Below are 57,671 nucleotides of genomic sequence, written 5' to 3'. Positions count from 1 at the left end.
AAATTAGGAGCAATCATTTGCTCCTAATTTTTAATATGAAAGGTGAGAGACAACATGAGTAAGATGAAATGGTTTATTTCTTTAATGCTTTCACTTGGGCTACTTGCCGGGTGTGAAGAGGCAGCTGTAAAGCCTGAGAAGAAAGTAGAACCAAAGCAAGAAGAGGTAGCAAAACAAGAAGAGAAAAAAGATGAAGCGAAACCGGAAGAAAAACCGGAGGAAAAACAAGCTGAACAAGAGCAAAAGCAGCAAGAAGAGCAGAAAGAGAAACAAGAGCAAAAAGTAGAAGAGAAGCCGAAAGAAGAAAAGGCACAGGCACAACCGGAAGTAAAGAAAGAAGAGAAACCTCAGGAACAGCCTGCTACTAAGCAACCAGAACAGCAAAAAGCACAAGAAGAGAAACAACCGAAAGCGCAAGAAATAAAAGAAGAAGCGAAGGTTGTGAATCAGCCGAAAGAAACACCGAAGCAGGAGCAGAAGGTTGATCCGAATAAAGAGCAACAAGCAACTGTACCAACGCCACCAACACCGGTACCAGATCCAGTACCGCCAGTGCCAGATCCAGTAATACCAAAACCAAAACAAGTCACTATCTCAGTAAAAGGTGATAAAGGGTACTTATTAGGTGCGAAAAAAATGGATGTACAAGAAGGCGATACTGTTTATAAAGTATTGCAGCGTACAGGTTTAGATGTGGATGCAATGGGCTCCAAAGGTGATATTTATGTAAAAGGTATTAATGATTTATATGAAAAAGATATTACAGATACTAGTGGATGGAAATATCGTGTGAACGGTGCGTTTCCAAATCATAGTGCAGGTGTAGTAACAGTTAAACCAGGAGATACAATTGAGTGGGTGTATGTATTAAAATAAGAAAGGCATTCGGTAAAGGACTATGAAAATAAGTTTTTCTTCTTTACATCCTTTTGTGAATTTTTTCTATTATATCGGGGTGATGATACTATGTATGATGTGTCTTCATCCTCTTTTTTTAATTGGAGCAATACTATTAATCGTCATAATCAATATAATGCAAGGGAATAGTGAAAAGATAAGAAAGATGTTACCGAGCACAATCGTTTTCTTTTTTATGGTCATTTTATTTAATTCGTTATTAACACATAGAGGGCGAACTACGTTATTTTGGTTAGGTGATAGCCGTATTAAGCTTGAGGCGATTATGTTTGGAGTAGTAATGGGATTATTATTAGTTGCGATTATGTTTACGTTTGCTTCGTATAATGATATTATTTCGAGTCATAAATTTTTATATTTGTTTTCTAGAATTTCACCGAAAGTAGCATTGTTAACGATGATTACGGTGAGGTTTGTTCCTTTGTTTATGAGGCGATTACAGAAAATAACACTCGTTCAAAAAACGAAAGGTGTACAAGTAGACGCAGGTTCCATTGTAGAACGGGTGAAAAATGGTATGCAATTGCTGCAAGTATTATTAATTTGTTCATTAGAAGATGCGCTGCAAACAGCAGATTCCATGCAAGCCCGTGGATTTGGTGTAACGAAGCGTACGACATATATTCGGTATAGAATGGAAAGACGAGATTGGTATACGCTCAGTTATTTAAGTATTCTACTTATCATTGCTATTATATGTAATACGTATGGCGGGGGAAAGCTAATCATTTATCCGAAAGTCGAATCTATTCTATTTCAGCAATACGATGGAGTGATGTTCGGAGTATTTATGATGTTTATTAGTCTACCAATTATAATGGAAGGAAAGGAATGGATATGGTGGCGCATGCAGAAATAAACAATTTATCATTTGTATATGCTGATGAAAACGAATATGCGTTACAGCATATTTCTCTTTCTATTCAAAAAGGAGAGTTTATTACACTTGCCGGCGGATCAGGCTCTGGAAAGACGACTTTATTGAAACATTTTAAAAAGGAATTACTTCCAATCGGTACACGTTCAGGAGAAATTTTTTATGATGACGTTTTATTAGAGGAAGTACCTGATTTATTATCTGCACAAGAAATTGGTATGGTATTTCAAAATCCAGAAAATCAGCTCGTAATGGATACGGTCATTCAAGAATTAGCATTTTCTTTAGAAAATATCGGGTTACCATCACAGATTATTCAAAAACGAATAGCAGAGCTTATTAGCTTCTTAGGATTTCAAGATTTATTGCACCAATCTGTTCATACGTTATCTGGCGGGCAAAAGCAGCTCGTCAATTTAGCTGCGGTATTAGTTATGCAGCCAAAACTATTATTATTAGATGAACCGACGGCGCAGTTAGATCCCATTGCTGCGAAAGAGTTTTTAGGATTGTTAAAACGTATTAACGAAGAACTTGGTATTACGATTGTGTTAAGTGAACATCGTTTAGATGAGGTGATCCCACTTGCTACTCGCGTTATTTGTATGAATAATGGTCAAATCGTGTATGATGGAAATCCTAAAACGGTTATCGCGAACATGTGGGAAGTAGAAAAATTCCGTCCATTTATTCCGCAAATTCCAAGATTGTTTTTAGAATGGAATACGGAAGATATTCCGTTTACAGTGCGAGAAGCGCAAATGAAACTGAATCATTTTTCAGCGATATCATATGTGAATGAGCCAATAGCACAAAGTGAAAAGCGAGAAGTCATTTTAAGTGCAGAGCATATTTCGTTCCAATATGAAAAAAATAGTCCACTTATTTTACGAAACTTAACCGTATCGATTGAAAAAGGAAAATGGGTAGCTCTCGTTGGAAAAAATGGTACAGGTAAGTCTACACTGTTAACGATTTTAGCTGGATTACAAAAAGCGAGAAGAGGGAAAGTAAAGTGGAATGGGAAAGTGATACATAAAATTGATTCGAAAGAACGATTTAAAAGGATCGGGTATGTATCGCAGCATCCGTACTATCATTTTACATTTGATACAGTGTGGGAAGAAGTGTATGAACGTGCACGTGAGTTATACGGAGAACAAGGAAAAGAAATAGCAGAAGATATGTTGAAGAAGTTTTGGTTGTATTCGCTTAAAGAACGCCATCCGCATGATTGTAGCGGGGGAGAGCAACAACTACTTGCGTTATGTACAACGTTATTATCAAAGCCGACTTTATTAATACTTGATGAACCGACAAAGGGATTAGATCCGTGGAAAAAAGAAAGAGTAGGAGAGCTATTTAGAAAGCTGCAAAAAGAAGGTACAACAATTGTAATGGCAACGCATGATATTGAGTTTGCAGCGAAATACGTTGATCAATGCATGATGTTATTTGACGGAGCAGTTATTATGAATGATGCACCGAAAGAATTCTTTAGTGGCAACTTCTTTTATACAACCTCTATTAATCGATTCATTCGAAAAGAGTTACCATATGCATTAACGTGGGAGGATGTGTACGAAGCGTGTCCAAACGATATGTTGCATTCATAATATGTATTTTTGCAGTAATAATAGGCACACTACTCTTTACTACACTTATCATGGACGGTTATTACATGTTAAGTAGTTTGTTTTTATTAGTTGTTATTATGTTACCGTTTTATATCCGTTTTGAAAGAAAGGCTTTTGTTTCACGTGAAATTGTGCTCGTTGCTGTGTTAGCGGCAATTGCAGCAGTTAGCCGCGTACCATTTTCGATATTGCCAAGTGTACAACCGACTTCATTTGTCATTATCGTTTCTGCAATTGTGTTTGGGAGTGAAACTGGTTTTATGATCGGTGCAACAGCGGCTATCGTATCTAACATCTTTTTAGGACAAGGTCCGTGGACGCCATGGCAAATGTTTTCATGGGGTATGATTGGTTTTATAGCTGGATTATTACGGAATACATTTTTAATGCGAAAGCTATGGGGAAGACTTCTATACGGATTGTTTGTTGGATTTTTATTTGGCTGGATTATGAACTTATGGGGGCTTCTCGGTTTTATACGTGAGGCAACGTGGGAAGCTGTCATTTCGTATTATATCGCAAGTTTTTATTTCGATTTGAGCCATGCGATTTCGAATGTTGTTTTCTTACTATTATTTAGTACGTCCTGGATTACGATTCTTACAAGATTTAAAAAGAAATATGGCATATTAGATAAGCATAACATGGCATAGAAAAGCATACTCATATAAGGTAGGGTCGCGACTTACATATTCGTTTGCCTCTTTCATGCTTCTTACATATTGTAAGGAGCATTTTTTATTGTCAAAAAATAGATTCAATATATATCCGTTATTATATAAATTTATTTGTATAATAGTAGGTGAGAACTATTTTCAAAAGGGAGGTGTATAGTTAATGAAGTTAGTTATTCCGAAGCAACACGGTGCATGGGCCATGCTCGTTATACCATTTCTATTAAGTGTCATACTTGGGAAACCTACTATGTATCATATTCCGTTGTTTTTAGCTTGGTTCTTTATCTATTTAGCTACGTATCCATTTCTTACGTACATAAAGCAAAGACGAAAAAAAGAGTATTTACATGCTGCAATTGTATATTTTATCATCGCATTTATATTTGGGATGATTTCTCTATTATATGAATGGCGCATTCTTTTATTCGTAGCAATAATGATCCCATTATTTATAGTAAATATGTATTACGCTCGTCAAAAAAATGAAAGAGCATTACTCAATGACATCAGTGCAATTATTGTTTTCTGTATTGGTGGTTTAGTTAGTTATTATTTTTCAATGAAACTTATAGATAAAACGGCATTATTTATTGCGCTTATTTCATTTTTATATTTTTTAGGAAGTACATTTTATGTAAAAACGATGATTCGCGAGAAAAATAACCCGAAGTATCGTCTTATATCATGGGGGTATCATATTGTATTAACAGTCATTGTCTTTGCTATCAATCCGTGGTGTTCTCTTATTTTTATACCGAGTGTCATTCGAGCAATTATGTTATATGGCAAAAAAATTTCTATTATAAAAGTAGGGGTTTTAGAAATTGCTAATTCTGTATATTTTTTAATTATAACGGTAATAATTATGAAGTATGCCATTTGAAAAAACTTCCCACCTTATGATGGGAAGTTTTTTCAATCTTGTTCTAAAATATGAACCGTGTAATCACAGCGTTGAATAGCTTGTTCGATCGCATAAAGTGATTGTTCAATACGAGCGCGATTAAAATCTTTTTCAACAGTCTGTAGCGCTTCTTCTAAACAATGTTTTGCTTCTTGTAATGATTGAAAAGAATTTTGGACATATCCGCGAGCATTTTCGTGCATTTCATAATCCTCCTTGCATATTCATATATGTATAGTATGAACAGTAAGGAACAAAATATAATTTGTTATATTTGTTTGACAATTAGAATGAAATTACGTATAGTAAGAATTAAGTGAATATTTTCTTATCCAGAGAGGTGGAGGGACTGGCCCGATGAAACCCAGCAACCGCGATGCAGGTGCTAATTCCAGCAGAACATATTTGTTCTGGGAGATAAGACGAAGATATATACGTAACTTCTTCTTATCGGAGAGGTTTTTTTGTTGCAAAAAAACCGATTACGAAAATTTATATTAAGAAGAAAGGGGTTGCGAAGTACTGTGACACTCGAAAAATACGTAAAACTGCGTAGTACAGTTTATGAATATATGATAGAGCAAGATAAGCCAATATCATTGTTAGATATTCAAGAACATATCGTTTCGCATCATGAAGGAAAATTCACGAAAAAGATGTTACATCAATTTTATTTATCAAGACTATTAGATGAACTGAAACTGGATGGGAAAATTACATTAGCTGATGAATATCTCTATACTGAAAAAGGGGTATTTTATAAGGCGGGAAAAGGGAGCTAAGCTCTCTTTTTTTTGGAGTATGTAGCGTAAAAGACTGCTTAAGCAGCCTGATACAAGGGAATGGTGTTGAGTGTGTAGTGTCAAAGATTGAATGTGCCTGAAAGAGGCACTTCATATCGGCTGCAAATGAAAAGAGACACCTCCGCCGAATAGGTGTCAGTCGTTTTGTCATATAGACTTGCTATTTGACAGTTATTAGAATAACATGCAGGGTTTTGGAAGTCAAAAGGGAATTAAAGGAAGAGGTGTTGTTATGTACGCTTACTTACTAAATGATATAACGAAATGGATTCCTAAGTACATTATGGATAAAGGTTATGAATATTATGAAGAAGGACATGTAGAAGATGTTGAAATACAAGAAAAGAAAATATTTGCTTTTGTTACTGGAAATGCAGGAAACTATGAAGTAATGATTGATCTTGAAAATTTTACAGAAAGTAGCTGCGAGTGTCCATATGAGAATTATTGTAAGCATATGGCGGCAGTTGTTTATGATATTCAAAGTGCTGGTGAGAGTACGGTGAAAGAGAAACTGAAAGATTTAGAAAAGGAAGAGTTACTTACATTATTAAATCGTTTATTACAAAGTTCGAAAAACGTGCAAATTGTAGAGAAGATGTTAAAGAAGGGGAAACTTTAACTTATAGAGGGAGTTGTTATGTAGTGAATGTACTAATTGTATACGCTCATCCTAGTCCTTCCAGTTTTAATGCGGGGATATTAAAGCATGTGCAAAAAGGATTACAAGAAACAAATCATTCGGTTACGGTACTTGATTTATATAAGGAACAATTTGATCCCGTCCTTGTATTTAATGAGGAGAAGAAAAGACGTGATTTAGTAAATGAAGAAGAGACAGCTCGGTACAGAACGTTAGTGGAAGAAGCGGATACTCTTCTCTTCATTTATCCAATATGGTGGTGGGGGATGCCAGCTATTTTAAAAGGGTTTATTGATCGCATTTTCGTAGCTGGTTTTGCTTATAAATATGAAGGTGCCCTGCCGAAAGGCTTATTGAAAGGTAAGAAGGCATGGGTAATTAATACGTTAGACTCACCGTTATGGTACGTCGCACTACTATATCGATCAGCAGATTGGATTATGATGAAGAGAGGTGTTTTACGTTTTTGCGGCATTCGCGATGTAAAACGATCTTTTTTTCAATCTGTGAAAACGAGTAAACGAGAGAAGCGGGAAAAGTGGTTATTACAAATAGAAGAAAAGGCTCGTACGTTATGAATGAAATGGAACGTATTATAAAGTGTTGTCAGTATGATAATGAACTTTTTCGTACATATATTAATTGCTTAATCCACTTGAAGAAATGTAGTGAAACGTTTCAACAAATACAGATTCAATTAAGAAATGATTATTTAATAAGAGGAATTTGTGAAAGAGAAGTGGATGAGGTAGTAAGAGGAAGTAAAGAGTATGAAACGTATTTTCTTCCTAAAGCGTTACAGTGGAATTTCTTGAGGGAAAATCCACATCTGATTGAAAAAGTATGTGAAGATTTTTTTGCATTTGAGGCATTACAGCTTACGGATATAGAGTGGAAGACCGTGATAAATTGCGTGGGAAATAAGTGATTTATTATATAAAAAAGCTAGTATAAAACTAGCTTTTCGTTTAAATAAATAAGAAGCATAGACTAATGATAAATCCTGCATATAGTAAGTTCACAACGCAAAATCCCATAATATCACGAGCACCTAAACCAGCTATCGCTAATGCCGGTAATGCCCAGAATGGTTGAATCAAATTCGTCCAAGCATCGCCCCACGCAATTGCCATTGCTGTTTTTGCAGCAGGTACACCAAGTTCAGCGCCAGCTGGAATCATAATTGGTGCTTGCACAGCCCATTGGCCACCACCAGATGGAACGAAGATATTAACGATGCCAGCACTTAAAAAAGTAAAGAGTGGGAAAGTCGTTTCGTTTGAAATGCTAATAAAGTAATTCGAAATAGCCCCTCCAAGTGAAAGTCCTTCACTATTCGCTCCAATCATCATCCCCATAATTCCTGCGTAAAACGGAAATTGAAGTAAAATGCCAGAAGCACTTTTCGTAGAGTCTGAAAAAGCGCGAATATATTGAATCGGAGTACGGTGGAAAATAAGTCCAGCAATTAATAACATAAAAATAACGATGTCTAGCGTAAGGTTAAAGCCTTTCGTATAAAAATAATTGAAAATATAAATGAGACCTAACAATCCAACGCAAAGTGTAATAATGATGCTATTTTCCATTTTTTCGGCGAATGTATTGTTTCCTACTTCTTGCGCGGCAGCTTCTTCATGGAATACGCTAGGATCTACCGTTATCGTATGTTTTTCATCTGGATGCATCGCTTTATTAATGAGAGGCATCGTAACGAGAAAAATAATAACTGGTACAAGTGCGTATGGTGAGAATAACGTTTCTGTTATTGGAATCGCTTCTTTAATACTGCCAGCTGTCGTTTTAATTAACGTTTCGCCGCCTGTTGCTAACGTAAGAGGAATAGAAGCAGAAAGCCCCGCATGCCAAATGAGAAATCCAGAGTAAGAAGAGGCAATGGCTAGTCTATAGTCTAATCCTTCAAGCTGCCGTGCTACTTCTTTTGCATATAAAACAGATACAACAATACCAAATCCCCAGTTTATGTATGCCCCTAGTAAACTTACGATTGAAATAGCAATAATACCTTGTCCATTCGTTTTCGGTAGTTTTGCCGCTTTCGTTAATCCTTTTTTAATGAGAGGCGCGTTTGCTAAAGCAGATCCTGTCACGAGTACAAGTGCCATTTGCATAGAAAAGGCGAGTAGTCCCCAAATGCCATTACCCCAGTGATTAATCATTTCCACAGGTGTTTGGTGAGTCGCAAACATGCCGAAGAAAATAACAAAAACAGTTAATAAACATGATAAAATAAACGGCTCTGGCAAGAAACGTTGCACTAAGGCGACGCAACCATTTGTAAAAGAACGAAACAAAATAGATCAACCTCCTTATGTATATGTATTACAATTATTCGAGGTTGATTCGTTCATAACCTTTTAGAATTAGAAAATTCTGATATTTTTAGAGGGATTGAAATATTGTCAAGAAGAGTAGTACCACCATCACCCTGACAGAAAAAATTGCTTTTCCTCAATATGAAATATTGCATATAAAAATGAATTGATGCAAATGCAAAAGCTTATTATAATGAAAGCATAAATATACAACACATCTTAATACAGCAAAGAGGAGGAAGTAATATGGAAATCGCAATGGCAGTTTTAAAATTTTTAGGTGGGGTAATTCCTTTAGTTCAAGAACTTTTAAAAGCGTTTATGTAAGGTTATTAGTTAGCTATCATATATCAATCATTATTATATCTTACTAAAAAAGAACGGGGTGATTTTTCTGAATAATAAGAAAAAAACCAAAAGAAGAAAGTTCCTTGCATGTTTATTAGTTAGTCTATGCACGATTCATTATTCGTCTATTTCTTTTGCAGAAACACAAGCCGGTAATGCAACTGACATAACTAAAAATGTTAATGGCATTAATACTGGTATAGCAAACCTTAAATATAATAATCATGAGGTTTTAGCTGTAAATGGCGATAAAGTAGAGAGTTTTGTTCCGAAAGAAAGTATCAATTCAAATGGTAAATTTGTAGTGGTGGAACGTGAGAAAAAATCACTTACAACGTCACCAGTCGATATTTCGATTATCGATTCTGTAGCGAATCGCACGTATCCAGGAGCTGTACAACTTGCCAATAAAGCTTTTGCAGACAATCAACCGAGTTTATTAGTGGCTAAGAGAAAGCCTTTGAATATTAGTATAGACTTACCTGGCATGAGAAAAGAAAATACAATTACTGTCCAAAATCCGACATATGGTAATGTGGCTGGAGCAGTAGATGATTTAGTATCTACTTGGAATGAAAAGTATTCTAAAACACATACGTTACCTGCAAGAATGCAGTATACAGAATCTATGGTTTATAGTAAATCACAAATCGCTAGTGCTCTTAATGTTAATGCGAAATATCTTGATAACAGTTTAAACATTGATTTTAATGCAGTTGCAAATGGAGAGAAAAAAGTGATGGTGGCGGCATATAAACAAATATTTTATACTGTAAGTGCTGAACTACCTAACAATCCATCCGATTTGTTTGATAATAGTGTTACTTTTGATGAGCTAACTCGTAAAGGAGTAAGTAATTCAGCTCCACCTGTTATGGTTTCAAATGTAGCTTATGGTAGAACTGTTTATGTAAAATTAGAAACAACATCTAAGAGTAAAGATGTACAAGCTGCTTTTAAAGCCTTACTTAAGAATAACAGCGTCGAAACGAGTGGACAGTATAAAGATATTTTTGAAGAAAGTACCTTTACTGCTGTAGTATTAGGCGGAGATGCGAAAGAGCATAACAAGGTTGTTACTAAAGATTTCAATGAAATCCGAAATATCATTAAAGATAATGCTGAATTAAGTCTTAAAAATCCAGCATATCCAATTTCATATACAAGCACTTTCTTAAAAGATAATGCAACTGCTGCTGTTCATAACAATACAGATTATATTGAGACGACAACTACAGAATATTCAAGTGCTAAAATGACACTTGATCATTACGGTGCTTACGTTGCTCAATTTGATGTATCTTGGGATGAATTCACATTTGATCAAAATGGGAAAGAAGTATTAACACATAAAACATGGGAAGGTAGTGGCAAAGACAAAACGGCTCATTACTCTACAGTTATCCCTCTTCCACCAAATTCAAAAAATATAAAAATCGTAGCTAGAGAATGTACTGGTCTTGCATGGGAATGGTGGAGAACAATTATTAATGAACAAAACGTTCCATTAACAAATGAAATAAAGGTTTCAATTGGAGGAACAACATTATATCCAACTGCTACTATTAGTCATTAGGTTGGAGTAAAGCGCCCTGGTTATAGGGCGCTTTTTTACTTGTTTGAAAGAATATCGGTGTTTTTAGATGTATCATAATCAATTCGCAAATCTTGTAATCATATTTTTTTATGGCTGTATCAATGTTATTAATGATTGCATTTCCCATTATTAAATCCCCATAAATGTAGCCTATCTTAGTTTGATAGTGATGCATGGTGCCTCCATGTATATAAATGCATTTTGTCGAAATTATTAAAAAGGGGAATTTTTCTATTTGAAGAACTAATAATTGATTGTCAATATGTATTAGAAATCTCAATCTAAACTAAAGGAGAACAAAATGGGACAAAACAATAAGGGCTTTTCTGAAACAGGATTGCGCAAAATGCGCAATATATTGGCGCAGCATGTCGATTCTGGAAAGATTCCTGGGCTCGTCGCCTTAGTCAGCCGAAACGGCGAGACGTATGTCGAAGCGCTTGGAACAATGAGGCATGATGGTGGTGCACCAATGCGTCGGGACACGATTTTTCGATTGGCGTCCACTAGCAAGCCAATCGCAGTTTCACCAGTAATGGTTCTGCTCGATGAGTGCAAACTGCATTTAGACGACCCAGTAGACAAATGGCTACCGGAACTCGCCGACCGGCAAGTGTTGAAACAGCCCGATGGCCCGCTAGAAGAGACCGTCCCAGCACGACGTCCTATCACTGTACGAGACTTGTTGACCTCCACATTCGGGCTCGGAGTGGATCTCACGTTGATGGGTTCTCCAATCATGAACGCGTTCTTCGAGAGTGGGATATTCGACACGCCAGGTCAGGATATGCCCGATCCAGATGAGTTTATGCGTCGCCTAGGTGCACTTCCGCTAAGCTATCAGCCCGGAGAGCGGTGGCAGTATCATATCAGTATAGAAGTAATCGGCGTTCTTGTTGCCAGGGTCACGGGTCAGACGTTCGAGTCGTTCTTGCGCGAACGCATATTCGATCCGCTAGGAATGAAGGACACTGGATTCTACGTACCTCAGCTCAAAATTGATCGGCTTCCACCAGCCTTCAACCCCAATCCGCAGACAGGTGAATTCATCGTGTGGGATGAGGGGGCGGGTGGACGTTACAGCAAACCTCCAGCATTCCAAGCAGGCGGTGGTGGACTGCTTGGAACCGTCGACGATTATCACGCGTATTTGCAGATGCTTTTGAATAAAGGGGTGCACGGTACTAAACGGATCTTGTCTAGGCCCGCAGTCCAGCTGATGACCACCAATCGTCTTACTCCGGAACAACAAGTATACCGAGACGATTTGGCCAAAAATAACGTCCATTTGTCGTTCGGACAAGGGATCCAAGGTGGCTGGGGCTTTGGGATGGCGGTGCGTACCTATCTTGGAGACTACGCGTCTATTGGTCAATTCGGCTGGGATGGTGGAACCGGTACTTCAGCTTACGCTGATCCAGATAAACAGTTTATTGGAATTCTGTTCACCCAGGTTGGGATGTCCACTCCGGCCCCATCGCATCTTATCCAAGACTTCTGGACCACGACCTATCAAGCGATCGAAGACTAGGGTATCGTTTAAAGGAAAACGCCAAGACGGATAGATAATCATAGGCTTGATGGCCACAATCAACACCATGGTTAAAAGTTAGGATAGGACCGTGTTGGAAGTACTGCGGTAATAGTTGGGCATTATTAATAATAGCACAACAAAAAATCCCCTTGGATGCAAGAGGATTTTTTTATTGGGAATAGTAAGGACGAGAGGAGGTGCATTACATATGGGAAAAGGTAGAAGTAATAATGCTGGTAAAAAGCAACCGAATTTCGATGATTCATCTAATTTCGCTAAACAAAGCCAACCGACAGAAAAGAAGAAGAAGTAAAAAAAGGATCTCTCTTGATAAAGAGAGATTCTTTTTTTAATATATTGACGTTTCGGCACAACATATCGATTGCTCAACCAAATAGTCATTATAGTCATTCAGGCAAGGCTTAAACTCCTTCGAATGGAAGTTAATTTAATATTATTGCCCTGCTTTTTATAATGCTTCTTCACGTTTACCTTATTTAAAAAGCCAATAAAAAAAAGACACGTTTCCTAAATAAACGAGCTCTTAATGGAGTATTATCTTTATTTTGAGCATTTAATAAAATTCTCCAATTTATATTTCACTCTATTAGGCTATGAAATTTAAGTGGTTAAATGTAAAATTTATATAGATGATTATATAAAAAATCAAAAACATCGATTACGTTATTCTACAATCGAGTCAAATTATAGAGTAAAGGTTGTACTATGGTTGAAAATATTGATAAGCATGAGGAGAGGATTACATTGACTATTTATGAGCAATTTATAGATGCTCTTAAAGAAAAGATAGGCGATACTGTAACATCTGCAGAGATAAAGGACAGATTAATAGCAAAATTTAATACGAAACCGGGGAGTATTAATCCTGCTGATTATTGTTATAACCGTTATAATAAAGGGAGAGTGTTTAATAAAAATTTGTTTATATATATAAACAAAAAAACTTATAGATATGTAGGTGAAAATTATCCTTATACAGGATTAGTTTTTCACAAACCTAAAGGGGCAGATTGTGAATCAGTTGTAGGTGAGTGGGATAATGGTAAACTTCTTTTTTATAAAGCTAAAATAGGAATCTCACAAATTAAAAAGTTATATGAGGCATACTTTGAAATGTTACGATTTGAAATGAATGTTCTTGGTTGTAAGGCGACTGAATTAAGGCATCTAATAGGTCGGCTAGGTGAGTTTTTTTGTGTTCTTTACACAAATGGTGAGCTATCCAAAGTGATGAATCAGCATGGATATGATGTCATTAAAGATGGACGAAGAATAAGTGTTAAAACAACTGCCCAAGAAAAAGGGTTTATCACGATCAATCAAAACACATTTAATCAATTTGATGATTTCTTCGTAGTTCAGTATAAAGATGATGATTTAAAACTATTGTTTTATGGGCCAAAGGAAGAGATTCCATCACTTAGACCATATGGGAATACTTATGAGGTTGATATAAATTCTTTAAAGAGAGTAGAAAAGACACTCGTATAAGGGTGTCCTTTTCTATAGTTTTTTAGCAGAAGCAAGCAGCTTTAAAGATGATGATTCAGCTTTGTAATTGTTATAGGAATCATATAAAAAAGGATACTTGGAAAAAGACTACTATTGAATTTATAACCATTTTTTTATTACTCATTAAAAAGCATTAATGCTCAGTGACTGATATTTTCTATCCAGACTCATCAAGCAAAAAAAGAATATATGCCAATATAGCCTTATAGAACTGTATTTCACTTTTTAAGGCTTCTATACATTCACTTTATTGTTGAATATGAAGGTATGATCCTCATCACTCTAATATTTTACTTTTTTGAGTTGTTAAATCAGAAAATTTAAAATAAACATCGTGTAGATTGTGTTAAATATTGTAAAATGAAACGGTACTAAGAAAACTAAATTGGTACCAATGGTTTAGGGGGTGGATTATGAAACAAAGAATAGTAACAGAAACAAGTCATCAAATTCAAACAAAGGGGTTTACATTTACAATTAGTGATTTAGCAAAACAATTAGCTGTGAGTAAGAGGACAATTTATGAGCACTTTTCTTCAAAAGATGAAATAGTAGATGAAGTTATTCGTCATGTAATAGAAAGTATTCAAGAAAAGGAAAAAAATATAGCTGAAGATGATGCATTACAAACAGTTGAAAAAATAAGACTCATCTTAATTTGTATTCCGCAACAATTTCAATTCATCGATGCACGTTTATTAGTAGAACTAAAAAACATCATTATAATCAATGGTTAAAATTAGATCAGTTTTTACGTGAAGGTTGGTCTACTGTAATCAGTTTATTAGAAGAGGGAATGAGAGAAGGAAGTATTAGAAAGATTCAAATTCCATTTTTTATTGAATTATATTTGGGAGCAATGAATCGCATATATGATCCTATGTTTATTGAAAAGAGTAATTATACATTAGGGAGTATACTTGAGTCTATTATGGACATGTTGATCTATGGAATCTCTAATCCGGAGTAAAAGGTGGGAGAATAGTGCAGTGGATTTATTTATGCTTAGCAATTTTATTTGAAGTAGCAGGTACAACTGCAATGAAACTATCTGATGGATTAACGAAACTTGTACCAAGCATACTTATTTTTGTATTTTATGTAGTAAGTTTTGTATTTCTGTCATTCGCATTAAAGGGGATGGAAATGTCTGTTGCCTATGCGGTTTGGTCAGGTATGGGAATTGTAACGATTACAATAATTGGGTTCTTTTATTTTGGAGAAAGTATCAATGTAACTAAGATACTAGCAATTCTCTTTATTTTAATTGGAGTTGTAATTTTAAATTTTAATAGTACGGCACATGAAGCGAAGAAAAAAGAAATGGTGGGGGAACGTATACATTGAATCGATTAAAGTATTTTTTTCTTATAACTGATCTTGGGTTTGTTGTATATTGGCTCATAACAATTTTTCATATGATTCCGCAAGAATATTTGTTTAAAGATTACCAAGATCCTATTTTAGTAGCATGGAACTGGTCCTTTTTACCCTTGGATTTGTTAATCTCGTTAACGGGATTTCTAAGTTTGTATTTACATTCTAAACAAAAACATATTTGGAGCCAATTTGCGTTCTTATCATTAATTTTAACTTTTTGTTCAGGATTACAAGCTCTAGCATTTTGGACAATTCGTTTAGATTTCGATATTTCTTGGTGGATTCCTAATTTATATTTATTAGTTTACCCATGCTTCTTTTTAAAAAGTGTTTGGAGAGAGTGTGGATGGTATGAGACGAATATGAGAAAAGAAAGAAAAGAATTCCTTTAATATAAGAAAGACAGGATCTTTAAGCACATTCGAATTTCTAACTCAGTTTTTTCGCTAGCCATACAGTAGAAGTCTAAACAATTTCCGAAATGAAGATAGCCGATGATTCCTATGATAAGGAAGCATCGGCTTGTATTATTTATATTGAGTTAGTTTACGTTTCTGGAATAATTGTAATAGCGACGGTCCGAACAGGAGCCTCTTTTTCGTCACCTTTACTTTGGGTATGGTAGTATTTATTCATTAATTCATTAAGTTCGTTTTGAAAGTTCATAAAGTGTTCTTCATCTAGCTTTAATTCCACTACAGAAAAAGTAGCATTATCTTCTTGACTGTTTTGTTCCTCTAATTTTTTAAGGTAACTTTGATATTGTGTCATAAGTGATAATTGGTAATAGGAAATGTAATTTAACTTTTCCTCATCACATAATCCTTTCCACTCACTTCCTTCAATTTTTGCATCTTCTTCATTGATTGCGTAATATTTTTCAGAAACAGATTTTACCTTTTTTTCGTTAATTACATGGACGATATCAGAATCAACCATAGTTTGTAGATGTCTATATAGAGTTGCTTGTGGTACATTTTTAATGATTTTTACCATTTCTAATGGTGTTAGTCCATCTTCTTTATTTCTCATTAATACTTGGCAAATTTTCATTCTTACTGGATGCATTAAGATTTCAACTTTATTACTCACTATATATCACCTTATTCATTATTTATTCTCATTATAAATAATGAGAATAATGTTTGCAATGCATCTGCTCTTGATTTATCATTATTATTATCAATAATGATAATGAGTTTAGGAAGGAATGATAAAAATGCAACTACATTATGGATGGAATGATCTTAAAGACATGGATATTATGGCGTTTCTCCCAATCATATTGCCAGTTATTGCAGTCGGGGTACTTTTAGTTTTCATTGCACTAATTGATTTATACCGACATAGAAAAACAAGAAAAAATGTACTTGTATGGGCGCTAATTATTCTTTTTGTTAACGTATTGGGACCTATTCTATACTTTGTTATAGGGAGAAAGGACAGTGAGAAATTATGAAATTAGAGATTAGAAATGTAACAAAATCATTTAAAGGGAAAATTGCTGTCAATACTTTCTCAATGGAACTGCAATCAGGGGAATGTGTAGGGTTAATCGGACCAAATGGAGCAGGGAAATCTACATTAATAAAAGTGATTTCGGATATTATTAATCCAGATGTGGGTGAAGTGTTATTGAATGGGATAAAAATATCAAAAATGAAAAGGGAAATTGGCTACTTACCGCAATACCCTAATTTTTTTCATTGGATGACAGCGCGAGAAACCCTTATGTTTATGGGGCAACTTTCAGGGATGAAAAAAGAAGCATTGTCAAAGTCGATACCAAAAATTTTGGAGAAAGTTGGATTAAGTGGGGAAGAAGATTCGAAGGTGAGTACCTTTTCTGGTGGAATGAAACAAAGACTCGGTATTGCACAAGCATTACTGCATAAACCGGCGCTTATTGTCATGGATGAGCCAGTATCCGCATTAGATCCAATAGGTAGAAGGGAAGTATTAAATCTCATTGAAGAAATAAAAAAAGATACGACTATTTTATTATCAACCCATATATTGAGTGATGCAGAAGAAATCTGTGAACGATTTGTCATGATTAAAGATGGAACAAAGATAGAAGATACAACAATTACTGAGCTTTTACACCGTAATAGCGAAAATAAATTAATCATTGAAATTACAGCTAAAGATCGAGAGTGGATTGACGTTGTAAAAAATTTGCCTTATGTGAAGGATGTAGAAGTGATTGGACTTAAAGTCAAAGTGAAGGTTGAAAGTATCAAAATAAATAAAAATATGTTACTGCAAAATGCACTCGAACATAAAGTGGACATCGTTAAGTTTGAAATAAACAACGATACTTTAGAAGAAATTTTCTTGAAATTGGTGGTGCAAAAATGAATAACTCAATGATATTGATAAAAAAAGAATGTGTTCAAATGTTACGTGATTTTAAGATCATTTGGCTACCAATTGTTTTTATATTTTTAGGGGCAACACAGCCAATAGTAACGCATTACTTACCATCCATTTTAGGAGCATTAGGTGGAGGGCAGGGAATTACCATCGATCCAAGTATGACATCACAAAAAGGAGGCGAAGTATTAGCGAGTACTTTGGGGTCTCAGTTTGATCAGCTCGGACTTATGATTCTAGTGATTTCTATGATGGGTGCTATTCAAACAGATAAAGCTAACGGTATGTTGGCCTTTATTTTAACGAGACCTGTTACGGTTACTTCATATATAGTGGGGAAAATAGTATCAAATTATGTAATAGTAGCGCTTAGTGTAATGATTGGATACTTTACCTCTTATCTATATACAAACTATCTTTTTACTGTTGTTCCGTTTTCGCACATGATTACTGGATTACTATTTTATTTAATTTGGGTTCTTTTTATCGTATCTTTCACAACAATGATAAGTGCTATTTTTCACAGTCAAGGTATTATTGCACTAATTTCAATTGTTGTTCTTTTAGCTTGTAGAATAATCGTCGGTTTGAGTCCAATAATAGATCAAGTTAATCCAGCCAGTATGAGTAAACACGCAATGGAAACGTTAGTCACAGGGGGAGTGAATGCAACTGCAATGGTCAATGTACTACTAACGATTATTTGGATCTTATTGACACTCTTCGTGACAAATTATTGGATTGCTAATAAAAAATTCACGTATGAATAAGAAAAGAATAATCGTGATGAGGGGATTTATTAAAATAAATACCCCAATAAGAAGAAGCTTCCACTACTGTGGAAGCTTCTCTAAATGATGTGCAATATCAATATACATATTTGAGTAGACTGAATGTATTTCATTACTTGGCGTAGCGTTAGAAGAGAAGTGGACAATGACCATATTTGCTTTCGGATCGATGTAAAGTGTTTGTCCGTAACTACCTAACACTTCAAAAGCACCTTGTTCATTGTGCGGAATCCACCATTGATTATGATAAGAAATGGAAGCTCCAGGGCCAACTGCAAGTTCACCTTCTTGGACATTTTTTATATCTTTAGTAATAGAAGAAGGGAGAATTTGTTTTCCATTATATTCCCCGTTGTTTAATAGTAATTGCCCGAATCTAGCCATATCTCTAGCAGTTGCATTTAAACCAGCGCTAGCTTGTTCAACTTTTGTTTCATCGGTGACATAATAAGCATTTTCTTCCATACCAATTTGAGACCATATGCGTTCGCTAACATTTTCAGCTAATGATTTACCCGTGATAGTTCGAATAACCCAAGCGAGTGTTTCGGCTGATCCGTTATCGTAAGAAAAATCGGAACCAGGCGTTGCAGTTTCTTCTGCTTCTCGTAACATATCATAAATTTTCATCGGACCGTCGTAGTTTTTACCTCTAGGTAAAATATTGCTCGCTAAATATAGTTGTGCATCTTGATTTTCTAACGCTGGATGTTCGTATCCGTGAGTAGGGTATTCTACAGAAACTTGCATGTCCATTAATTGCTGAAGTGTGGCATTACCGAACGGTGTATTTTTTAATTCTTTTATATATGCGTCAGCTGTTTTTTCTAAGTCAATACGATTTTCTTCAGCGAGAGATTGTATAATTGCACCGGTAAAAACCTTTGCTAATGACGCCATGCCATGAGGTTCACTCTCGTTATACCCGTTGAAATATCGTTCATAAACAAGTTGTCCATTGTGTACAACGACAAAAGCATCCGTTTTGTTATCGTCTAAAAGTTTTTTTAGAGGAGTTGTATTTCCAAATCTACGCTCCACAGCAAAATCGTCTAAGTTTTGTGATGCGGTAGAGAAGTGGGAAACGTGCTCCGGGTTATTATTTACCTCGTTAATTAAAGTGAATTCTTTCATATGTGTGTACGACCAACGTAAGTAAGGATCATCTAACCAATTTTTTTTCGTCACGTTATTTTTTGATGGGATTGTTTTATTATGTTTGAAGTATGTAAAACCGAGCCCTGTAATTACAAATATGAATGTGATTATGAGTAAGAGTAGGGGAGATTTTTTAAGTTTCATATCGGTCCCTCCTTTTTTATTTCTATTATAAGTATACGCTTCTATTAAAAGAAATACAAAATAAGGAAAGTAAACGGGGAAGTTTACTTTCCTTATTCATGTTAAGCGGAAACTTTTCCATCTGTATGTTGTTTCTTGAATTTTTGTTTTCGTCCGTGTAATCCATAATATAGAAGTAAAGTGAAGGCAACGATAATAGCTGCGATAAAATACATATTATGGTAACTGGATTTCGCTGCGACGATACCTAAAATGAAAGAACCAAAGCCAATACCACTATCAAAGAATGAGAAGTAAGTAGCTGTCGCAGAACCACGTCGGTGGTTTGGAGCGGCAGAAATCGCAATCGTTTGGAAGCTAGGAATTAATGTCCCGTAGCCTAAACCGATTAGCATACCTGCGCCAAGGAACCAAAATGAAGTTTGTGCTTGGCTTAAAATAAACATCCCAATTGTGAAAATAATGATAGCAGGGTAAACAAGTACATTTTCACCGAAGCGATCAAAAATCTTTCCTGTAAATGGACGAGAAATTACAACAACAAGTGCGTATACAATAAAGAAGTAACTAGCAACTTCTCCTAAACCGATTTCTTTCGCATAAATAGGAATAAAGGATAAAATGCCACTATAAGAAAAGGCTAAAACAAATCCTGTCAGAGCGATCGGAATAGAGGATGGTTCAATTAAGTCCTTCCATTTCATTTTTTCTCGTTTTTGTTTGTTCACTGGTGCTTCATGCGGAATATTTACAAGTAGTCCTAATAAAAATGCAAGCAATGAAAATACGGAACAAACGATAAATAGTACAGTAAATGAAAAATGAGAAATAATTGTTAAACCTAAAAAAGGACCAATTACCATCGGCAGACTCATGAATACGCCGAAATAGGCAAGTGCTTCGCCTCGTCTATGAGCTGGCGCAACATCTGTGACAATCGTACCAGTTGCTGTCGTTGCCATACCGAACCCAATACCATGTAAGAAGCGAAGGGCAAGTAATAAAAATAAACTTTGCGCACCGAAATACATAACAGTAGCAGCTAAAAATAATGAAAGTGAAATAAATAATATTTTCTTTCTTCCTAAATCATCGAGCCATTTACCTGTAAATGGTCTACATAAAACAGATGAAATAAGAAAAACAGTTGCAACTAAACCAATTTCCTCAGGTTTTCCTTTTAGGCCGTCTATTACATAGACAGGCAGAGTAGTCATAAGCATGTAAAATGTTAAGAAGAGAAATAGACTACTAAAACAAGTTCCGAGGAAATCCTTCGTCCAAAGTTTCTCACTTTGCATCGTCATCCCTCCAATTTAATCTAAATTTTTAATAATTTGTTGTAACACTTCAAATGCTTGATGTAAATCATCTTCGTTAATATCTTCTAGTGTTTTTTCTTCGAAAGTATCAACTTCTTCTTGCCATACCGGAATCATTTTTATCGCTGTCTCTGATAAAGAAATGAGCTTCTCACGACGATCTTTTCCTTCTGTACGAATAATCCAGCCCATCGTTTCCATACGTGTTAACGTACGAGTCATCGTTGGTGATTCAACATTTAAGTACTGGCACAATTCTGTTTGCGTACAAGAACCGGTTTGATTAATGCGGAAAATAACAGCCCATTGCGCACTGAATAGCCCAGTTGGAGATACGCGTTCATTAAATTTCTTTGTGAATTTTCGAGAAGTCTGGCTGACAATGTGAAAAAAATGTTGTTTTTCGTCCATGTATTTTGATCCTTTCAAATTAGTTACCTAGCTAACTATATACTTTTTCATTATAATTGTCTAGTAATAGACATGTTGATTTATGTAAAAATTTCGTATAGGTTTTATGTTGCGAACGTATATTCTGCATGCTATTCTTTAAGTAAGTAAAGAATTTTCTTTCTATTAAAAAGAATGGGGGAACTTGTGATGATTAAGCCTGCAACAATGGAGTTTGTTTCACTATCGAACGGAGAAACGATTGCGTATCAGGAAGTTGGAAGGCAAAATGCAGAAATTCTTGTACTCATTCACGGAAACATGACATCGTCACAACATTGGGATTTAGTAATTGAAAAGCTGCAAGACCGATACCATATTTACGCTCTTGATTTAAGAGGATTTGGACAATCAACATATAATCAATCGATAGATTCATTACAAGACTTTGCAAGAGATGTAAAACTATTTATTGATCAATTAAAACTAGAGAAATTTTCATTAATGGGCTGGTCAATGGGTGGTGGTGTTGCGATGCGATTTACAGCGAATCATCCAACTTTTGTTGAAAAGTTAATTTTAGTAGAATCAGTAGGCATGAAGGGATATCCAATTTTTAAAAAAGATATAAACGGGCAACCGATCGTATCAAGTTTAGTAAAGACGAAAGAAGAAATCGCGCAAGATCCCGTACAAATTGCTCCAGTGCTAGATGCGATAAAAAATATGAATAAATTATATTACCGTACAGTATGGAATCTATTAATATATACACATAATCAACCGGAACCGGATCGTTACGAAAAGTATTTAGACGATATGTTAACGCAACGTAATTTCGTGGATGTAAATTATGCGCTCATTACATTTAATATTTCGGATGAACATAACGGGGTTGTAGAGGGAAATAAGCAAATTCATCATATTAAAGCTCCAACACTCGTCATACAAGGTGACAGAGATTATGTCGTACCGCAAGTAGTCGGTGAGGAATTAGCAAAACATTTGCCGAATGCAGAGTTGAAAGTGTTAGAGGATTGCGGTCATTCGCCGTTTATTGATTGTTTAGATGTATTTATAAAACATGTAGAGGATTGGTTAGAAGAGAAATAATCCCCGAAATGATAAGTATTGCATATACTATAACATTGTAGGTAAAAGGGGAGATTATCCATGCATCATCCGTTCTTAATTGCGCATTCGCCATATAATCATCACTTATATACAAAAATAATGATAGCTCCGATGTATATGCAAGTTTCACCAGCTGTAGTTCCTTTACAAATGCAATACCCGCAGCCACCAATTGCTCATGCACAGCAATACGTGTATGAAACTGCTTTTTATAAACATCCGTATTTCAAGCAATTCCATAACAATGTGAAAGCGCAAGTATGGGAAGGATAAGAAGCTAAAAGATTCATTCTTTTAGCTTCTTTTTTATTCATAATATTCGTACACGCATTTGGAGAAACAGTTTATAATGAAAAGTGGAAAGCGTGAGAAGGAGAGGGAAAAGGATGTCGATGCGTTTTACTTTTTGGATTATGGTTGGAATTGTAGCAATCTCGGGTTTGTCACAAGGGATGCTTTTACCGGCCATTGCAATGATTTTTGAACAAGAAGGGGTAAGTTCAAGTATTAACGGTATTCATGCGACGGCATTATACATTGGGATATTAGTTATTTCACCGTTTCTTGAAAAACCGATGCAAAAGTTTGGAATGAAGCCAATTATCGTTATTGGTGGGTTTCTCGTTATTATTTCATTATTCTTTTTTACACAAACTTTTTCATTTTGGGTATGGTTTATTCTTAGATTTCTAGTTGGAGTCGGAGATCATATGCTTCATGTCGGAACACAAACATGGATTACGACAACATCAGACCCGAGTAAAATAGGGAGACAAGTATCGATATACGGTGTATTCTTCGGAATTGGTTTTGCCGTTGGTCCGTATTTAGCAAGCACTGTGCAGTACGGTCTTGCAACACCATTTATTATATCTACTATACTTTGCTTAATAGGTTGGCTATTATTACTTCCAACGAAAAATGCATTCCCGGCGCAAGATGAAAGAGAAGTAGAGAGTGAATCATCATTTTCTCGTTATAAACAAGTTGTTGGATTAGGTTGGATTGCATTACTAGGACCACTTGCATACGGCGTACTGGAAGCAATGTTAAATAGTAACTTGCCAGTATACGCGCTTCGTAAAGGATGGTCTGTATCAGATGTATCCTTCTTATTACCAGCGTTCGCAGTTGGGGGCATTATTACACAAATTCCACTCGGTATATTAAGTGATAAATACGGAAGAGATCGTATTTTAACGTGGACGTTCAGCGTAAGTACGGGCATTTTCCTACTTGCAGCAGTATTTGATCACTATTACTGGATCGTCTTTGCCTGTATGCTGTTAGCGGGTATGGTCATTGGATCATGCTTCTCACTAGGTCTTGGATTTATGACAGATTTATTACCGAGACATTTACTACCAGCAGGTAATATATTATCTGGAATCGCCTTTAGTTTAGGAAGTATTATGGGACCTGTATTAGGAGGCGTATTTATAGAAAAAATACAGTATACAAGCTTTTTTATTGCGGTTATGATTATAATGGGAATTCTCGCAATGGTATATATGGTCTACATGAAGAATCAATTCGCATCAAGAAAAATAGAAAGTAGGTTAGGGCATGACAAAACAACCTAATAAAAAGAAATTTGAAGTACTCGAAAACGAAACAATTACAGACTGCTTAGCACGTATGGAACAAGAAGGCTATGCACCGTCTCGTCGTATGGAAGAACCAATCTTTCATGAAGTGAAGAAAAACGGCAAAACAGAAGTTGAACCGTGCGGTAGAAAGATTGTCTTTGAGGGGAAATTGAAGTAATACGTTATATAAAAAGAATTTGCTTTTGGGTACAAACAAGATAAAACATAAAGTCACATAAGAAAACGCTATTGATTCCAATATCAATAGCGTTTTTATTTTTAACAAATATATAGATCAAAATGAATTTCTGCTTGAATGGAACTAACAAAATCAATAATGTTTTTTTGTAAATACATCGCGGGTGATTCGTTATTCTCCACTTGCATTACTACCATAAAAAGAAACTCTAAACTATACTTCTTCTTGAGATGTTTTAATTGCTCTGTTTTTCCTTCAAGGGATTTTAGAATAACTTGCAACTGATTATTTATATCGTATGATTCTTGATAGCCGGTGCTGAAAGTCCAATTAGTTTCTTTTCTATATAGGGTTTTGGTGGATACAAGATTCGGATTATCACGTTTTGCAACAACATCACCTTTTTTATAAGTTCTTGTAGGCTCGATACTTAGGGCGTCGGTAATTGCTTCAACAGGGAATATATTACCCGTTGCACTAAAATAAGCCATAACTTTTGTTTTATCCAGAATGGCTCCTCCTCTATTATTAAGATGTTAATCTTATTACATTATAAAAATTTATGAATGTAAATAGAATTTTTATCCTGCTATTTGTGGGCAGCAAAGCTTCTAATGGGAGAAAAGTAGGTGAGAGCCAATTTTTCATAAAAGCTCACTAGTTCCATTGTATTGAATTCCGGCGTTGAGGCATTAGTTAAAGATGGATACCTATACATTTGTAGGACAGAACAATTATACAAAAGTAGGATGCTTAAAAATATAAATATTTGTATGATAAAAACAAAATATATTTTAAAAATCAGAATGTAGAGGAGAGGGAAATATATAATGATACAAAGCATATATGAAACTCATTTACATGTAAGAAATTTAGAAAAGGCGATAGATTTCTATCAAAATAAGTTAAGCTTAACAGTAGCAAAAAAACTATCGAAAAGACGAGTTGCGTTCTTTTGGATAGGCGAAAATAAAGAGCAAATGCTCGGATTATGGGAAGTACATACGAATGAAGAGTTTGAGACGAAACACTTCGCTTTTCGTGTAGATTTAGAGTTTTTAAAGATTTCTAAATTATGGCTAGAGAAGCGTGGAATAGAGGTAGTAGGGAGTCAAGGGAAAGGAAATCGAGAACCAATTGTCCAAAGGTGGATGCCAGCTGCAAGTGTATATTTTCTAGATTGTGATGGAAATAAATTAGAGTTTATTTCTATGTTACATGATGATCCAGATGAATTAGAATATGCAACGTATTTAAGTGAATGGGATGCGGAGCATCAAGAAAAATAAAGTTTAAACAGTAGGAGTTATATAGTTTTGGATTATATTAAATAGATAGAGACAAATAAAATCCCTCAAGAAAAAGCACGTTCTTGAAGGATTTTTTATGCTTTATATATTTTATATTGCTTGTAACTTATTAATTGAATTTATTTTTAGATATTTCAGCGCGTTGAATATAACCATCAGAGAAGCTGAAATAAAGAGAATAGCTTCCTCGATTATATATAAAGCCTTCACTAGTCATATCCTCTCCGATTCCATCTGGCTCACCAAACCACTCTTTTAATTCATTAATAGTGATATCCATTTTCACTGAAATATATCTAGCGTCCGAAGGGTACATGTCAATATTATAATCGCCGTATACCGCTATATTAGGTGCATCACATTCTGTACATGATGCTTGCTTCCAAACATCAGGCGCTCCAAATTCTTTTTTCACTTCAGATATATCTTTACCTAGTGCATCTAATTTAAATGGACCAAACGTCCCATTCTGTAAAGCTGTTGTTAACATTTGTTTCATTTCTTCTTTTGTATTGATGTTGAAATTATAAGATCGGTTCTTGGCTATTGCATTATAGAAAAATTGTGCATATTGCTCACGCTTCACAATCATGTTGCCATTAAAATTACCTGATTCGTCACCTTGTGCTATACGGTTACTACGCACTGCATTTACAGATTCATAGGCCCAATGACCTTTTGGTACATCTTTAAAGCTCCCTTGTCCTTTTGATTCTAAATGAAATGCTTTTTGTAACACTACTGCCATTTCATATCGAGTTAATACATCATCTGGACGAAATGTACCTGATCCATCACCTGTCATAATTCCAGCTTGCGCAATGGCTTTAATATCCTTTTCAAACATATGATTTGTAATGTCACTAAACATATTCGCCTGTTTATCATCTGCTATTAAACCTAAATGTCGATTGACTAAAGAAGCTACCTGTCCTCTAGTAACATTGTCCCCAAAACCAAATTTCCCATTTCCGTATCCTTTATAAATTCCTGCTGACGCTAAGTAATCGATAGCATCTTTTGACCAGTGGTCCTTTGGTACATCTGTAAATACAACGTTCGCATTGCTAGCTACCTTATAGCTATTTTCATTACCGTTTGTTTTCGTAGTTGTTTCTGCATTTACTGTACCTACCATCGTTGTAGTTGCTAATGCTGCAGTGATTATGAAACCGAAAAATTTTTTAGCTTTGCTTGTTTTCTTGCCCATTTGCGCAAGCCTCCCCAGTTTAATTTAACTTTATTAAATATACGTATTACACATTTAATATAACTAAATGCATGCATCGTAATTATAACATGTAAATTATAATTATTTGTCATTTATTTCCGCAATATGGATAAATTTTTGATAATATAACTGAAAATGTAATATTTGGATAATGGATATTCAGCTCTATTTAATAATGGTATATACAGTAAAACATTCTGCTTTCCAATCTGTAATAGAAAACAGAACGTATATTTGGTATAATCGAAACATACTATATGAAACGATGTACATGAGTTTGACATTTACGTAATAAGGTAAGTACTACATAATAATAACTACGCTATAGAATTCAGTTCATGTTATACAAATCAATCGTTAGAAAGGAAAAGAAGTAATGAATCAAATTTCATTTGAAGATTTATTTGAAGAAGAAAACAAACCAGAAAAGGTGGAGGTAGCTGATATACCAGTACCTTTATCGCCATTGCAAAAAGATATATTGGAATTAGTGGATTCTGAAGAAATAAGTACACTTGAGCTATGTGAACAATTAATACGATCCGGCAAAATATCAGATGAAAGATTCACAACGAATAAGCCGAAAGCATATGGACAAGTATGCTTAGTATTAGAAGATTTTGTTAAAGAAGGAAAGCTTATTTTTGTCAAAAGCGATGAGAAAAGAGATAGGGTTTATAAGTTAAAAGAAGAAGTTTCTAACATATAAGTTGTCCAGAGGTAAATGAATGTTTTCTAAGAAGAGAGTTCAGTAGTCAAAGAAAAAGGTGGTATCAATCAAGAAAGATTGATACCACCTTTTTCTTTTTTAACATCTTACATACTTACGTTTGAAACCAAGTCTGCCTCTATCAAGTTCTTTCTGAATACTTTCGGAAGCATTTAGCAAACTGCTTTTTTTATTATCACGTTTTACTTCAACTATACCAACTTCTTTTGCAATCTCGACTGCCTTTTCGTGTAGTGGCACATATGAAATTGCTACAGTGTTTAGAAAATTATTCATAGCGGATTTTGTTCGTTCTGGTGAATCATGGATCGTATTTTTTACCATTTCAAGCATAGTGGAAATTTTGCTTTCAGAAAACTCATTGTCTTTGCGATTTCCTAAAAGCCAGCAGTAGCAACTCCAGCCCGCTGACATTCGTAGCTCGTCTCCACTTGCAATCCATTTATCAGCAACATCTTGTGCAATATTTGATTCTGATAAAGTTACTGCCACCACATAATCGGACAACATATAAAAATATGCTCCGTCTATCCAGCGATCAAAATCAGACTCACTCATAGCTTTCGGGTCTGCAATAATGCCTGCAAAATACATAGCATCGTAGTTGCCTGTCGCATACAGTTCTTCAGCTAACTCTTGGTTTAATTTTATTTTTTTAGCGATTGGTTTCATAGCGCCTGTAGCTACGCCGAAAACTGGCTCGTGCGCACCGTTAGATATGTATATTTTTTTCGTTCTTTCCTTACCGAGGGATTCAAGCTCTTGCATAACTGTTTTTAAATCCATAGCTGTGCACTTCCTTCCTTCATATAAAAATCATTTTAATTGCGATCATCTAGTTTAAATTTTTTATCATGTCTTCCATACTTCCTAATTTTAAATCTTATGTGAGTAGGATGTCTACTTTCTGTAATTTATCGATAATTCAGTTATTGATTTTGAAATTCTAGCTATCTATAATTGTAAGGGTACTATATGAAAGTAGACGGGAAGGAAATACAGAAGTATAGCTTTTTACATAGATTGTTGGGATGAAAATAATATTTTACCTTTGGCTCTTTCTCGGTATTATCATGTTATTATTTGGAAAGGGGATAAATGGAATTTAAAGTTAAACATGTGAGGTTGGTTATAAGTGATAAAAAAATTTACTAGAGTAGTATTAACTGCAATTATGCCAATTGGTATGATTGCGGGTTGTGGAAATACTGAAAAAACTGAAGCAAAAGAGCCGAAAGCGGTACAATCGGAGAAAAAGGATTATACGGATTACTCGTATGGAAGCAAAGGTATAGTAGTAAGCGGCAAAGCGAAAGAACGTCAACAATACGAGGTTGGATATATGGATGACAATAAGTTAATTGGAATTGATGAAAATATTGAGGATTGTATTATTTTAGATAATAAAGATGAAGCAGGTCTCGTTTGGAAACAAATAGAGCGTGGGTCTATTATTGAAGTGCAATATGGTAAAGACCGCAATGATATTGTAGGCGTACAATTAGTAGGAGATCGTGAGCCATACGAAATTAGTGATAAGTTTGATCGGAATACGATAAACGAGATTGTCGAAAACGTTAAAGGGAATTTGTAATAGATGTACTTCGCTAGTATAGGATTTATTATTATAAAATGATGAATCGCATATGTGAAAATTTAGAATCAACGGCATTTTTTATATGAAAATGCCGTTGATTTGTGTTAAAAAGTAAATGCTATTCTATAGTCTTGTAGAAAAACACGTATGAAACATAAATGAATTATTCTTCTTTTAGCTGTTATGATCGCCGTAAGGTTATTATCCAAAATAAAAGAGCACAAGCACTAACAGATACACCTAATATGCATACTCCATCCCAACCATATTTTGCATACGTATTTGTTGAAAGCATTGCACCTGTTGCACTACCGATAGAGTAAAAAATCATGTAACTGGCAGTGAGTCGACTTCTCGCTTCAGGACGCACTGTGAAAAGCATACTTTGATTGGTGACATGTACAGCTTGCACCGCTAAATCTAAAAGGATAATTCCGAAAATTAGTAATAATAGAGAATGGTTAATAGATTTAATTAGGAGCCATGAAAGTACTAATAATGATAAGGCTATGCCAGTTGTTCTTTGTCCGAATCCTTTATCAGCTAATTGTCCAGCTTTAGTAGCAGCTAATGCACCTGCAACTCCAGCAAGGCCGAATGCGCCAATAGCTGTATGAGATAGATTATGTGGTGTAGCACTTAGAGGTAATACTAAAGAAGTCCATAAAATACTGAATGAAGTAAAAATGAGAAATGCTAGTATTCCGCGAACGCGTAAAAGTCGTTCTTCTACAAATAATAAGAGAACAGAGTGTATTAATTTTCGGTAAGACATAGTTGTCACTTTTTTAAGTTCAAGAGTTGGTAAGTTCCGGTGTAACAAAACAGTTACGAAGAGTAAAAGAATAGCGGAGGTGAGATAAACGGATCGCCATCCAGCTAAATCTGTTAATGTGCCTGCAAATGTACGAGCAAGGAGAATACCTATTACAACGCCACTTGTAACGAAACCTACTATGCGTCCACGTTCTGCTGGATTAGCTAAAATTGATGCATATGCGACGAGTGTTTGCGTAACCGTTGCAAGAATACCTACTAAGGCCATACCTATAAAAAGTACGGTGCTTGAGGAAGCGCACCCGATTATAATTAAAGCGAAAACAGATAAAAGCATTTGGAGAATTATTATTTTCTTTTGGTTTAATAAATCACCAAGTGGAACTAATAAAAGTAAACCGAGTGCATAACAAACTTGAGTAATAGTAATCACAATACCGATAGTTGAATGACTAATCTTAAATTCATTTGACAATGAATCAAGTAGTGGATGAGCAAAGTATATGTTTGCTACAGCCATCCCACAAGCGATTGCGAATAATAGAGTCATATAGCGAGACATGGTTGCATGAACAGGTGAATGTATCTGAGTGTGAGTATGTTTTAGAATGGGCATCATTTTTTCTTTACTATTCATAAAAACAGCTCCTTTTTGCATTACTTACAAATAATGTACCGAACGGTATGTTATTTGTAAGTAAAATATAATCTCGAAGAAACATATATGTCAAGTTTATTTTGAGTTAATTATAATTTTTTTGACATGTCGTTTATAATCTAATACGATATATAACATACTGATTGGTACATAAATGACGATGTGTAATCTTAATAACTAGATATAGAAAGGATATGGTTTTAAATGGCACGACTACGCGAATTTGATGAAGAAAAAGCTTTGGATGCTGCTATGCAACTTTTTTGGGAGAAGGGATACGCAGCTACTTCATTAAGCGATTTAACTGCAAAAATGGAAATACAAAAGCCGAGTTTATATTCAGCCTTTGGTGATAAAGAGGGTTTATTTGAAGCGGCATTAAGGAGATACACAAATTTACATGCGGCTAATATACGAACAAAACTTCAAAACGAACAATCTGTAAAAGGAGCAATTCGGACGTTTTTTGAAAATATGGTGGAAGAGGAATATAAAAAAGAGTTCAGTAAAGGTTGTTTTTGTATTAACACAATGGTTGAACTTGCTCCTCATAATGAAAAATTTGAAGTACTGACTAGAGAACATCAAATGTATCTTGCAGTTATTTTTCAAGAATTAATTACGAAGGGAATACGATCAGGTGAACTGCAAAGTGATTTGAACGCTAAAGCATTAGCGCAAACATTAGTCACGTCCTTAATTGGATTAACAGTGTTAATGAAATCACGTCCAGAACGTTCCGTTATAGAAAATTCGATATCGATAATAGTATCGTTAGTAAAATGATCTTTGGGTGAGGTGTTAATCAGCAAATTAGATATTAAGAAAGTCGATTCCTTATTAAAATAAGAAATCGACTTATTATAATTATTTATTTTGTAAGTTGTCTTTCCAAAAATTATAGCTATTATCAATAACGTTTTTTAATTTGAAATAGTTTTCCCAAGTATCTTGCACATGGTAGAGAGTTTCGCCTTCGTCTATAAAAACATCACTGTAATCATTTATATATTTCCAGTCCTCGTCATGGTTAAAGTAGTACTTTGCGAATTGGTTGCCCTCATCATTTAACATGTCGTCTGCTAAAACGCCATCCCAGTTCATATAAATTTCTGTGCCAGTCATTTGTTTAAGTTTAAACTGATTAATTTCGTCTTGAGACTCTTCTTCAAATTCTTCACTAAATAAATTATGTTCAAGTATCCATCCTAAAAACATACCAGTATGTACAAAAGCTTGATCAATTGGTAAGTCCTCAGGGAAATCACCTTGATAATGGTACTTCGCTTTATCATAAACGATCGTATTTAACAATTAGGTCATCCCCTTTAATGTATAATCTAATAAACTTGTATGGTTTGTTTTAATATTTCAACTATGTTTTCAAGCCATTCTACCGGTGTGATTTCTAGCCCTTCAAAATATATCCCATCTGCTGAATATCGAATGTACGCTTGTTTTTCTTCAATGCTATAATCATTTTTTAGAAATTTAGATAGAAAAACAATAGAGTCTTGTAAATATTCCTTGTGTGCCTCTTCTAATAATTCTTTAAGTGCTTCTTCGTAGAAAGTATCTTGATGGAAAGTGCCAGCTAGAAATTGGAAAACTTCATCATCTTCCATATTTTCTATTCGTAGCATACTCATACTCATCCTCCTTGTTTCGTATGTAGTGATATTTCACAATTAATTAATCTAGAATAATTAATTGTGAAAATAAACTTTCTATGTCTTTAGCATCTTTCTTGAAAAATTTAAGTATGCGTGCCATAACGTAGTAATTTTCCCCGCCACGCTCTGATACTAGAACATTCTTTTCGTTTTCTTTTGTCACTTCATTTTCTAATACAGAGTAGATGTGTTTGAAATCGCCTTTTTCAAATACTACACAACATGTTAATAATGCTATGCTGTAGTAATAGCCAATAACATCATACATAGCAAATTGATTGTTTGGCATTAAATCTAATTGGTAAGAGTGTACTGTATTGGCAACGAGTCTAGTTATTCCTTCAGATTCAATAAAAGGTTTCATACGTAAGCAGTGATTTTTATTTAGTGGTGCATGAGCAAAAGATTTTAACTTATTAACTAGTTTCTTTACAATTTTTTGGTCTTCTTCATTTAATGTATCAATATTAGTGAGTAAAATATGAGCAATTTCTTCCATATAAAAACTCCTTTCAATGTAAAAAGATGACAACTATATTATAACGAAAAATTGAAAAGCTTAGTATTTTCAAATAGGGAAATTACATTAAATCAGGATCTAATTAATAGATACATAGTATTTATGAAAAAACGTAAAGGTCCTTCTTGGTGAAGAAAATCAGTAAAAGGTATCCTAATCTATTTTTTGAGAAGTAGTAGTGTGTAAGGGGATAAGTGTTTTTGACGGCAATTGCAATTGGTTATAAAATAATGTCTGTTAAGGGATTTTATAGAAACTATCATTCACCTGCTGGGGGTAAAATGAAGTGTTTACAAAAAGGCGAAATAAACATATTTTTATACATAGTAGATTCATAGTCTGTCACTAATGAGAAAATAAAGGGAGGTTGAGATACTTACACGAACAGTGTAGGGTATCGATTACAGCAATGAAAAAGATAATTAAAAAAAGAGTAATTGCACTATCAACAAGTTTAGTAATGTTAGGGAGTGCACCTTTAGCGATATCAGCAGAAGAGAGCAAAAACCTTCAAACGGATCAACTTCGTATCGCACAAGGGGAACGTGGAACGAGCGGATTAAGTTATTCGAATTTCAATCTAGAAACTCCAGATCACATGCAAATTAACGAAGCGGAAGTATCAGAGAATGAGAAAATTCTTCTAGAAGAATATAAGCATAAACATGATGAAACAGAAGAACTAAATAAAATGAAGGAAGCTAAAAAAGGTCAAGTAGCAGAAGATGAAGCTATTTCAAACATTGAAAAGGCATTTGAACATGTAGACGGCCGAAATGATGGTTCTACTCGCGAAATGAAGCCGGTTGAAAAGCCAAGAGCTATTCAGTATAGTGCATCGATGACTACAAAGAAATATGGAACACTTGCAGGTACTCCATTTGTAGAGTGGATTGTTCCAGCAGGAAATCCTGATATTCGCCCTGCTAATCCGATGAAAGCACGCTACATTACAATTCATGAGACTGCAAACACAGCCCGTGGTGCGAATGCTGAAAATCATGCGAAATATTTGTATAAACAAGCAACGGAAGGTACGTTCCGAACAGCTTCATGGCATTTTACTGTAGACGACAAACAAATTTATCAGCACTTACCAACAAATGAAAATGGATGGCATGCAGGAGATGGCGATGGCTCAGGAAATAGAGAGTCTATCGGTATCGAAATTTCAGTTAACCAAGATGGAGATTACAATAAAGCGTTAGAGAATGCAAAACGACTTGCAGGTTATTTAATGAACAAAGAAGGTATTAGTGCGGATCACATTTACAGGCATCAACAATGGAGCGGAAAAAACTGTCCTGATATTTTAATTTCGCGTGGGAATTGGACTGGCTTCGTACAAGGTATTCAATGGTATGCAAATGTTAATGCGCAAATTGACTCGCCTTTACAAGAAAGAGATGAGCTATTTGATTCAAATGAATATAATCCAGCTGAACCTAATATGGAGCTTGTAGTGAATGGTGACGGTATAAACGTACGTAGTGGCGTAGGACTTGAGCATCATATTGTTCGTAAAGCTTCAGACGGAGATCGTTACAAAGTATTAGCAGTTAAAAATGGTTGGTATAAAATAGGTAATGATGAGTGGATTTTCTATAACCCAAGTTGGATTAAGATAAACTATAATGTGCAAAATAAAGAAGTGCAAAAACCAAAAGATGATATTACAGGTGGATGGTTTGAAGGGCATATTCGTAAGCTGAACAGCCTAGGAATTATGCACGGTGAAGGAAATGGTGTATTTGCGCCTTATCGTAATGTAACGAGAGCTGAGTTTGCGACATTAATCTCAAATGCTCTAAAGCTACCAGAAGGAAATAAGTCATTTGTAGATATTAACAAAGCGCATCCATCACTTCATAGCGGTATTAAACGTAGTGCAAGTGCAGGAATTATTAACGGTCGTGGCGGAGGGATTTTTGATCCTAACGCATCTATCACACGTGAAGAAGCATCTATCATGAGTGACAACGCATTACAGTATAAAGGTGTTACAGGTAAATTAGTCGCATTACCATTTACAGATCAACATTTGATTACATACAAACAGCCAGTTCAGCGGTTATATAGCTTAAAGGTAGTTACAGGTGTTGGAAATAATGAGTTTAATCCTAAAGGGACAACAACTCGTGGTGAAGCAGCTGCCTTTTTAGTGAAGATGTTAGACTTGGACTTCAGTATGTAACGGCACCATTCAGTTTCATTTATCTAGTAGTATTGAGCGGTATTTTCGGAAGTTTGCTTAACTTAATCCCAGTTTTGGGAGAAGAAATGGGTTGGCGAGGTTATATGCTCACAAGGCTAGTCGATGCAGAGTTTTCACGGCCTATCCTTATTAGTGGATTGATTTGGGTAACGTGGCATGTTCCAATAGTTGTTGCTGGCCTATATGTAGGGGGACCATCTGTCGTTCTTTCAGTACTGGGTATCTATCTTTGTATTGTACCATTTGGTTATATTACAGCTTGTTTACGACTTATCACAGGTAGCATTTGGCCTTCGGTTATTATCCATGCTACTTGGAATGCTATTATTCAAGGACCTTTCGCACGTGCAAGTACAGGGTATCAAACTGAGATTTGGATTGGAGAATCTGGCTTGATAACCGCCCTTATTATCTTGATTACGGCAATAATTGTGTCTCGGATAATAAGATTTACTAAATATTGATTTTTCACATAAATTTTTAAAAAATGATTGTGAATCAGAAAAACGGACTCTCAGATTGCTTTTTAAGGGTTTTTAGCGGTCGTGTGAATGTCATATGTATCGATAAGGATTAAATTTCACACGATTGAAAAAAGGGTGTTTAAACGTTATTTTGTTTTTATTCGTAATTTTAAATCTGAAATACTGAAGCCAATGTAATACAATTTCATTGGCTTCAGTATTTTGATTCTTAACTAAAAATAGAGTGGAAAATTAAGGGTGTCATATATATTAATTAAAAGTAGCATACAAAGAATGCTTAAGTGACATTTCTTTTGTTATAGAATAAACAAATCCTGATATTGCAGTAACTATTATTTTGAGGTCAATTTACTGTGAAATAAGTGTCTAATGTCTACTATTAATTTGGATCTATGTGACTGCATCTCTTAATTAGGGGTGTTGTTTTTGTTAAGTAATAGCCATTGTACTTAGAAAATAAATAATATGTTTATGTGATGGAGTAATAAAGCTAGATAGCATAAAGATTGATACTACAAAGATTAACAACATATAAAAAAATATTTATATGTTGTGTCACCGCTGCTATCCCTAATAATTTTTGAATCTATTTATTTCTTCCGCTTTTGCGGAAACTAAAACTAATGTTGCGACTAGTAATATAGTGCCAATTAGATAAAAATAGTTGGCACTATATCGTCAGTATTTTTAATATTCCATTCGCTTTTTGTGTTTTCTATTTTTATTTTTGTACTGATGATAAGACCTTTCCCTCAATTAGATCTTTAAATAACGTAGACCTATTTGGTGCTTGAATTTCTTCCAACGTGAATTTTCCGAAGCACAGTGGTTCAGAAATAGCTTTATCATTTTCATCTGCTGTTAAATTTTCGACTTCTTTATTATCTTTGTCAAAAATTTGGAATACAGCAGTTTATCAGTTTTATATTCGAATTTGCAGCATCCACTTTTTTTTTTTAATCTCAGTTTGTCCAAGTGATTGAATTTTTGGCTGTTAGTTCTTACGGTGATACAGTATCTCCTTGGACTTTCACTGTATTTTTAATCTTTTTTCCAGCTTGTCCCTCGCATGGAGTACCATTGTATGCCACTCTGTATGTGTCACATCCCAAAATTCTTCGTTTTCTTTTCCTACATTAAATTTACTTTTGTCTGTATCGAATTGTATCTGTCACTGTTTAGCCTACTATTTGTAATGTACCTGGGGCATATTCTAGTTCGTCTGGCAATGTATCCGCAAAGGCTAGATTTTTCGCAGGATTAGCAAGAAGCTATTACTTACTAGAGTTGTATACTCCAATCATCCCTTGTTTCTGTATTTTGTAGGTTCTTCACTGTTTTCCCAAGTTCTATGATTAGATCTTGGAGAATTAAGAAACGACCTCAGCTCATTTCATTGTCGTTGAGAAAATTATAAGAAAAGAATCTATTTCTTTCACACTTTTCCTAACTACTCTGATATTTAGATGCTACTTACAAATAAATAATATATGATTTTCATAAAAAAAATATAGTAATATTTTGTCGTGAATTGTACTAATTTGATATTTTATAGTAATATTTTGTCGTGAGTTATACCTGACGAAAAATAATTTATGAACCTATACAGGAACGATGTAAAAATTTATCAGTAATCTAATTAAGAGGAGAAGGTAATGAATAATTCTATCGATATACAACACTTGTGTGATCTCGCACATAAAGCCTTTAATGTACCTGTTCACATTTTATCCACAGACAAAAAAATCTTATATCATTCTAATTCTGAGGATATTTGTAGTCCTTTTTATTCTTCTAAAGAAGAACATCTTAGTGACATTTATCAAGAAAATGATCCCTATAATTTGCCACTTTTCAGATGTAACAGTTATCTTGAAAATTTCATCCTAATTCATATAGAAAATCATGATTATATAAAAGGGACTATAATAATTGGCCCCACTATATATCCAAAGGGATCGGATGATGTAACCTTTAAACTTCGAAAAGAATTTAACTCAAATAATAATATTCAAGAAAGACTAACCTATTTTCAATCTCTACCTGAGGTTAAAAAAGCTTCTTTAATTGATATGGGAATTTTATTGCATTACATGATTTTCAATGAAAAGTTAGATGTTGATATTGTTGTAGAAAAAAATAAAGTGTTAGAGGAAGTTCCCTATAAAATTGTGAAACCTGATCTATATATTTTAAAACGTCAACAAAATAAACCAAAAACTCACAACATGGCATTAGTACATAATTATTTTTCAGCAATCAAAGAGGGAAATAAAAAGAAGTTGTTGCAATATATGTATGCAGTTTCGCAGGAAGATACTGAATTAATTTTAACAGCGGATCCACTCAGAAACCAAAAAAACCATGGGATTATTGCGATTACTTTAGCTACTCGATATGCGATAGAAGGTAATCTCCCACCAGACATTGCTTTTGCTCTTAGTATTTTGTATATCCAAACCATGGAACAACTAGAGAACGTGGACTCTGTAAGGCGATTGTCAGGAGATGCCTTACGTACTTTTGCAGATCGAGTGAAAGAATTCAATGCGCAAAAATTTTCAAATGCGGTTACTACATGTATGAACCATATTAGTAAAAATGTTTACGATGGAATATCTCTCAATGAACTCGCTAATCATTTGGATATTACGCCTACTTATTTATCTAAATTATTTAAAAAAGAAGTGGGAATTCCTTTAAGTGAATTTATTCAAAGGGAACGAGTGGAAGAAGCAAAAAAATTATTAACACTCACTACATATCCACTATCAGATATTTGTGCTTGGCTTAATTTTAACGACCAAAGTTATTTTACAAGGGTTTTCAAAAAATCAACTAACATGACACCTAGACAGTATCGTGAAAAATATACCGTAATATAAGCTTAGTATCAGTTTCTTGTGAAAAAACTTTAATATACGCGCAAGTAACTCTAAAACTTGAGCATACTGTTTCTTTTACTCTAGAAAGGGTATGTGATTGATCTAGAAAAGGAATATGTATTCAAATAGATCTTGAAGAGTCCATGAAACATTTAGTGAAGCCAAAGGACAAGGGTAAGATTTATAACATGTTGTTAATTTTAAAGAGTACACTATCCATTATTTTTCTAAGGAGATAAAAAAACAGAAGGCTGCAAAGGTTCTTTTCGAGAAAGCTTTGCGGCTTTTTTTATATTTTAAAACCCATAGTTATAACGAGGAATAAGTTTATAGATTAATATCTTCATGTTAAGTATTTAATAATAGTGATATTAGGGACTATTACATAAAGTTTAATAATATAACATATATCACTTGATATATCTATATTATATGCAATTATACATAACTAAATAAAGGGAAAAAAGTATAAAAAAACCTATTAAATTATTCTATAAGTATTTTTTTAAAAATAAAATTGCTTGGTTGAGCTAAAATGGTTATTTACTAACCGTATACACTTTAATTTGTAATCATTACAATTACAGAGCTGTAATCCCTAATTAATTATATTAGTATAATTAATTAGACTCGTATTTTTACTTAATAGTTAAATTATCGAGCTCAATCGACAAAATTTTGCTATTTACGCATTGGAAATTTAATGTTTTAATGAACAACATAACTGGTATGACCACATAGAAGGGAGAAGAGCAAGCTAATAGAGATAGAGGTTATTAAATTTGCAAGTAACATTATGTTGTGGGTAATTTTCTTAATAATCAGTTTATTTTTAAGTATTTAGAATCTCAAAAGTAGTATTTTTGTAAAAATGGGTTTTAAGTTTCTACATAGCAAAAGTGAATTTATTCCGCAATAAAAGTATAAGCAATGTACAGTATAATTTCATCTTTTGTAGTCTTGTAAGGCTATTGCTGACAAAACTAAAAACCATATTATGAAATTGATATTAAAAAAAGGTCATGACAGGATTAACTCTAGAAGCAATGGTTATCTATCTTCACGGATCTGTAAGTTAAACAGCAGCTCTAAGGGGGAAATAATATTTTACTACTTATTGGGCAGCTAATTCAAATATAGCTGATGAATTTTTATCGTTTACTATTTGAAAAATAGAGTATCTAAATGAGAGGGAAGTAAAATCCTTAGATCCTCTTAGAAGTAAATAATAACGATAACACCCTATCCGAAAGACTTCCCATTCCCCATGCGTGTGCAAGGAGAGAGCCTAGCGCTAGGGCGTACAAGTTATATGAATCAAGTTATAAAAAACAATGGTAAAGGAGTGTACGGAATGAAAAATAAAATAATGACAGGATTTTTAATAACATCCATTGTAACTGGAGCAACTATTCCTATCAATACTCTCGCAGCACCAATCGTTCAAGCAGAAACTCAACAGGAAAGCATGGATATTTCTTCATCATTACGAAAATTAGGTGCGCAATCTAAATTAATCCAAACGTATATTGATCAATCTTTAATGAGTCCTAATGTACAGCTAGAGGAAGTCTCAGCTTTAAATACCAATCAATTCCTAATTAAACAAGATATGAAGGAATGGTCATCGGAACTCTATCCACAGTTAATTCTATTAAATTCAAAAAGTAAAGGATTTGTAACGAAATTTAATAGCTATTACCCGACATTAAAATCGTATGTAGACAATAAAGAAGATAGAGAAGGGTTTTCGGATAGACTTGAAGTTCTTCAAGAAATGGCTATGACGAATCAAGAAAATGCGCAACGACAAATTAATGAATTAACAGATCTAAAATTACAGCTTGATAAAAAATTAAAAGATTTCGATACTAATGTGACAACTGCGCAAGGCATATTAGGTACAGATGGAACAGGAAAAATAGATCAGTTAAAAAATGAAATATTAAATACCAAAAAAGCAATTCAAAATGATTTACAACAAATTGCATTAATACCAGGAGCTTTAAATGAGCAGGGATTTGCTATATTCAAAGAAGTTTATAGTCTTTCAAAAGAAATTATTGAACCGGCTGCTCAAGCAGGGATGGCAGCGTATAACAAAGGAAAAGAAATTAACAACTCTATTCTAGAAGCGGAGAAAAAAGCGGCGCAAGAAGCGACAGAACAAGGTAAAACTGCTCTAGAGATTGAATCGGCCAAAAAAGCAGCTCGTGAAGCAATTGAGAAAAGCAAACAAGGTGAAATAGCTGCAGCTGCAGCCGCAAAAACGCAAGAATATGACCTGATGAAAGCCATTGATACTGAAAAGATTAAGAAAACATTTGGTGTCTTCGCAGAAGTAAATAAACTAACAGCAGAGCAGCGAGCATATTTAGATGACTTAGAGAAACAAAACCAAAAAATATATGATTTAACAACGAAACTATCAATAGCAGACTTACAAAAATCAATGCTTCTTCTTTCACAAAATGATTTGCATACGTTTGCAAACCAAGTAGATGTAGAACTTGACCTACTAAAGCGCTATAAAGAAGATTTGGATCTAATAAAAAATAACATTACAAAATTATCTACTAATGTTGATGCAACTAACGAGCAGTCTCAAAAAGATACATTAAGACAATTAAAAAATGTAATAAGTTACCTTGAAGAACAAGTATATAAATTTTGATATTACGTTTTTGAAAAAACTATAAAGATTATAAGAATCTAGCGAAAGAAGGAGAATAGTTATGAAAAAATTCCCATTCAAAGTGCTAACTTTAGCCACTCTGGCAACGGTTATAACTGCTACTACTGGTAACACTATTCATGCATTTGCACAAGAAACGACCGCTCAAGAACAAAAAGTAGGCAATTATGCTTTAGGTCCCGAGGGACTGAAGAAAGCATTGGCTGAAACAGGGTCTCATATTCTTGTAATGGATTTGTACGCAAAAACAATGATTAAGCAACCGAATGTAAATTTATCTAATATCGATTTAGGATCAGAAGGAGGGGAGTTGCTCAAAAATATTCACCTTAATCAAGAACTGTCACGAATCAATGCGAATTATTGGTTAGATAAAGCGAAGCCACAGATTCAAAAAACAGCTCGTAATATTGTAAATTACGATGAACAATTTCAAAATTATTACGACACTTTAGTAGATACTGTACAAAAGAAAGATAAGGCAGGTCTAAAAGAGGGCATAAATGATTTAATTACTACAATTAATACAAATTCAAAAGAGGTTACAGATGTAATTAAGATGCTACAAGACTTCAAAGGGAAACTATATCAAAATTCTACAGATTTTAAAAATAATGTTGGTGGTCCAGATGGCAAAGGTGGATTAACTGCAATATTAGCAGGTCAACAGGCAACGATTCCACAACTTCAAGCTGAAATTGAGCAACTTCGTTCTACTCAGAAAAAACATTTTGATGATGTATTAGCATGGTCAATTGGTGGTGGATTGGGAGCAGCTATTTTAGTTATTGCAGCTATTGGAGGAGCAGTTGTAATTGTTGTAACTGGTGGTACAGCAACACCAGCTGTTGTCGGTGGACTTTCAGCTCTTGGAGCAGCTGGTATCGGTCTAGGAACTGCGGCGGGTGTCACGGCATCTAAGCATATGGACTCCTATAACGAAATTTCTAACAAAATCGGAGAGTTAAGTATGAAAGCAGATCGTGCTAATCAAGCAGTTCTTTCGCTTACTAACGCGAAAGAAACATTGGCATATCTATATCAGACTGTAGATCAAGCGATCTTGTCTCTAACAAATATTCAAAAGCAATGGAATACAATGGGCGCAAATTATACAGATTTACTGGATAATATCGATTCTATGCAAGACCACAAATTCTCTTTAATACCGGATGATTTAAAAGCCGCTAAAGAAAGTTGGAATGATATTCATAAAGATGCAGAATTCATTTCAAAAGATATTGCTTTTAAACAGGAATAGAACTGAAAATTAAAACCTAAATTGGAGGAAAATGAAATGATAAAAAAAATCCCTTACAAATTACTCGCTGTATCGACGTTATTAACTATTACAACCGCTAATGTAGTTTCACCAGTAACAACTTTTGCAAGTGAAATTGAACAAACGAACAATGGAGATACGGCTCTTTCTGCAAATGAAGCAAGAATGAAAGAGACCTTGCAAAAGGCCGGTTTATTTGCAAAATCTATGAATGCCTATTCTTATATGTTAATTAAAAATCCAGATGTGAACTTTGAAGGAATTACTATTAATGGATATGTGGATTTACCTGGTAGAATTGTACAAGATCAAAAGAATGCAAGAGCACATGCTGTTACTTGGGATACAAAAGTAAAAAAACAGCTTTTAGATACATTGACTGGTATTGTTGAATATGATACAACATTTGATAATTATTATGAAACAATGGTAGAGGCGATTAATACAGGGGATGGAGAAACTTTAAAAGAAGGGATTACAGATTTACGAGGTGAAATTCAACAAAATCAAAAGGTTGCACAACAACTAATAGAAGAATTAACTAAATTAAGAGACTCTATTGGACAAGATGTTAGAGCATTTGGAAGCAATAAAGATCTCTTGCAGTCGATTTTAAAAAACCAAGGTGCAGATGTTGAAGCCGATCAAAAGCGTCTAGAAGAAGTATTAGGATCAGTAAACTATTATAAACAATTAGAATCTGATGGGTTTAATGTAATGAAGGGTGCTATTTTGGGTCTACCGATAATTGGCGGTATTATAGTAGGAGTAGCAAGAGATAATTTAGGTAAGTTAGAGCCTTTATTAGCAGAATTACGTCAGACCGTGGATTATAAAGTAACATTAAATCGTGTAGTTGGAGTTGCTTATAGTAATATTAATGAAATGCACAAGGCACTTGATGATGCTATTAACGCTCTTACTTATATGTCCACGCAGTGGCATGATCTAGATTCTCAATATTCGGGCGTTCTAGGGCATATTGAGAATGCAGCTCAAAAAGCGGATCAAAATAAATTTAAATTCTTAAAACCTAATTTAAATGCAGCGAAAGACAGTTGGAAAACATTAAGAACAGATGCTGTTACATTAAAAGAAGGGATAAAGGAATTAAAAGTGGAAACTGTTACTCCACAAAAATAGGGAAATATTAATTCTGTTGCAAAGTGAACCATAACATAGAGAGTCTATGATTACACTGTTAAACAGTAAAGCGTTAATTAATAAATCCTTATATATTAAAAAGGCGGAGTCTCATTAAAGACTTCGCCTTTCACTTATATATAAGTTATATCCAAATAAAAAGATAGCCATGTAGTTTACTTGTTTTTTAAAATTTGTAACAGAATCGATTAATAGAGGACAGGTTATATAGATTTGCTTAATAATATTGAATCTATGCAACTACATCGTCTTTTAATAAGAATAGGACTTGAAATCAAACTCTATACAGGAGGAATAAGAAAAGATGAAAAAAAAACCTTATAAAATACTGGCTGTATCAGCATTTTTAATTATGACAACTACCTATGCAGTCACACCAGTAGCAACCTTTGCAATTGAAACTGAACAAACGAACACTGGAGATATGTCTCTTTCAGCAAATGAAGAAAAGATGAAAAAAACTGTACAAGATGCTGGGTTATTTGCAAAAGCTATGAATGAATATTCTTATTTGCTAATTAATAATCCGGATGTGAGTTTTGAAGGAATTTCTATTAATGGGTATGCAGATTTACCTAGTAAAATTGTACAGGATCAAAAGAATGCAAGAGCACATGCTGTTACATGGAATACAAAATTAAAAAAACAGCTTTTAGATACATTGACCGGCATTATTGAATACGATACAAAGCTTGAAAATTATTATGAAACATTAGTAGAGGCGATCAATAATGGAAATGGGGATACTTTAAAAAAGGGGATTACTGATTTAAGGGGGGGAATTCAACAAAATCAAAAGTCTGCAAAAGCATTAATAGAAGAATTAACTAAATTTAAAAACGCTATTGGAGAAGATGTTAGAGTATTTGGAAGCCATAAAGAGACCTTGCAATCGATTTTAAAAAACCAAGGAGCTGATGTGGAGACTGATCAAAAGCGTTTAGATGAAGTTTTTGGACAAGTAAACTATTATAAGAAATTAGAATCTGATGGATTAATAATGGTGAAAATACCTTTTATCCCCACGCTTATTTCTGGTGGCATAATGATAGGTACTGCTAGAGATAATTTAGGTCGATTAGAGCCTGCTTTAGCAGAATTACGTAAAACTGTAGATTATAAAATTACATTAAATCGTGTAGTCGGAGTTGCATTTCATAATATTAGTGATATGCATAGTACGATTGATAGTGCTATTACTGCTCTTACTTATATGTCCACACAATGGGATGATTTAGACTCTCAATATTCGGGTGTACTGGGGCATATTGATAAAGCTGATGAAAAAGCTGATCAAAATAGATATAAATTTTTAAAGCCTAACTTGAATTCAGCTAAAGATAGTTGGAAAACATTAAGAACAGATGTTGTCACATTACTAGAAGGCATAAAAATTGCAGAGAAGAAAGAACAGGATTTTATGAATCTACTTCGTCCATCAAACGTTTTTTACTTTTATAAAAAAATCCATAACGCATACACTTTTGAAATAAAGACTGGAACAAATGCACCAAATGCGTCTTATAAAGTTATGAATTTAACTAAAAACACTGTTCATCATATGTGGAGTGGAGGTGCTAGTACAAGCATGTGGGCTGACTGGCTTTCATTCAATCCAAATGATGAATTTGCGGTGGTAGCAGTAGTGGATGGGAAAGAATATGTTGTGTATAAAGACAAAGTAGAAAATATAATGAACTGAACCCAAAAAATGCATTAATTGGGGATGGTACACATCGCTATCAAGCTAAGAAAAACAAATACCCCCAGAACGAAATTTTGTGCTAATTTTTAACAGAAAAGCTCATTTTTTTGTTTGGGGGTGAATCTATTTTCTTAAGTTAATGGGCATAGGGATGGTACACTAAATTAGACACCAAGTTAAGTGAAAAATTGAACGGCATAAGGCTCCTTATTTCCTAGAACACCTAGCTAAAGCAAAAGAATTTGTACAGCAAAAAAGTGAATATTAAATCAAGGTGCTGGTTGCTTTATGTGTATGGCTTAACCAAAAGATTGCAAATACATTAAAAGAGCAACTTGTAATAAAGATATTGCAATATTTTTAAAGCGAAAAGCCGAAATTGAGGAATTTGAAGAATTGTAATAGTGAAGGAATTGATTAATTTATAAAAAACATTTAAATAAAAAGAGAGAATAAACACCTTATTTTTGGGGTGTTTGAAGGTTCAAATGGAAGATTCCCTGGTTTTCGATTTGAATCAAAATGATACTATTTACATGTACTGTCATGTAGGGAATTATATTTTTTACACCTGAACTGTTTGTACTATTTGTAGGATTTTCAGTTTTTTTGTCGAATATATCTTTAATGCAAGGAGGGACATTACATGATTATTAAAGACTATTTTATCAATCTTTCTATTTTTTCTTTATTAGTTAGCGCAGCGATATTTATTCAAGTGTTTTTGATTCATTCCAGGCGATATTTCGAAAAATTCTATGGAGGGATTATTGCAGTTACTTTGATGCTCTTTTCTTTTCCATACATGGGATTTTCCTACGATCTTCGAGTTGTTCCTCTTATTCTATCTTTTATTTACTTTGGTCGCATTGCTGGTTGGATTACATTAATTAGCATTATTATAATGCGTATCTTTTACATTGGAGGTTACTGGGAACCTCCTGTGATTGCTTATTTAGGTTTGGGTATCCTATTGGTTACTTTTAAAACATATTTTAAAAACCTTCATCCTTTTAAAAGTGCATCTTTATATTTTTTTGTTTTTGTCGGAATAAAGTGGTTAGTTGGTGTATTCTTTAATACTAAGTTACTTTACACTGGAGGCTTATTATATATAGCTTTAGGGCTTTTAATTGGGCTATTTCTTATGGAAGCCTACCAGAGATTATATTATTTAACACAGGACTTATCTAAAATGAATCGGGAATTAAAAAAATCCAAGCAAGAACTCACAGATACCGTACATGAGCTTCAAGGAGGGATTTTTAAATTTAAAAAAGTGGGTAAGCACTTTATACACACTTTATGTGATGGACAGTTTTATTATCAAAAAGGATTTTATTCTGAACAGGTGGTAGGGAAAAGCTTACGGACTATTGATGCTTCTATTGTTCCACCACATTTAGTTCCACAATTGATGAAGTATTATCTTCAGGCATGGGAAGGGAAAGAAATTATATTCGAATTACCCTGGCCAGATGATAAAACGATTATTCTTATTGCACTTAGGCCGATTAAACGAAATGGACAAGTTATGGAAGTTGTTGGTTCTATAGTCGATATAACCGAAAGGAAAAAGGTAGAATCAGAATTAAGAGCTACCAAAGAATTACTAGAATCATTTATAAAGCATAATGTAGATGCTATTACCATTTCTGATCGAGAAGGGCATATTTTACAAGCAAATAAAGCTTATGAAAAGATATTTGGATGGTCATTACAAGAAATCATAGGTAAGAGATTACCCTGTGTACCAGATTTCTTAATGGAAGAATCACTTAAAAATATTCAGAAAATTCTAACAGGGGAATCCGTAGTTACCAGATTAGAAACTGTTAGACGACGTAACGATGGAAGTCTTCTTGATGTCAGTCTGACAGTTTCTCCTATACTAGACGTAAGAGGAAATGTGATAGCTTTATCTGCAATATGTAGAGACATCTCTGAAAGAAAACAAGCAGAAAGAGAACGACAGCGATTACACCAACAATTAAAAGATAGTGAAATGAAGTACCGTGCACTAATCGAACAAGCAACTGATGCAGTATATGTAGTAGAGCTGAATGAAAATCATGTTCCAAGTCGATTCATTGAGGTAAACCCTGTTGGTTGTAAAAGATTTGGATATAGTAGAGAAGAGCTGCTCTCGTTACCATTTCCAAATGTAGTACCACAAGATTCTAAAATGATTGTAAGGTTGTTAGAAAAAATTAGAGAGGGACAAACTTCCTTCACTTTGCAAGATGAATATGTTTTTCCAACAGGAAAAATAATAACAACTGAGTTTAGTGTCCGTGTTTTTAACTTAAATGGTAAAAAAGTTTTCCTAAGTATTTCTCGTGATATCACTGAACGGCTAAAAACAGAAGAATTACTACGGAAATCTGAAAAACTTGCTGTCGTAGGACAATTAGCGACTGCAATGGCTCATGAAATTAATAATCCATTAACCGCAATGAAAGGGTTTATGCAATTACTAAAATCAACGGAAACTGAGAATAATCGGGGTTATATAAATATAGTATCATCAGAGATTGAGCGTATAGAAAGTATTACTAATGAATTTATGGCGGTAGCCAAACCACAGGTGGTAAAGATACAACCTAATGATATTAGTGTGCTAATGGATCAAGTTTTAATGCTACTGCAACCTCAAGCAATGATGAATAATATAAAAATTAGAATTGATTTTACACCTGGTATTCCACTGATTCCATGTGAAGGAAATCAATTAAAACAAGTATTTGTTAATATTATAAAAAATGCAATTGAATCCATGCCAACAGGAGGAGAAATTTTGATTCAATTTGATAAACTTGATAATAATCAAATAAGGATTCGCTTTATCGATCAAGGATGTGGGATTCCAAAAGAACGTATACCATATTTAGGAGAACCTTTTTACAGTATTAAGGAAGAGGGAATCGGCTTAGGATTAATGGTCTGTTATAAAATTATTGAAACACACCAGGGGAAGGTATTTATTGAGAGTGAAGTGAATAAGGGGACTATAGTTGAAGTCACTCTCCCAATTTGCACACTTCAAAATTAATACATTCTTTTACTGAAATTTTGTAAGTTAGTGAGCAGTTAGCTTTGGCTAGCTGCTTTTTTGTATATATTGTAATTGATTCTTCATATTACGGCTTTTTGATGTTTCATATATATATTTTATGGCTTTTAAAAACTCTGTAAGTGTTTTGTAATATTTACGAGAGACTTTTTTAACAGTTATGAGAGAGAAAAGAAAGATTTGTTATATATGATGAAATTAATCTTACTAGTAGGTGTTCTAATGGATCTAGAAACAAAGGAGGAAAAATAACAATGAAACAATTGAAGCCAGCAATTAGTGTATTAGGTAGTGTATCGATGGCACTGACTTTAGCATCTCCTGCTTTAGCAGATGTAAAACAACCGAATCCAGGAGGTACAGTTGAAATATTCAAAGAGAATGCAGATGTAAAAAAAGAAGATAAGAATTTCACGCTCGGATCTGATGGAGAAATAGGTTCACTCATTACACAAAACATTGAAATGGCAAACAACGATTGGGATAAAGATGGTATTTCCAACGACTTAGAGATTAATGGATATAAAATTGAATTCAATTCACAAACTGGAAAAAATGAAGCGAAAGCATGGGATCCCGAGAAGGATAAAGGGAAACCAAAATTTATATCGAATCCTATGAATGCAAATACGGATGGTGATCCTTTTACTGATATGTATGAGGTTGAGAATTATAACAACGATTCTGATACTAATTTCAATCCGATAGTTGCCAACATGCCGAATTTGCAAATTGGTGTCAAACGAATTGAAGTAATTCCTATTGCAACCATTACGGATAATAATGGTGGATCAGTTAGTAGAGGATGGGAAAAAAGTGTATCTACACAACATTCATTTAATGTAGGTTTAAGTGGTTCAGGTGGTGTAGAAGGCTCAGCAGCCGGTCCTGTTCCTTCCGGAAGTGTTTCAGCAAATGTGGGATACGGATATTCAAAAACAACTACGGAAACGGAGAGTTATACAAATAATTTTGATTGGTCTACTGCAACAACTGTGGATACAGCGAACGCAGCAAAATTACGTGTACATTTGGAATATAAGAATGTAGGAACAGCATCCGCTGAAAATGTTTCGCCTCATTTTAATATTCGTTTAGGAAACAAAATTATTAATACTGTAAAGGCAACACAAGATCGTTATAAAGCAAACTATTTAAGTACAGAAAAAGGTGGACGGAATAAAACAGAAGTAGTAATTGACAGTTTAGAAGGACAAGCAGATGCGAATATTGTCTTATCTTTGGATGAATTGAAAGCTGTTGAACAAGGGGAACTTCTTTCGATTGAAGTTTTACCTACAAGTACAATGGATTTATCTATTGAAAAAGGTGAAGAAATTATGCATTTGGGGGATTCAGGGAGATATGAGTCTAGAGTAAATGCAGCTACTGAACAATTAGAAACAGATATAGGAAATATACCAAAGTTTAGGGTATATACTCCTAAAGACAAATCTCTTGCTGATAAGCCAGTTTTATCCTATAACGAAGTTTTTCAACAGGTAAATATAGATACGAAAAAAGTAAATCATATTGTAAACAAGGCTAAAAGTACTAATAACGTATCAGTGGTTTCAGCTAATAATGGAACTGATGCATTGAACGATTTAAAAGCGGGACAGGGAGATCGCGGTTATTTACATAAAGACTCTGTACACGGAGCTTTTGCAAAACTACAGCACCCAACATTAGTAGAAGGTAGTTATGATTCTGTGACGCAAAAGATTAGGGCAACAATTTTACCTGGTTTATTTGGAGTGAGTAAAGATATTCCTACTACTTATAGTAAGAAATGGAATGCTCCGTCACAAACAGTAACACTGGTTAAACGTGAAAATGGATTTACATATGAGTCTAGAGAAAATATACACCCTATTAAATCTGAAATTGCTGTGCACAGAAAAGTTACATTTGAAATCAATGACGCACACAATCTAACGCCTACACAAAAGATTGATACTGAAATTAAAGCTAATAAAGAATTTGAAGATTATGTAGTAGATAATTCAGGTGAATTTGTTACAGAAGGAGTTCCTTATACCGTGGCTTCATATGGAAATACAGCTTATTTGGGAAGTCATCATGCAGGGAATAAATGGGAGTATCTTTGGGCTGAAAAATCTAGCGATGAAAAAGTGAATGTAATTATTGAAAGAGTAGGTCAACCTAAACCTGGAAAACCAATTAAAAAGGATGAAGAGGTATTAATTAAATTTCAAAATCCTATTTATTCAGATTATGCATATTTAAAACTTCAAGATAGTTATATCCATTTAGATCAAAAACAGAACGCAAGTACTTTTAAATTTAATCATGCATATCCAAAGAATTTCACTGGACACCATAAGCAATGGAACATACTATCTAATGGTAATAAGTTAAAGGTAGGATATTTAATCGATTATATGAAATATGGTAATGGAGAGAATGGGACTGATACTATAGCATGGAATCTATCAAGAGTTCAGTAATAGGTAACAGTTCTGTTGCTAAGTTTGAAAAGAGAACCGGAAATGAATTGTATCTGAAAAGTTAGATGCAAAAATTTAGCTTACTAGTAAGGAATGAGTTCGATGTTGAATCGGACTCATTCCTTTTAATTTATATATGATTTAGAAACTACTATTTTAAATACTTATCTAGTCATATAAGTAATCAGATGTTAAGATTACTATCTGTATTACATGATTTATTTTCCGAGTTTTCATTCGTTTCGAGGGTGAAATGTGGAATTCTGATTTATTTATGTGATTAGTTTTTATATCTTTACCTATAAAGATATTTTTATTGGATAATAGAAAAAATTTTTTTGTTATTGGTGAAAAAGAAGTGAGGATAGTATATGAAGAAAAGAATTTTAATCGTAGAAGATGAAGAAAATATTCGGGAAGTATGCAAACGGTATTTAGAAAGAGAAGAATATGAAGTTTATACCGCTGTAAATGGTAAAGAAGGTTGGGATTTATTTCTTACACATCAACCAGATTTAATTATATTAGATTTGATGATGCCAAAAAAAGATGGATGGGAATTATGCGAGGAAATTCGTCAACAATCAAATGTCCCTATTATTATGTTAACTGCTAAGGGAGAGGAAAGGGATCGAATTTTAGGCTTAACAATGGGGGCAGATGATTATTTAACAAAGCCATTTTCCCCTCGTGAATTAGTATTAAGGGTTCAAATTATACTAAGAAGAGGAAGCCATGTACAAATACAAGCGAAAGAATCCTTATTGGAAGTGATAGAGTTTCCAGATTTAAAAATATATCCAAAGACAAGATATGTACTTGTTTGTAATAAGGAAGTGGAGTTAACGGTGAAAGAGTTTGAGGTACTTTATCTCATGGCAAAGCATCCAAAACAAGTATTTTCTCGCTCGCAGCTTCTTGAATTAATTTGGGATTTTGGACATGAAGGGGCATCAAACACAGTTACCGTGTTAGTGAGTCGTTTACGTGAAAAGCTCGAGAAGCATACGATAAAGAATCGTTGGATTCATACGGTTTGGGGTATAGGATATCGCTTTGAGCCAAATGGAGGAAATGAAACATGAGATTACGTATTCAATTGTTACTCATGAATCTATTAAGTACTAGTATTATGGTAATTGCTATATGGTATAGTGATACGAAAATGTTACTTGAACCGGAACAAACGCGGTTATTAACAGTAATTGCATTTGTGGCATTCATTATTTCAACGTTTATTTATTGGTTAATGACACGTCCTATCATGAGATCTATACAAAATTTAATAAAATTGACGAAACAATTTAGTGATAGACACTTTGAAACGATGTATATAATTGGGCAAGAACCACGTGAGTTTAAAGAATTGGCAACAGCCTTTCAACAGATGGCAAAAAAATTAGAAGAAGGGTTTACTAAGTTAGAGGAACAGGAAAACTCTCGTAAGGAGCTAATTACCAATATCTCACACGACTTACGAACACCTATGACTAGCATGCAAATGATGATAGAAGCATTACAAGATAACCTGATTGAAGATCCTGAAATGAAAAAGCAATACTTAGCAACGGTTTTAAAAGAAATAGAAAGATTAAATGGATTAATTAACGACTTATTTGATCTTTCAAAGTTAGAGTTTGAGCAAGTAGATTTTCACCCAAGTTTCACACATTTAGATAAAGTTCTATTAGATGTATTAGAGTCACATTCTGTCTTATTAGGAAACAAACAAATCCATGTGCAATTGGATGTCCCTGATACATTACCTCGACTTTTGATTATGCCTTGTAAAATAGAAAGGGTCATAGGTAATTTATTACATAATGCAATTCGATATTCTCCTATCTCTGGAACAATTGAATTGACTGTAGTGGAAAATAAACCAACTCAACAGGTCCAATTCACTTTGCGGGATGAAGGAATGGGAATTTCTCCAAATGATCAATTACGCGTATTTGAACGTTTTTTTAGAACAGATCGATCAAGAAGTTCACAATCTGGAGGTTCCGGACTTGGATTAGCTATTGCAAAATCATTGATTGAAATGCACAAAGGGGAAATTGGTGTACGGAATCGCGCAGATGGTAAGCAGGGAAGTGAATTTTGGTTCACTCTTCCCATCACATCAGTAAAAAAATAAGACGGCTGAAAGACTTTTGTAACATTTACGTTAGAAAAATGAAAGACCTTCTTGTTAACATACTACTACACAGTATGTTACAGGAGGTTTTTTACTTTATGAAAAGAAAATATGTATGGCTTATAGGTGGTTTGATAATTGTATTGGGGATTTTATGGTCATTGTTCCGACCAGAGAAATTATTTATTGATAAGCACGTAAATGAATCATTGCCACAAGCAGAGATACAATCAACTGAAGTAAGGCAACAAAGTGATCGAGTAATAAGGGAAGGTCAGTTTCAAAACGGTGTCCATGAAACAACTGGAACGGCAAAAATTTACCAATTAGCGGATGGAAAACGTGTTTTACGACTTTCTGATTTTGCAACATCTAATGGGCCAGATGTACGAGTTGTATTAGTTCCTACAAATCGCTTAAAAAATAATGAAGACGTGAAAAACTATCAGTATATTGAATTAGGAAAATTAAAGGGAAATAAAGGAGACCAAAACTATGAAATTCCTGAAGGGATAGATGTAAGTGAATATGGTTCGGTTTCTGTTTGGTGTAAAAGATTTAATGAAAACTTTGGTGCGGTTTATTTTAATAATTAAATATGAACTTAAAATTTCCTCTTACAGGCAAAATTCATCGGGGTAATGATAATAGTTGCAGCGGACTTAGTTGCTAAGAAGGGCACTCATAAGAGTGTTTTTTTCATATTCTTCAATTTTTGTATATTTTAGAGCTATTGGACGTTTACGGAGAGATTTTATTTAGTGTGGAAGCGTACTGTCTGTGAATAGAAGGATGAATAATATGTTACAGGAAAACATTACTCTTTTATAACTTAATTTTGAAGGAACATATACTTTTTTCATTTATCGGCTTGTAAAGAAGTATGGAAATTAAAGTTTATAATTTAAAAGTCAGCTTAAAGATGCAATAAGCAATTTGAATAGTAATCTTAAGTAAATAAAAAAGAGAGGAGCATCGATGAGCTCTTCTCTCTTTTTAAATCTAATTAGGGTTTCCATAACTGTAAAGGGGATGGTGTAAATTGTGGGATATTACCAAAATATCACTTTAAGTTAAGATTATAAAAAAGAAGTTCCTTTTTTCTGACAATGAATATTAATACAAAATTAATGATTAATATTCAAAAATGATTTTATAGTTCATTAATTTATTACTTGCTATCTATATTAATCATTTATTACAACAGCTTTCATGTCCAAAATTAAATGTTTCAACAAAGGATAATATAAGTATCATTATAATGATTTTCCAATATAATCAATGTGTTAATGAAAGGAACTCTGTGTTATTTTTGCTTTTCTACTAACTAATACAGCTTCAAACAAAGGACACAATTGCTACATGCTAAGTGTAATCTATTACCCATTCAAGATTCTGTTTATTCAATCTTTCTAAAAATAAAAAAATATTGTACTCATAAATATACAAGCTATAATGAGGGCGTCGAGAAAGAATTTATTACCTCTAGAGAAAGTATCAAACCTAGTTTTTTTGCAAAAATCCTAATGACATTGTAAGTAACCTTTTAAATTTGGACATACTCACATGATTACTCTAAGAAAGGTATGTGATCAAAAGGAAAAGTGTATTTGACACGAGAATGAAAGCGCATTCAATTAGATCTTGTTTTGAATCAGTCATTTTAATAACTTAGATTCAACTGTAATTAAAAATAATAAATTATGGGGGTGCTTATATGAACATGAATGTAGCATCTATTAAAGAAAAAAAGGTTGTTAAATACAAAAGTTGTTTTGATGTGATTGGGCCCATAATGATAGGTCCTTCAAGTTCACATACTGCAGGTGCTTTGGCTATTGGAACGGTAGCCAATAAATTATTTCAAGGTCTTCCAAAAAAAGTCGTGGTAAGGTATTATGAATCATTTGCTGAAACCCATAAAGGTCACGGAACTGATTTTGCAATTATTGCTGGGATATTAGGATTTGCTGCCGATGACAGCAAAGTGCCAGATGCTATTGAAATAGCAGAATCTAAAGGAATTGAAATTACCTTTATTGAAGAAGCAGGTGATAGTCCTGCTGGCCATCCAAATACGGCAGATGTATATTTAGAGGATGAAAATCGAAGTATTAGAACGATGGGGATTTCGGTTGGCGGTGGATTAATTGAAATCAAACATGTTGAAATTGACGGATTTAGTTTAGATCTGCAGGGGCCATTGCCAGTTATTATTGCGATTTCTGAAAGAGCTGACTTTGAATTTGTCTTACGCAGGATCTTTAAACAATATGATGTGGAAATAAACAACTTTCATAGTTTAGAAGAAAACAGGAAATATTTATATGCATTCGCTTTGGATACGCTATTGCCTGGTAATGTCCAGGAGGAATTAGGAAATTTAAGCAATATAGCTAAGCTCATTATTCTTTAGTTACATTAAGGAGTGAAAAAATATGTATATGGCCATAAAAGAAATTGTGGATGCAGCTAATAAAAGCCAAAAGACAATTTATGAATTAGCAATTGAACAGGAAATTGAACAAACTAAATCTACTTATGAAGAAGTTTGGAGTAAAATGGAACGAAATTTAGCGACTATGCAAAATGCTATAAATAAAAGTATCGAGGGCGACGGTGTATTTTCTCCAACTGGTTTAACCGGAGGTGATGCTGTTAAAATTAAAAACTATCGAGAAAATAGGAAAACCCTTTCTGGAGATTTGATGGTGTTAGGGATTCAAAGTGCTATCGGTGTTAATGAAGTAAATGCTGCATTAGGAGCTATTTGTGCAACTCCAACAGCAGGTGCGAGTGGGACGATTCCGGGAGTCCTTTTTAGTATTAAAGATACATTGCAGTTAAGTCATGAAGATATGATTCATTTTCTATTTACTTCAGCGTTATTTGGAACCATAGTCGCAAACAACGCTTGTATTTCAGGAGCGTACGGAGGATGTCAAGCTGAAGTAGGCAGTGCCTCAGCGATGGCGGCTGCAGCTGCGGTTGAAGCTGCAGGTGGAACGCCACATCAATCTTCTGTAGCTTTTTCGATTGCATTACAAAATTTACTCGGTTTAGTTTGTGATCCGGTCGCTGGTTTAGTAGAAATTCCTTGTGTAAAGAGAAACGCCATTGGAACGGCAAATGCTTTAGCAGCAGCGGACATCGCATTAGCCGGCGTAAACAATATCATCAATGCTGACGAAGTTATTGAAGCGATGTATAGAGTTGGAAGACAGATGCCTCGCGAATTAAGAGAGACAGGTTTAGGTGGAATTGCAGCTACACCTACAGGGATTGCCATTAAAAATAAAATCTTTGGAGAGAAATAATCAAATCAATGAACAATTACCGGATATATTGTGAAAAAGTTAACAATCTATTCTCTATTGTTCGCCTAAGGATGTCTGTATATTGGGGGAATTACTAATAAAATATACCACTATATAATTGGGATATTTTGTAATTTGTAACAACCCCGTCAGGTTGATGCTTCGCCAATTTTTTGATTTTGATTAACTTAGAAGAAGGATATACGATGTGGCGCACTTTATAAGCAATTCATTTTTCAAGAACGGTCTATATTCCGATGCCTTAAATAGAGAAGTAAGAATAGAAAACTAGGAGGAATTATTATATGAATGGGAATACTGCAAAAAACATAGAATTTCAAGTTGATAATACTGCAGTAAAAAATGAGAAATATCTAGACCCTAAAAAGTGGCATAAACAGGATACTACCTGGGCATTGAGTCTATTTGGAACAGCAATTGGAGCAGGAGTACTCTTCTTACCTATTAATGCAGGTTCAGGTGGTTTATTATCATTGCTGTTAATTACCATACTTGCATATCCTGTTATGTATTACTCACATAGGGCACTTGCTAAAATGATATATGCTTCTAATTCTGCCGATGAGGGGATTACAGGTACAATAAGAGAGTATTTCGGAAATAAGGCAAGTATCATTTTTAACATTGTATATTTCGTTTCAATTTATACGATCGTGCTGATGTATTCGGTTGCACTTACAAATACTGCAAGTAGTTTTATTGTGCATCAATTGCACATGCCGGAGCCTCCAAGGGCCATTTTATCGCTTGTATTAGTACTCGGTCTTATCACTATACTAAATTTTGGTCAAGATATTACTGTAAAGATAATGAGCATGCTAGTATATCCTTTCATTGTTTCTCTACTTTTTATCGCAATATCTTTAATTCCACAGTGGAATACGTCAATGCTAAGTTTTTCAAGTGTTTCTACTGCTTCAACTGGAACAGGATATTTCGGAACAATATGGATGATACTACCAATCATCGTATTCTCGTTTAATCATTCTCCTATGATTTCGTCATTCGTTATGAAACAGAGAGCTACGTATGGAATAGATGCTACTGATGCCAAGTGTGCTCAAATACAAAAAGTTTGTTATATCATGACATTCGTTGTTGTTATGTTCTTTGTTTGGAGCAGTACTTTAAGTTTGACTCCAGATGATCTTAAGGTGGCAAAAGAACAGAACTTGTCAATCCTATCATATCTTGCTAATGAGCTTAATTCGCCAGTAATTACTATTGCGGCTCCTATCATTGCGTTTGTGGCTATTACAAAGTCTTTCCTTGGCCATTATATAGGAGCGTATGAGGTAATGCGTGACATGATTATTAAGTCCGGTAAAAAACGTGGGAAAGATTTAGGAGAGAAAACAGTTAAGACAATGATTCTTACTTTTGTCGTATTAACATGCTGGTATGTTGCTTATACAAATCCAAGTATTCTTGG

General features: G+C 34.2%; 53 protein-coding genes, 2 pseudogenes and 1 riboswitch. Of the genes and pseudogenes, 41 read left to right on the top strand and 14 right to left on the bottom strand.

Features of this window, described 5'->3' with window-relative positions; all coding sequences use genetic code 11:
- Positions 1–54: 54 nt before the first annotated feature.
- The 5 genes from GFJ36_RS17500 to GFJ36_RS17480 all read left to right on the top strand — a co-directional run bounded on the left by GFJ36_RS17500 (position 55) and on the right by GFJ36_RS17480 (position 4,992).
- Positions 55–876, top strand: a complete 822-nt coding sequence (locus GFJ36_RS17500; protein ID WP_097889839.1) for a DUF4430 domain-containing protein — start codon at positions 55–57, stop codon at positions 874–876.
- 22 nt (positions 877–898) lie between these two features.
- Positions 899–1,777 (top strand): energy-coupling factor transporter transmembrane component T, encoded by an 879-nt coding sequence (locus tag GFJ36_RS17495; protein WP_088064026.1) that lies wholly within the window; start codon positions 899–901, stop codon positions 1,775–1,777.
- Positions 1,750–3,411, top strand: a complete 1,662-nt coding sequence (locus GFJ36_RS17490; protein ID WP_097889840.1) for an ABC transporter ATP-binding protein — start codon at positions 1,750–1,752, stop codon at positions 3,409–3,411. The genes GFJ36_RS17495 and GFJ36_RS17490 overlap by 28 nt, the downstream gene beginning before the upstream one ends.
- The gene (locus GFJ36_RS17485) at positions 3,384–4,085 is read left to right on the top strand and encodes an ECF transporter S component (RefSeq protein ID WP_060487721.1); all 702 of its coding nucleotides are present in this window, start codon (positions 3,384–3,386) and stop codon (positions 4,083–4,085) included. Before GFJ36_RS17490 ends, GFJ36_RS17485 begins: the two co-directional genes overlap by 28 nt.
- A gap of 184 nt (positions 4,086–4,269) precedes the next feature.
- Positions 4,270–4,992: a YwiC-like family protein gene (locus GFJ36_RS17480; protein ID WP_060487720.1), complete on the top strand. Its 723-nt coding sequence runs from the start codon at positions 4,270–4,272 to the stop codon at positions 4,990–4,992.
- 32 nt (positions 4,993–5,024) lie between these two features.
- On the opposite strand, the gene GFJ36_RS17475 is transcribed toward GFJ36_RS17480, so the two are convergent.
- Positions 5,025–5,216 (bottom strand): hypothetical protein, encoded by a 192-nt coding sequence (locus GFJ36_RS17475; protein WP_000545003.1) that lies wholly within the window; start codon positions 5,214–5,216, stop codon positions 5,025–5,027.
- Positions 5,217–5,338: 122 nt separating this feature from the next.
- Positions 5,339–5,437, top strand: a riboswitch (SAM riboswitch).
- 40 nt (positions 5,438–5,477) lie between these two features.
- On the opposite strand from GFJ36_RS17475, the gene GFJ36_RS17470 reads away from it, so the two are divergent.
- From GFJ36_RS17470 to GFJ36_RS17455, 4 genes are all read left to right on the top strand, one after another.
- Positions 5,478–5,795, top strand: coding sequence for a hypothetical protein (locus GFJ36_RS17470; RefSeq protein WP_002096439.1), 318 nt, complete (start codon positions 5,478–5,480; stop codon positions 5,793–5,795).
- A 253-nt stretch (positions 5,796–6,048) separates the two neighbouring features.
- A complete protein-coding gene (locus GFJ36_RS17465) occupies positions 6,049–6,438 on the top strand; it encodes an SWIM zinc finger family protein (protein ID WP_060487719.1) in 390 nt (129 codons plus the stop codon).
- Between the two features lie 23 nt (positions 6,439–6,461).
- Positions 6,462–7,037, top strand: coding sequence for an NAD(P)H-dependent oxidoreductase (locus GFJ36_RS17460; protein WP_060487718.1), 576 nt, complete (start codon positions 6,462–6,464; stop codon positions 7,035–7,037).
- Entirely contained in the window at positions 7,034–7,387 is a 354-nt protein-coding gene (locus GFJ36_RS17455) for a group-specific protein (protein WP_060487717.1), read from the top strand. The genes GFJ36_RS17460 and GFJ36_RS17455 overlap by 4 nt, the downstream gene beginning before the upstream one ends.
- A gap of 40 nt (positions 7,388–7,427) precedes the next feature.
- Here GFJ36_RS17455 and GFJ36_RS17450 read toward each other — a convergent pair whose 3' ends face one another.
- Positions 7,428–8,774: a short-chain fatty acid transporter gene (locus tag GFJ36_RS17450; protein WP_060487716.1), complete on the bottom strand. Its 1,347-nt coding sequence runs from the start codon at positions 8,772–8,774 to the stop codon at positions 7,428–7,430.
- A 406-nt stretch (positions 8,775–9,180) separates the two neighbouring features.
- Here GFJ36_RS17450 and alo point away from each other — a divergent pair, with 406 nt between their 5' ends.
- The 6 genes and pseudogenes from alo (at position 9,181) to GFJ36_RS17420 (ending at position 15,579) form a co-directional block, all read left to right on the top strand.
- Positions 9,181–10,719: an anthrolysin O/cereolysin O family cholesterol-dependent cytolysin Alo gene (alo, locus tag GFJ36_RS17445; protein ID WP_157349690.1), complete on the top strand. Its 1,539-nt coding sequence runs from the start codon at positions 9,181–9,183 to the stop codon at positions 10,717–10,719.
- A gap of 322 nt (positions 10,720–11,041) precedes the next feature.
- Positions 11,042–12,271 carry a serine hydrolase domain-containing protein gene (locus GFJ36_RS17440; protein ID WP_087984175.1) on the top strand — a complete coding sequence of 410 codons (1,230 nt, stop codon included), beginning with the start codon at positions 11,042–11,044 and terminating at the stop codon, positions 12,269–12,271.
- 768 nt (positions 12,272–13,039) lie between these two features.
- Positions 13,040–13,786, top strand: coding sequence for a DUF7225 domain-containing protein (locus GFJ36_RS17435; protein WP_087984176.1), 747 nt, complete (start codon positions 13,040–13,042; stop codon positions 13,784–13,786).
- A gap of 434 nt (positions 13,787–14,220) precedes the next feature.
- Positions 14,221–14,777, top strand: a pseudogene (locus GFJ36_RS17430) (TetR/AcrR family transcriptional regulator).
- 14 nt (positions 14,778–14,791) lie between these two features.
- Positions 14,792–15,154 carry a DMT family transporter gene (locus GFJ36_RS17425; protein ID WP_087984177.1) on the top strand — a complete coding sequence of 121 codons (363 nt, stop codon included), beginning with the start codon at positions 14,792–14,794 and terminating at the stop codon, positions 15,152–15,154.
- Positions 15,151–15,579: a YvaD family protein gene (locus tag GFJ36_RS17420; RefSeq protein ID WP_087984178.1), complete on the top strand. Its 429-nt coding sequence runs from the start codon at positions 15,151–15,153 to the stop codon at positions 15,577–15,579. The genes GFJ36_RS17425 and GFJ36_RS17420 overlap by 4 nt, the downstream gene beginning before the upstream one ends.
- 154 nt (positions 15,580–15,733) lie before the next feature.
- On the opposite strand, the gene GFJ36_RS17415 is transcribed toward GFJ36_RS17420, so the two are convergent.
- A complete protein-coding gene (locus GFJ36_RS17415) occupies positions 15,734–16,279 on the bottom strand; it encodes a transcriptional regulator (RefSeq protein ID WP_088064018.1) in 546 nt (181 codons plus the stop codon).
- A 127-nt stretch (positions 16,280–16,406) separates the two neighbouring features.
- Between GFJ36_RS17415 and GFJ36_RS17410 the strand changes: the two genes are divergently transcribed.
- The 3 genes from GFJ36_RS17410 to GFJ36_RS17400 are packed head-to-tail and all read left to right on the top strand — an operon-like array spanning position 16,407 to position 18,333.
- Positions 16,407–16,646, top strand: a complete 240-nt coding sequence (locus GFJ36_RS17410) for a PLD nuclease N-terminal domain-containing protein (protein WP_087984180.1) — start codon at positions 16,407–16,409, stop codon at positions 16,644–16,646.
- Positions 16,643–17,548 (top strand): ABC transporter ATP-binding protein, encoded by a 906-nt coding sequence (locus GFJ36_RS17405; protein ID WP_088064017.1) that lies wholly within the window; start codon positions 16,643–16,645, stop codon positions 17,546–17,548. Before GFJ36_RS17410 ends, GFJ36_RS17405 begins: the two co-directional genes overlap by 4 nt.
- Positions 17,545–18,333, top strand: coding sequence for an ABC transporter permease subunit (locus GFJ36_RS17400; RefSeq protein WP_088064016.1), 789 nt, complete (start codon positions 17,545–17,547; stop codon positions 18,331–18,333). Before GFJ36_RS17405 ends, GFJ36_RS17400 begins: the two co-directional genes overlap by 4 nt.
- A gap of 63 nt (positions 18,334–18,396) precedes the next feature.
- On the opposite strand, the gene GFJ36_RS17395 is transcribed toward GFJ36_RS17400, so the two are convergent.
- The 3 genes from GFJ36_RS17395 to GFJ36_RS17385 form a co-directional block, all read right to left on the bottom strand.
- A complete protein-coding gene (locus GFJ36_RS17395) occupies positions 18,397–19,656 on the bottom strand; it encodes a serine hydrolase domain-containing protein (RefSeq protein ID WP_097889843.1) in 1,260 nt (419 codons plus the stop codon).
- A 101-nt stretch (positions 19,657–19,757) separates the two neighbouring features.
- Positions 19,758–20,957, bottom strand: coding sequence for an MFS transporter (locus GFJ36_RS17390; RefSeq protein ID WP_087984184.1), 1,200 nt, complete (start codon positions 20,955–20,957; stop codon positions 19,758–19,760).
- A gap of 15 nt (positions 20,958–20,972) precedes the next feature.
- Positions 20,973–21,389 carry a MarR family winged helix-turn-helix transcriptional regulator gene (locus tag GFJ36_RS17385; protein WP_046954781.1) on the bottom strand — a complete coding sequence of 139 codons (417 nt, stop codon included), beginning with the start codon at positions 21,387–21,389 and terminating at the stop codon, positions 20,973–20,975.
- A 174-nt stretch (positions 21,390–21,563) separates the two neighbouring features.
- Here GFJ36_RS17385 and phaZ point away from each other — a divergent pair, with 174 nt between their 5' ends.
- The 4 genes from phaZ (at position 21,564) to GFJ36_RS17365 (ending at position 24,269) form a co-directional block, all read left to right on the top strand.
- Positions 21,564–22,481 (top strand): intracellular short-chain-length polyhydroxyalkanoate depolymerase, encoded by a 918-nt coding sequence (gene phaZ, locus GFJ36_RS17380; protein ID WP_141542794.1) that lies wholly within the window; start codon positions 21,564–21,566, stop codon positions 22,479–22,481.
- Between the two features lie 60 nt (positions 22,482–22,541).
- The gene (locus GFJ36_RS17375) at positions 22,542–22,775 is read left to right on the top strand and encodes a hypothetical protein (RefSeq protein ID WP_000546484.1); all 234 of its coding nucleotides are present in this window, start codon (positions 22,542–22,544) and stop codon (positions 22,773–22,775) included.
- 113 nt (positions 22,776–22,888) lie between these two features.
- Complete coding sequence (locus GFJ36_RS17370) at positions 22,889–24,085, top strand: MFS transporter (RefSeq protein ID WP_097889845.1); 1,197 nt, start codon at positions 22,889–22,891, stop codon at positions 24,083–24,085.
- Positions 24,069–24,269 (top strand): NETI motif-containing protein, encoded by a 201-nt coding sequence (locus GFJ36_RS17365; RefSeq protein ID WP_000166305.1) that lies wholly within the window; start codon positions 24,069–24,071, stop codon positions 24,267–24,269. The genes GFJ36_RS17370 and GFJ36_RS17365 overlap by 17 nt, the downstream gene beginning before the upstream one ends.
- A gap of 101 nt (positions 24,270–24,370) precedes the next feature.
- Here the strand turns inward: GFJ36_RS17365 and GFJ36_RS17360 are convergent, their stop codons facing one another.
- On the bottom strand, positions 24,371–24,781 hold the full coding sequence (locus tag GFJ36_RS17360; RefSeq protein WP_088064011.1) for a DUF4279 domain-containing protein: 411 nt from the start codon (positions 24,779–24,781) through the stop codon (positions 24,371–24,373).
- Positions 24,782–25,120: 339 nt separating this feature from the next.
- On the opposite strand from GFJ36_RS17360, the gene GFJ36_RS17355 reads away from it, so the two are divergent.
- Positions 25,121–25,579, top strand: a complete 459-nt coding sequence (locus tag GFJ36_RS17355; RefSeq protein ID WP_097889846.1) for a VOC family protein — start codon at positions 25,121–25,123, stop codon at positions 25,577–25,579.
- A 130-nt stretch (positions 25,580–25,709) separates the two neighbouring features.
- Here GFJ36_RS17355 and GFJ36_RS17350 read toward each other — a convergent pair whose 3' ends face one another.
- Positions 25,710–26,810 (bottom strand): S-layer homology domain-containing protein, encoded by a 1,101-nt coding sequence (locus GFJ36_RS17350; protein WP_088064010.1) that lies wholly within the window; start codon positions 26,808–26,810, stop codon positions 25,710–25,712.
- A gap of 397 nt (positions 26,811–27,207) precedes the next feature.
- Here GFJ36_RS17350 and GFJ36_RS17345 point away from each other — a divergent pair, with 397 nt between their 5' ends.
- On the top strand, positions 27,208–27,540 hold the full coding sequence (locus GFJ36_RS17345; RefSeq protein WP_087984191.1) for a DUF3895 domain-containing protein: 333 nt from the start codon (positions 27,208–27,210) through the stop codon (positions 27,538–27,540).
- A 99-nt stretch (positions 27,541–27,639) separates the two neighbouring features.
- On the opposite strand, the gene GFJ36_RS17340 is transcribed toward GFJ36_RS17345, so the two are convergent.
- Positions 27,640–28,347: a DNA alkylation repair protein gene (locus GFJ36_RS17340; RefSeq protein ID WP_088064009.1), complete on the bottom strand. Its 708-nt coding sequence runs from the start codon at positions 28,345–28,347 to the stop codon at positions 27,640–27,642.
- 349 nt (positions 28,348–28,696) lie between these two features.
- Here GFJ36_RS17340 and GFJ36_RS17335 point away from each other — a divergent pair, with 349 nt between their 5' ends.
- A complete protein-coding gene (locus GFJ36_RS17335; protein WP_088609319.1) occupies positions 28,697–29,155 on the top strand; it encodes a hypothetical protein in 459 nt (152 codons plus the stop codon).
- Between the two features lie 184 nt (positions 29,156–29,339).
- Here GFJ36_RS17335 and GFJ36_RS17330 read toward each other — a convergent pair whose 3' ends face one another.
- Positions 29,340–30,572 carry an MFS transporter gene (locus GFJ36_RS17330; protein WP_088609320.1) on the bottom strand — a complete coding sequence of 411 codons (1,233 nt, stop codon included), beginning with the start codon at positions 30,570–30,572 and terminating at the stop codon, positions 29,340–29,342.
- 225 nt (positions 30,573–30,797) lie between these two features.
- On the opposite strand from GFJ36_RS17330, the gene GFJ36_RS17325 reads away from it, so the two are divergent.
- A complete protein-coding gene (locus tag GFJ36_RS17325) occupies positions 30,798–31,379 on the top strand; it encodes a TetR/AcrR family transcriptional regulator (RefSeq protein WP_088064006.1) in 582 nt (193 codons plus the stop codon).
- A gap of 81 nt (positions 31,380–31,460) precedes the next feature.
- On the opposite strand, the gene GFJ36_RS17320 is transcribed toward GFJ36_RS17325, so the two are convergent.
- From GFJ36_RS17320 to GFJ36_RS17310, 3 genes are read right to left on the bottom strand one after another with little or no spacing between them, the layout of a single operon-like run.
- A complete protein-coding gene (locus GFJ36_RS17320; RefSeq protein ID WP_063220963.1) occupies positions 31,461–31,907 on the bottom strand; it encodes a DUF7832 domain-containing protein in 447 nt (148 codons plus the stop codon).
- Between the two features lie 26 nt (positions 31,908–31,933).
- A complete protein-coding gene (locus GFJ36_RS17315; RefSeq protein WP_088064482.1) occupies positions 31,934–32,236 on the bottom strand; it encodes a contact-dependent growth inhibition system immunity protein in 303 nt (100 codons plus the stop codon).
- A 49-nt stretch (positions 32,237–32,285) separates the two neighbouring features.
- Positions 32,286–32,765, bottom strand: a complete 480-nt coding sequence (locus tag GFJ36_RS17310) for a hypothetical protein (RefSeq protein WP_063220964.1) — start codon at positions 32,763–32,765, stop codon at positions 32,286–32,288.
- A gap of 430 nt (positions 32,766–33,195) precedes the next feature.
- Here GFJ36_RS17310 and GFJ36_RS17305 point away from each other — a divergent pair, with 430 nt between their 5' ends.
- Together GFJ36_RS17305 and GFJ36_RS17300 are read left to right on the top strand one after the other, a co-directional pair.
- A complete protein-coding gene (locus GFJ36_RS17305) occupies positions 33,196–34,980 on the top strand; it encodes an S-layer homology domain-containing protein (protein WP_097889847.1) in 1,785 nt (594 codons plus the stop codon).
- Positions 34,962–35,465: pseudogene (locus tag GFJ36_RS17300) on the top strand (CPBP family glutamic-type intramembrane protease); the annotation flags it as partial. The gene GFJ36_RS17305 and the pseudogene GFJ36_RS17300, both read left to right, overlap by 19 nt.
- A 742-nt stretch (positions 35,466–36,207) precedes the next feature.
- On the opposite strand, the gene GFJ36_RS30265 reads toward GFJ36_RS17300, so the two are convergent.
- On the bottom strand, positions 36,208–36,384 hold the full coding sequence (locus tag GFJ36_RS30265; protein WP_157835323.1) for a SpaA isopeptide-forming pilin-related protein: 177 nt from the start codon (positions 36,382–36,384) through the stop codon (positions 36,208–36,210).
- Positions 36,385–37,141: 757 nt separating this feature from the next.
- On the opposite strand from GFJ36_RS30265, the gene GFJ36_RS17290 reads away from it, so the two are divergent.
- From GFJ36_RS17290 to GFJ36_RS17230, 13 genes are all read left to right on the top strand, one after another.
- Positions 37,142–38,371 (top strand): helix-turn-helix domain-containing protein, encoded by a 1,230-nt coding sequence (locus GFJ36_RS17290; protein ID WP_087984198.1) that lies wholly within the window; start codon positions 37,142–37,144, stop codon positions 38,369–38,371.
- Between the two features lie 1,354 nt (positions 38,372–39,725).
- Positions 39,726–41,045: a hemolytic enterotoxin HBL lytic component L2 gene (gene hblC, locus GFJ36_RS17285; RefSeq protein WP_087984262.1), complete on the top strand. Its 1,320-nt coding sequence runs from the start codon at positions 39,726–39,728 to the stop codon at positions 41,043–41,045.
- Positions 41,046–41,106: 61 nt separating this feature from the next.
- Complete coding sequence (hblD, locus tag GFJ36_RS17280; RefSeq protein WP_087984199.1) at positions 41,107–42,327, top strand: hemolytic enterotoxin HBL lytic component L1; 1,221 nt, start codon at positions 41,107–41,109, stop codon at positions 42,325–42,327.
- A gap of 36 nt (positions 42,328–42,363) precedes the next feature.
- Positions 42,364–43,491, top strand: coding sequence for a hemolysin BL binding component B (hblA, locus tag GFJ36_RS17275; protein WP_000591974.1), 1,128 nt, complete (start codon positions 42,364–42,366; stop codon positions 43,489–43,491).
- 325 nt (positions 43,492–43,816) lie between these two features.
- Complete coding sequence (gene hblB, locus GFJ36_RS17270) at positions 43,817–45,214, top strand: hemolysin BL regulatory component HblB (RefSeq protein WP_087984200.1); 1,398 nt, start codon at positions 43,817–43,819, stop codon at positions 45,212–45,214.
- Positions 45,215–45,863: 649 nt separating this feature from the next.
- Complete coding sequence (locus tag GFJ36_RS17265; protein WP_097889848.1) at positions 45,864–48,269, top strand: PAS domain S-box protein; 2,406 nt, start codon at positions 45,864–45,866, stop codon at positions 48,267–48,269.
- Between the two features lie 275 nt (positions 48,270–48,544).
- Positions 48,545–50,761: a binary toxin-like calcium binding domain-containing protein gene (locus GFJ36_RS17260; RefSeq protein ID WP_097889849.1), complete on the top strand. Its 2,217-nt coding sequence runs from the start codon at positions 48,545–48,547 to the stop codon at positions 50,759–50,761.
- Positions 50,762–51,132: 371 nt separating this feature from the next.
- Positions 51,133–51,846, top strand: coding sequence for a response regulator transcription factor (locus GFJ36_RS17255; protein ID WP_002017159.1), 714 nt, complete (start codon positions 51,133–51,135; stop codon positions 51,844–51,846).
- Positions 51,843–52,901, top strand: a complete 1,059-nt coding sequence (locus GFJ36_RS17250; protein ID WP_137015031.1) for a sensor histidine kinase — start codon at positions 51,843–51,845, stop codon at positions 52,899–52,901. The genes GFJ36_RS17255 and GFJ36_RS17250 overlap by 4 nt, the downstream gene beginning before the upstream one ends.
- 98 nt (positions 52,902–52,999) lie before the next feature.
- The gene (locus GFJ36_RS17245) at positions 53,000–53,497 is read left to right on the top strand and encodes a DM13 domain-containing protein (RefSeq protein ID WP_002017161.1); all 498 of its coding nucleotides are present in this window, start codon (positions 53,000–53,002) and stop codon (positions 53,495–53,497) included.
- 1,121 nt (positions 53,498–54,618) lie between these two features.
- Positions 54,619–55,317 (top strand): L-serine ammonia-lyase, iron-sulfur-dependent subunit beta, encoded by a 699-nt coding sequence (sdaAB, locus tag GFJ36_RS17240; RefSeq protein WP_033716175.1) that lies wholly within the window; start codon positions 54,619–54,621, stop codon positions 55,315–55,317.
- A 22-nt stretch (positions 55,318–55,339) separates the two neighbouring features.
- Positions 55,340–56,218, top strand: coding sequence for an L-serine ammonia-lyase, iron-sulfur-dependent, subunit alpha (gene sdaAA, locus GFJ36_RS17235; RefSeq protein WP_088609326.1), 879 nt, complete (start codon positions 55,340–55,342; stop codon positions 56,216–56,218).
- Between the two features lie 305 nt (positions 56,219–56,523).
- Positions 56,524–57,671, top strand: a 1,148-nt coding sequence (locus GFJ36_RS17230; protein ID WP_242016019.1) for an aromatic amino acid transport family protein, incomplete at its 3' end; no start/stop codon positions are given.

The sequence above is a fragment of the Bacillus sp. EE-W1 genome (assembly GCF_009760835.1).
GTDB classification, from domain to species: domain Bacteria; phylum Bacillota; class Bacilli; order Bacillales; family Bacillaceae_G; genus Bacillus_A; species Bacillus_A wiedmannii.
The sequence above is the reverse complement of the archived record's forward strand: the minus strand, read 5'-3'. Positions and strand labels throughout refer to the sequence as shown.

What these genes read in the sequence shown, in the direction of transcription:
- GFJ36_RS17500 (WP_097889839.1), top strand. Translation starts at nt 55, where the DNA reads ATGAGTAAGATGAAATGGTTTATTTCTTTAATGCTTTCACTTGGGCTA.
- GFJ36_RS17495 (WP_088064026.1), top strand. Translation starts at nt 899, where the DNA reads ATGAAAATAAGTTTTTCTTCTTTACATCCTTTTGTGAATTTTTTCTAT.
- GFJ36_RS17490 (WP_097889840.1), top strand. Translation starts at nt 1,750, where the DNA reads ATGGATATGGTGGCGCATGCAGAAATAAACAATTTATCATTTGTATAT.
- GFJ36_RS17480 (WP_060487720.1), top strand. Translation starts at nt 4,270, where the DNA reads ATGAAGTTAGTTATTCCGAAGCAACACGGTGCATGGGCCATGCTCGTT.
- GFJ36_RS17475 (WP_000545003.1), bottom strand. Translation starts at nt 5,216, where the DNA reads ATGCACGAAAATGCTCGCGGATATGTCCAAAATTCTTTTCAATCATTA.
- GFJ36_RS17465 (WP_060487719.1), top strand. Translation starts at nt 6,049, where the DNA reads ATGTACGCTTACTTACTAAATGATATAACGAAATGGATTCCTAAGTAC.
- GFJ36_RS17455 (WP_060487717.1), top strand. Translation starts at nt 7,034, where the DNA reads ATGAATGAAATGGAACGTATTATAAAGTGTTGTCAGTATGATAATGAA.
- GFJ36_RS17440 (WP_087984175.1), top strand. Translation starts at nt 11,042, where the DNA reads ATGGGACAAAACAATAAGGGCTTTTCTGAAACAGGATTGCGCAAAATG.
- GFJ36_RS17410 (WP_087984180.1), top strand. Translation starts at nt 16,407, where the DNA reads ATGCAACTACATTATGGATGGAATGATCTTAAAGACATGGATATTATG.
- GFJ36_RS17405 (WP_088064017.1), top strand. Translation starts at nt 16,643, where the DNA reads ATGAAATTAGAGATTAGAAATGTAACAAAATCATTTAAAGGGAAAATT.
- GFJ36_RS17400 (WP_088064016.1), top strand. Translation starts at nt 17,545, where the DNA reads ATGAATAACTCAATGATATTGATAAAAAAAGAATGTGTTCAAATGTTA.
- GFJ36_RS17395 (WP_097889843.1), bottom strand. Translation starts at nt 19,656, where the DNA reads ATGAAACTTAAAAAATCTCCCCTACTCTTACTCATAATCACATTCATA.
- GFJ36_RS17390 (WP_087984184.1), bottom strand. Translation starts at nt 20,957, where the DNA reads ATGCAAAGTGAGAAACTTTGGACGAAGGATTTCCTCGGAACTTGTTTT.
- GFJ36_RS17385 (WP_046954781.1), bottom strand. Translation starts at nt 21,389, where the DNA reads ATGGACGAAAAACAACATTTTTTTCACATTGTCAGCCAGACTTCTCGA.
- phaZ (WP_141542794.1), top strand. Translation starts at nt 21,564, where the DNA reads ATGGGGGAACTTGTGATGATTAAGCCTGCAACAATGGAGTTTGTTTCA.
- GFJ36_RS17375 (WP_000546484.1), top strand. Translation starts at nt 22,542, where the DNA reads ATGCATCATCCGTTCTTAATTGCGCATTCGCCATATAATCATCACTTA.
- GFJ36_RS17370 (WP_097889845.1), top strand. Translation starts at nt 22,889, where the DNA reads ATGTCGATGCGTTTTACTTTTTGGATTATGGTTGGAATTGTAGCAATC.
- GFJ36_RS17365 (WP_000166305.1), top strand. Translation starts at nt 24,069, where the DNA reads ATGACAAAACAACCTAATAAAAAGAAATTTGAAGTACTCGAAAACGAA.
- GFJ36_RS17360 (WP_088064011.1), bottom strand. Translation starts at nt 24,781, where the DNA reads ATGGCTTATTTTAGTGCAACGGGTAATATATTCCCTGTTGAAGCAATT.
- GFJ36_RS17355 (WP_097889846.1), top strand. Translation starts at nt 25,121, where the DNA reads ATGATACAAAGCATATATGAAACTCATTTACATGTAAGAAATTTAGAA.
- GFJ36_RS17350 (WP_088064010.1), bottom strand. Translation starts at nt 26,810, where the DNA reads ATGGGCAAGAAAACAAGCAAAGCTAAAAAATTTTTCGGTTTCATAATC.
- GFJ36_RS17345 (WP_087984191.1), top strand. Translation starts at nt 27,208, where the DNA reads ATGAATCAAATTTCATTTGAAGATTTATTTGAAGAAGAAAACAAACCA.
- GFJ36_RS17340 (WP_088064009.1), bottom strand. Translation starts at nt 28,347, where the DNA reads ATGGATTTAAAAACAGTTATGCAAGAGCTTGAATCCCTCGGTAAGGAA.
- GFJ36_RS17330 (WP_088609320.1), bottom strand. Translation starts at nt 30,572, where the DNA reads ATGAATAGTAAAGAAAAAATGATGCCCATTCTAAAACATACTCACACT.
- GFJ36_RS17325 (WP_088064006.1), top strand. Translation starts at nt 30,798, where the DNA reads ATGGCACGACTACGCGAATTTGATGAAGAAAAAGCTTTGGATGCTGCT.
- GFJ36_RS17315 (WP_088064482.1), bottom strand. Translation starts at nt 32,236, where the DNA reads ATGCTACGAATAGAAAATATGGAAGATGATGAAGTTTTCCAATTTCTA.
- GFJ36_RS17310 (WP_063220964.1), bottom strand. Translation starts at nt 32,765, where the DNA reads ATGGAAGAAATTGCTCATATTTTACTCACTAATATTGATACATTAAAT.
- GFJ36_RS17305 (WP_097889847.1), top strand. Translation starts at nt 33,196, where the DNA reads ATGAAAAAGATAATTAAAAAAAGAGTAATTGCACTATCAACAAGTTTA.
- GFJ36_RS17290 (WP_087984198.1), top strand. Translation starts at nt 37,142, where the DNA reads ATGAATAATTCTATCGATATACAACACTTGTGTGATCTCGCACATAAA.
- hblC (WP_087984262.1), top strand. Translation starts at nt 39,726, where the DNA reads ATGAAAAATAAAATAATGACAGGATTTTTAATAACATCCATTGTAACT.
- hblD (WP_087984199.1), top strand. Translation starts at nt 41,107, where the DNA reads ATGAAAAAATTCCCATTCAAAGTGCTAACTTTAGCCACTCTGGCAACG.
- hblA (WP_000591974.1), top strand. Translation starts at nt 42,364, where the DNA reads ATGATAAAAAAAATCCCTTACAAATTACTCGCTGTATCGACGTTATTA.
- hblB (WP_087984200.1), top strand. Translation starts at nt 43,817, where the DNA reads ATGAAAAAAAAACCTTATAAAATACTGGCTGTATCAGCATTTTTAATT.
- GFJ36_RS17265 (WP_097889848.1), top strand. Translation starts at nt 45,864, where the DNA reads ATGATTATTAAAGACTATTTTATCAATCTTTCTATTTTTTCTTTATTA.
- GFJ36_RS17260 (WP_097889849.1), top strand. Translation starts at nt 48,545, where the DNA reads ATGAAACAATTGAAGCCAGCAATTAGTGTATTAGGTAGTGTATCGATG.
- GFJ36_RS17255 (WP_002017159.1), top strand. Translation starts at nt 51,133, where the DNA reads ATGAAGAAAAGAATTTTAATCGTAGAAGATGAAGAAAATATTCGGGAA.
- GFJ36_RS17250 (WP_137015031.1), top strand. Translation starts at nt 51,843, where the DNA reads ATGAGATTACGTATTCAATTGTTACTCATGAATCTATTAAGTACTAGT.
- GFJ36_RS17245 (WP_002017161.1), top strand. Translation starts at nt 53,000, where the DNA reads ATGAAAAGAAAATATGTATGGCTTATAGGTGGTTTGATAATTGTATTG.
- sdaAB (WP_033716175.1), top strand. Translation starts at nt 54,619, where the DNA reads ATGAACATGAATGTAGCATCTATTAAAGAAAAAAAGGTTGTTAAATAC.
- sdaAA (WP_088609326.1), top strand. Translation starts at nt 55,340, where the DNA reads ATGTATATGGCCATAAAAGAAATTGTGGATGCAGCTAATAAAAGCCAA.